50 protein-coding genes, 4 tRNA genes and 11 pseudogenes (2 of these 65 only partly in view) are annotated in these 55951 nt (G+C 60.6%); 27 read left to right on the top strand and 38 right to left on the bottom strand.

What is annotated here, in order from left to right; genetic code table 11:
• The 6 genes and pseudogenes from rplA to N7E02_RS23840 form a co-directional block, all read right to left on the bottom strand.
• Positions 1 to 645, bottom strand: partial view of a 50S ribosomal protein L1 gene (gene rplA, locus N7E02_RS23865; RefSeq protein ID WP_286580059.1) — the 5' portion only. Its footprint begins 51 nt before the window's first position; 645 of the gene's 696 nt are visible here — the first part of the coding sequence; its start codon is at positions 643 to 645; its stop codon lies off the left edge, out of view.
• Between the two features lie 2 nt (positions 646 to 647).
• Positions 648 to 1079 carry a 50S ribosomal protein L11 gene (gene rplK, locus N7E02_RS23860; RefSeq protein ID WP_112730803.1) on the bottom strand — a complete coding sequence of 144 codons (432 nt, stop codon included), beginning with the start codon at positions 1077 to 1079 and terminating at the stop codon, positions 648 to 650.
• A 171-nt stretch (positions 1080 to 1250) separates the two neighbouring features.
• A pseudogene (gene nusG / locus N7E02_RS23855) lies at positions 1251 to 1782 on the bottom strand (transcription termination/antitermination protein NusG).
• 15 nt (positions 1783 to 1797) lie between these two features.
• On the bottom strand, positions 1798 to 1998 hold the full coding sequence (secE, locus tag N7E02_RS23850; RefSeq protein WP_286580056.1) for a preprotein translocase subunit SecE: 201 nt from the start codon (positions 1996 to 1998) through the stop codon (positions 1798 to 1800).
• Positions 1999 to 2182: 184 nt separating this feature from the next.
• Positions 2183 to 2258 (bottom strand) — tRNA-Trp (locus N7E02_RS23845).
• A 110-nt stretch (positions 2259 to 2368) separates the two neighbouring features.
• Positions 2369 to 3751, bottom strand: coding sequence for a capsule polysaccharide biogenesis protein (locus N7E02_RS23840; protein WP_286580054.1), 1383 nt, complete (start codon positions 3749 to 3751; stop codon positions 2369 to 2371).
• A 373-nt stretch (positions 3752 to 4124) separates the two neighbouring features.
• On the opposite strand from N7E02_RS23840, the gene N7E02_RS23835 reads away from it, so the two are divergent.
• Positions 4125 to 5210, top strand: a complete 1086-nt coding sequence (locus N7E02_RS23835; protein WP_286580053.1) for a capsular biosynthesis protein — start codon at positions 4125 to 4127, stop codon at positions 5208 to 5210.
• A gap of 127 nt (positions 5211 to 5337) precedes the next feature.
• On the opposite strand, the pseudogene tuf reads toward N7E02_RS23835, so the two are convergent.
• The 5 genes and pseudogenes from tuf to N7E02_RS23810 form a co-directional block, all read right to left on the bottom strand.
• Positions 5338 to 6514 (bottom strand): annotated as a pseudogene (gene tuf / locus N7E02_RS23830) (elongation factor Tu).
• Positions 6515 to 6703: 189 nt separating this feature from the next.
• On the bottom strand, positions 6704 to 6883 hold the full coding sequence (locus N7E02_RS23825) for a hypothetical protein (RefSeq protein WP_286580052.1): 180 nt from the start codon (positions 6881 to 6883) through the stop codon (positions 6704 to 6706).
• A 94-nt stretch (positions 6884 to 6977) separates the two neighbouring features.
• Positions 6978 to 7051 (bottom strand) — tRNA-Gly (locus N7E02_RS23820).
• Between the two features lie 26 nt (positions 7052 to 7077).
• A tRNA-Tyr gene (locus tag N7E02_RS23815) sits at positions 7078 to 7162 on the bottom strand.
• A gap of 32 nt (positions 7163 to 7194) precedes the next feature.
• Positions 7195 to 7362 (bottom strand): hypothetical protein, encoded by a 168-nt coding sequence (locus N7E02_RS23810; protein WP_286580051.1) that lies wholly within the window; start codon positions 7360 to 7362, stop codon positions 7195 to 7197.
• Between N7E02_RS23810 and rlmB the strand changes: the two genes are divergently transcribed.
• The 4 genes from rlmB (at position 7361) to N7E02_RS23790 (ending at position 10083) form a co-directional block, all read left to right on the top strand.
• Positions 7361 to 8239, top strand: a complete 879-nt coding sequence (gene rlmB, locus N7E02_RS23805) for a 23S rRNA (guanosine(2251)-2'-O)-methyltransferase RlmB (RefSeq protein WP_286580050.1) — start codon at positions 7361 to 7363, stop codon at positions 8237 to 8239. The two genes, N7E02_RS23810 and rlmB, sit on opposite strands and share 2 nt — an antisense overlap.
• 101 nt (positions 8240 to 8340) lie before the next feature.
• Entirely contained in the window at positions 8341 to 8913 is a 573-nt protein-coding gene (locus tag N7E02_RS23800) for a DUF982 domain-containing protein (RefSeq protein WP_286580049.1), read from the top strand.
• Positions 8914 to 9016: 103 nt separating this feature from the next.
• Positions 9017 to 9817: a 3'(2'),5'-bisphosphate nucleotidase CysQ gene (gene cysQ, locus N7E02_RS23795; RefSeq protein WP_353622845.1), complete on the top strand. Its 801-nt coding sequence runs from the start codon at positions 9017 to 9019 to the stop codon at positions 9815 to 9817.
• Between the two features lie 140 nt (positions 9818 to 9957).
• A complete protein-coding gene (locus tag N7E02_RS23790) occupies positions 9958 to 10083 on the top strand; it encodes a hypothetical protein (protein WP_286580047.1) in 126 nt (41 codons plus the stop codon).
• Positions 10084 to 10181: 98 nt separating this feature from the next.
• Here the strand turns inward: N7E02_RS23790 and N7E02_RS23785 are convergent, their stop codons facing one another.
• Both N7E02_RS23785 and N7E02_RS23780 read right to left on the bottom strand, forming a co-directional pair.
• Positions 10182 to 10685 (bottom strand): hypothetical protein, encoded by a 504-nt coding sequence (locus N7E02_RS23785; protein ID WP_286580046.1) that lies wholly within the window; start codon positions 10683 to 10685, stop codon positions 10182 to 10184.
• Between the two features lie 119 nt (positions 10686 to 10804).
• Positions 10805 to 10877: transfer RNA gene (locus tag N7E02_RS23780), tRNA-Thr, on the bottom strand.
• Between the two features lie 252 nt (positions 10878 to 11129).
• Between N7E02_RS23780 and N7E02_RS23775 the strand changes: the two genes are divergently transcribed.
• On the top strand, positions 11130 to 11903 hold the full coding sequence (locus tag N7E02_RS23775; protein ID WP_286580045.1) for an NAD kinase: 774 nt from the start codon (positions 11130 to 11132) through the stop codon (positions 11901 to 11903).
• 76 nt (positions 11904 to 11979) lie between these two features.
• Here N7E02_RS23775 and prfB read toward each other — a convergent pair.
• From prfB to N7E02_RS23760, 3 genes and pseudogenes are all read right to left on the bottom strand, one after another.
• Positions 11980 to 13112: pseudogene (prfB, locus tag N7E02_RS23770) on the bottom strand (peptide chain release factor 2).
• 109 nt (positions 13113 to 13221) lie between these two features.
• Positions 13222 to 15681 carry a penicillin-binding protein 1A gene (locus N7E02_RS23765; RefSeq protein ID WP_286580044.1) on the bottom strand — a complete coding sequence of 820 codons (2460 nt, stop codon included), beginning with the start codon at positions 15679 to 15681 and terminating at the stop codon, positions 13222 to 13224.
• Between the two features lie 265 nt (positions 15682 to 15946).
• The gene (locus tag N7E02_RS23760; protein WP_286580043.1) at positions 15947 to 17059 is read right to left on the bottom strand and encodes an N-acetylmuramoyl-L-alanine amidase; all 1113 of its coding nucleotides are present in this window, start codon (positions 17057 to 17059) and stop codon (positions 15947 to 15949) included.
• Positions 17060 to 17811: 752 nt separating this feature from the next.
• On the opposite strand from N7E02_RS23760, the pseudogene N7E02_RS23755 reads away from it, so the two are divergent.
• From N7E02_RS23755 to aat, 6 genes and pseudogenes are all read left to right on the top strand, one after another.
• Positions 17812 to 20677: pseudogene (locus tag N7E02_RS23755) on the top strand (Rne/Rng family ribonuclease).
• A gap of 295 nt (positions 20678 to 20972) precedes the next feature.
• Entirely contained in the window at positions 20973 to 21734 is a 762-nt protein-coding gene (locus N7E02_RS23750; protein ID WP_286580042.1) for a DsbA family protein, read from the top strand.
• 140 nt (positions 21735 to 21874) lie between these two features.
• Entirely contained in the window at positions 21875 to 22312 is a 438-nt protein-coding gene (gene aroQ, locus N7E02_RS23745; RefSeq protein ID WP_286580041.1) for a type II 3-dehydroquinate dehydratase, read from the top strand.
• Between the two features lie 29 nt (positions 22313 to 22341).
• On the top strand, positions 22342 to 22812 hold the full coding sequence (gene accB / locus N7E02_RS23740; protein WP_286580039.1) for an acetyl-CoA carboxylase biotin carboxyl carrier protein: 471 nt from the start codon (positions 22342 to 22344) through the stop codon (positions 22810 to 22812).
• A gap of 9 nt (positions 22813 to 22821) precedes the next feature.
• Positions 22822 to 24167 (top strand): annotated as a pseudogene (gene accC / locus N7E02_RS23735) (acetyl-CoA carboxylase biotin carboxylase subunit).
• 158 nt (positions 24168 to 24325) lie between these two features.
• Positions 24326 to 24942 (top strand): annotated as a pseudogene (gene aat / locus N7E02_RS23730) (leucyl/phenylalanyl-tRNA--protein transferase).
• A 27-nt stretch (positions 24943 to 24969) separates the two neighbouring features.
• Here aat and N7E02_RS23725 read toward each other — a convergent pair.
• The 6 genes from N7E02_RS23725 to gatB form a co-directional block, all read right to left on the bottom strand.
• Positions 24970 to 25530, bottom strand: a complete 561-nt coding sequence (locus tag N7E02_RS23725; protein ID WP_286580037.1) for a GNAT family N-acetyltransferase — start codon at positions 25528 to 25530, stop codon at positions 24970 to 24972.
• 49 nt (positions 25531 to 25579) lie between these two features.
• Positions 25580 to 25954 (bottom strand): DUF2155 domain-containing protein, encoded by a 375-nt coding sequence (locus N7E02_RS23720; protein ID WP_374730744.1) that lies wholly within the window; start codon positions 25952 to 25954, stop codon positions 25580 to 25582.
• Positions 25955 to 26091: 137 nt separating this feature from the next.
• Complete coding sequence (locus tag N7E02_RS23715) at positions 26092 to 26490, bottom strand: NADH:ubiquinone oxidoreductase subunit NDUFA12 (RefSeq protein WP_286580035.1); 399 nt, start codon at positions 26488 to 26490, stop codon at positions 26092 to 26094.
• Between the two features lie 100 nt (positions 26491 to 26590).
• The gene (locus N7E02_RS23710) at positions 26591 to 27052 is read right to left on the bottom strand and encodes a GNAT family N-acetyltransferase (RefSeq protein ID WP_286580033.1); all 462 of its coding nucleotides are present in this window, start codon (positions 27050 to 27052) and stop codon (positions 26591 to 26593) included.
• 25 nt (positions 27053 to 27077) lie between these two features.
• Positions 27078 to 27584 (bottom strand): GNAT family N-acetyltransferase, encoded by a 507-nt coding sequence (locus tag N7E02_RS23705; protein WP_286580032.1) that lies wholly within the window; start codon positions 27582 to 27584, stop codon positions 27078 to 27080.
• Between the two features lie 5 nt (positions 27585 to 27589).
• The gene (gene gatB / locus N7E02_RS23700) at positions 27590 to 29092 is read right to left on the bottom strand and encodes an Asp-tRNA(Asn)/Glu-tRNA(Gln) amidotransferase subunit GatB (protein WP_286580030.1); all 1503 of its coding nucleotides are present in this window, start codon (positions 29090 to 29092) and stop codon (positions 27590 to 27592) included.
• Between the two features lie 226 nt (positions 29093 to 29318).
• On the opposite strand from gatB, the gene N7E02_RS23695 reads away from it, so the two are divergent.
• Together N7E02_RS23695 and N7E02_RS23690 are read left to right on the top strand one after the other, a co-directional pair.
• Complete coding sequence (locus N7E02_RS23695; protein ID WP_286580029.1) at positions 29319 to 29924, top strand: LysE family translocator; 606 nt, start codon at positions 29319 to 29321, stop codon at positions 29922 to 29924.
• Between the two features lie 7 nt (positions 29925 to 29931).
• Positions 29932 to 30315 (top strand): DUF1294 domain-containing protein, encoded by a 384-nt coding sequence (locus N7E02_RS23690; protein ID WP_374730657.1) that lies wholly within the window; start codon positions 29932 to 29934, stop codon positions 30313 to 30315.
• Here the strand turns inward: N7E02_RS23690 and N7E02_RS23685 are convergent.
• From N7E02_RS23685 to N7E02_RS23655, 7 genes and pseudogenes are all read right to left on the bottom strand, one after another.
• Entirely contained in the window at positions 30312 to 30821 is a 510-nt protein-coding gene (locus N7E02_RS23685) for a GNAT family N-acetyltransferase (RefSeq protein ID WP_286580027.1), read from the bottom strand. The genes N7E02_RS23690 and N7E02_RS23685 overlap by 4 nt on opposite strands.
• A 76-nt stretch (positions 30822 to 30897) precedes the next feature.
• Positions 30898 to 31167, bottom strand: a complete 270-nt coding sequence (locus tag N7E02_RS23680) for a hypothetical protein (protein ID WP_286584002.1) — start codon at positions 31165 to 31167, stop codon at positions 30898 to 30900.
• Positions 31168 to 31183: 16 nt separating this feature from the next.
• Positions 31184 to 31648, bottom strand: coding sequence for a GNAT family N-acetyltransferase (locus N7E02_RS23675; RefSeq protein WP_286580025.1), 465 nt, complete (start codon positions 31646 to 31648; stop codon positions 31184 to 31186).
• A 20-nt stretch (positions 31649 to 31668) separates the two neighbouring features.
• Positions 31669 to 33151, bottom strand: a pseudogene (gene gatA, locus N7E02_RS23670) (Asp-tRNA(Asn)/Glu-tRNA(Gln) amidotransferase subunit GatA).
• Between the two features lie 58 nt (positions 33152 to 33209).
• The gene (gene gatC / locus N7E02_RS23665) at positions 33210 to 33497 is read right to left on the bottom strand and encodes an Asp-tRNA(Asn)/Glu-tRNA(Gln) amidotransferase subunit GatC (RefSeq protein ID WP_286580024.1); all 288 of its coding nucleotides are present in this window, start codon (positions 33495 to 33497) and stop codon (positions 33210 to 33212) included.
• Between the two features lie 101 nt (positions 33498 to 33598).
• Entirely contained in the window at positions 33599 to 34105 is a 507-nt protein-coding gene (locus N7E02_RS23660; RefSeq protein WP_286580023.1) for a hypothetical protein, read from the bottom strand.
• Between the two features lie 19 nt (positions 34106 to 34124).
• Entirely contained in the window at positions 34125 to 34835 is a 711-nt protein-coding gene (locus N7E02_RS23655; protein ID WP_286580020.1) for a metal-dependent hydrolase, read from the bottom strand.
• A 245-nt stretch (positions 34836 to 35080) separates the two neighbouring features.
• Between N7E02_RS23655 and N7E02_RS23650 the strand changes: the two genes are divergently transcribed.
• Positions 35081 to 35386, top strand: coding sequence for an alkylphosphonate utilization protein (locus N7E02_RS23650; RefSeq protein ID WP_286580019.1), 306 nt, complete (start codon positions 35081 to 35083; stop codon positions 35384 to 35386).
• A gap of 23 nt (positions 35387 to 35409) precedes the next feature.
• Positions 35410 to 35905: pseudogene (gene ruvX / locus N7E02_RS23645) on the top strand (Holliday junction resolvase RuvX).
• On the opposite strand, the gene N7E02_RS23640 reads toward ruvX, so the two are convergent.
• From N7E02_RS23640 to N7E02_RS23630, 3 genes are all read right to left on the bottom strand, one after another.
• Complete coding sequence (locus N7E02_RS23640) at positions 35842 to 36174, bottom strand: DUF6105 family protein (protein ID WP_286580018.1); 333 nt, start codon at positions 36172 to 36174, stop codon at positions 35842 to 35844. The pseudogene ruvX and the gene N7E02_RS23640 sit on opposite strands and share 64 nt — an antisense overlap.
• On the bottom strand, positions 36171 to 36338 hold the full coding sequence (locus N7E02_RS23635; RefSeq protein WP_286580016.1) for a hypothetical protein: 168 nt from the start codon (positions 36336 to 36338) through the stop codon (positions 36171 to 36173). Before N7E02_RS23635 ends, N7E02_RS23640 begins: the two co-directional genes overlap by 4 nt.
• A 223-nt stretch (positions 36339 to 36561) precedes the next feature.
• Positions 36562 to 37206 carry a TetR/AcrR family transcriptional regulator gene (locus tag N7E02_RS23630; protein WP_286580015.1) on the bottom strand — a complete coding sequence of 215 codons (645 nt, stop codon included), beginning with the start codon at positions 37204 to 37206 and terminating at the stop codon, positions 36562 to 36564.
• Between the two features lie 170 nt (positions 37207 to 37376).
• Here N7E02_RS23630 and N7E02_RS23625 point away from each other — a divergent pair, with 170 nt between their 5' ends.
• Positions 37377 to 38312: an AEC family transporter gene (locus N7E02_RS23625; RefSeq protein WP_286580014.1), complete on the top strand. Its 936-nt coding sequence runs from the start codon at positions 37377 to 37379 to the stop codon at positions 38310 to 38312.
• Here the strand turns inward: N7E02_RS23625 and N7E02_RS23620 are convergent.
• The 3 genes and pseudogenes from N7E02_RS23620 to N7E02_RS23610 form a co-directional block, all read right to left on the bottom strand.
• Positions 38294 to 39945 (bottom strand): annotated as a pseudogene (locus N7E02_RS23620) (acyl-CoA dehydrogenase family protein). The gene N7E02_RS23625 and the pseudogene N7E02_RS23620 sit on opposite strands and share 19 nt — an antisense overlap.
• A 139-nt stretch (positions 39946 to 40084) precedes the next feature.
• The gene (locus N7E02_RS23615; RefSeq protein WP_286580013.1) at positions 40085 to 40678 is read right to left on the bottom strand and encodes a hypothetical protein; all 594 of its coding nucleotides are present in this window, start codon (positions 40676 to 40678) and stop codon (positions 40085 to 40087) included.
• Positions 40675 to 41007, bottom strand: a complete 333-nt coding sequence (locus N7E02_RS23610; RefSeq protein WP_286580012.1) for a DUF6364 family protein — start codon at positions 41005 to 41007, stop codon at positions 40675 to 40677. Before N7E02_RS23610 ends, N7E02_RS23615 begins: the two co-directional genes overlap by 4 nt.
• 182 nt (positions 41008 to 41189) lie before the next feature.
• Between N7E02_RS23610 and N7E02_RS23605 the strand changes: the two genes are divergently transcribed.
• The 4 genes from N7E02_RS23605 to dprA all read left to right on the top strand — a co-directional run bounded on the left by N7E02_RS23605 (position 41190) and on the right by dprA (position 45459).
• Positions 41190 to 42128, top strand: a complete 939-nt coding sequence (locus N7E02_RS23605; protein ID WP_286580011.1) for an aspartate carbamoyltransferase catalytic subunit — start codon at positions 41190 to 41192, stop codon at positions 42126 to 42128.
• The gene (locus N7E02_RS23600) at positions 42125 to 43414 is read left to right on the top strand and encodes a dihydroorotase (RefSeq protein WP_286580010.1); all 1290 of its coding nucleotides are present in this window, start codon (positions 42125 to 42127) and stop codon (positions 43412 to 43414) included. Before N7E02_RS23605 ends, N7E02_RS23600 begins: the two co-directional genes overlap by 4 nt.
• 248 nt (positions 43415 to 43662) lie before the next feature.
• Entirely contained in the window at positions 43663 to 44280 is a 618-nt protein-coding gene (gene plsY / locus N7E02_RS23595; protein WP_286580009.1) for a glycerol-3-phosphate 1-O-acyltransferase PlsY, read from the top strand.
• A gap of 33 nt (positions 44281 to 44313) precedes the next feature.
• Entirely contained in the window at positions 44314 to 45459 is a 1146-nt protein-coding gene (gene dprA / locus N7E02_RS23590; RefSeq protein WP_286580008.1) for a DNA-processing protein DprA, read from the top strand.
• Here the strand turns inward: dprA and N7E02_RS23585 are convergent.
• The gene (locus N7E02_RS23585; RefSeq protein WP_286580007.1) at positions 45412 to 45639 is read right to left on the bottom strand and encodes a hypothetical protein; all 228 of its coding nucleotides are present in this window, start codon (positions 45637 to 45639) and stop codon (positions 45412 to 45414) included. The genes dprA and N7E02_RS23585 overlap by 48 nt on opposite strands.
• Before the next feature lie 242 nt (positions 45640 to 45881).
• On the opposite strand from N7E02_RS23585, the pseudogene topA reads away from it, so the two are divergent.
• The 6 genes and pseudogenes from topA (at position 45882) to rpmG (ending at position 53504) form a co-directional block, all read left to right on the top strand.
• Positions 45882 to 48547, top strand: a pseudogene (gene topA, locus N7E02_RS23580) (type I DNA topoisomerase).
• A gap of 68 nt (positions 48548 to 48615) precedes the next feature.
• Complete coding sequence (gene rnr, locus N7E02_RS23575; protein WP_286584000.1) at positions 48616 to 50919, top strand: ribonuclease R; 2304 nt, start codon at positions 48616 to 48618, stop codon at positions 50917 to 50919.
• Between the two features lie 3 nt (positions 50920 to 50922).
• A complete protein-coding gene (locus tag N7E02_RS23570; protein WP_286580005.1) occupies positions 50923 to 51369 on the top strand; it encodes a DUF983 domain-containing protein in 447 nt (148 codons plus the stop codon).
• 154 nt (positions 51370 to 51523) lie between these two features.
• On the top strand, positions 51524 to 52051 hold the full coding sequence (locus N7E02_RS23565; protein ID WP_286580003.1) for an NUDIX domain-containing protein: 528 nt from the start codon (positions 51524 to 51526) through the stop codon (positions 52049 to 52051).
• A 10-nt stretch (positions 52052 to 52061) separates the two neighbouring features.
• Complete coding sequence (locus tag N7E02_RS23560; protein WP_286580002.1) at positions 52062 to 53246, top strand: MFS transporter; 1185 nt, start codon at positions 52062 to 52064, stop codon at positions 53244 to 53246.
• A 90-nt stretch (positions 53247 to 53336) separates the two neighbouring features.
• A complete protein-coding gene (gene rpmG, locus N7E02_RS23555) occupies positions 53337 to 53504 on the top strand; it encodes a 50S ribosomal protein L33 (protein WP_003547442.1) in 168 nt (55 codons plus the stop codon).
• Positions 53505 to 54241: 737 nt separating this feature from the next.
• On the opposite strand, the pseudogene N7E02_RS23550 reads toward rpmG, so the two are convergent.
• A pseudogene (locus tag N7E02_RS23550) lies at positions 54242 to 55611 on the bottom strand (PleD family two-component system response regulator).
• 16 nt (positions 55612 to 55627) lie between these two features.
• A protein-coding gene (locus tag N7E02_RS23545; RefSeq protein ID WP_093003064.1) for a response regulator crosses the window boundary here: on the bottom strand, positions 55628 to 55951 show its 3' portion. 48 nt of this gene lie beyond the right edge of the window; 324 of the gene's 372 nt are visible here — the last part of the coding sequence; its start codon lies beyond the right edge, outside the window; its stop codon occupies positions 55628 to 55630.

The raw sequence follows: 55951 nt of genomic DNA, 5'->3' as shown, positions 1-55951 counted from the left end.
GGAGATCGCTACGCGCTTGACGTAGTTACCCTTGGCGCCGGCCGGCTTTGCCTTGATGACGGCGTCAGCAAAGGCCTTGATGTTTTCTTCAAGCGCCTTGGCCTCGAAGGAAGCCTTGCCGATGCCGGCGTGAACGATACCGGCCTTCTCAACGCGGAACTCGACAGCGCCGCCCTTGGAAGCCTTCACCGCACCGGTGACGTCCATGGTGACCGTGCCGACCTTCGGGTTCGGCATCATACCACGCGGGCCGAGAACCTTACCGAGGCGACCGACGAGCGGCATCATATCCGGGGTCGCGATGCAGCGATCGAAGTCGATCTTGCCGCCCTGAACGATCTCGAGGAGATCTTCAGCGCCGACGATGTCTGCACCAGCAGCCTTGGCTTCATCAGCCTTGGCGCCACGTGCGAAGACAGCAACGCGAACGTCGCGGCCGGTGCCGTTCGGCAGGTTGACGACGCCGCGGACCATCTGGTCTGCGTGACGCGGATCAACGCCGAGGTTCATGGCGATTTCGACGGTTTCGTCGAACTTTGCCGTCGCACGTTCCTTGACCATCGAGATGGCGTCGGGGAGCGCTACGAGCTTGGTCGGATCAACGCCTTCGCGGATCTTCTGAATACGCTTTGCAAGCTTTGCCATGATCAAGCCACCACTTCCAGGCCCATGGAGCGGGCAGAGCCCTCAACCATCAGCATTGCGCCTTCGATGTCGGCTGCGTTCAGATCCTTCATCTTACCTTCGGCGATCGCACGGACCTGAGCCTTGGTGATGGTGCCGGCCTTGCCGCCCTTGCCAGGCGTCTTGGAACCGGAGGTGATCTTCGCTTCCTTCTTCAGCCAGTAGGTAACCGGCGGCTGCTTCATTGCGAAGGTGAAGGACTTGTCCTGGTAATAGGTGATGACGACCGGGATCGGCATACCCTTTTCCATTTCCTGCGTGGCGGCATTGAACGCCTTGCAGAATTCCATGATGTTGATGCCACGCTGACCAAGCGCCGGGCCGATCGGCGGGGAAGGGTTTGCCGATCCTGCCTTGACCTGAAGCTTGAGCTGGCCTGCTACTTTCTTAGCCATATCTCTCTGCCTTTCACTAACGGGGCGGTTTCCCGACCCAACATGCCGGAACGATCCGGCGGCTGCGGTTGCGTGGTTCGGATCGTTAGGGTCCGGCTAAGACCCCTCACCTTCCACGCGGTTCGCGGCTTGTCACCGCGAGAGGCCCGACATGCGGACCCCATTTCAAGCTCAGACCTTTTCGACCTGAGCGTATTCCAGTTCGACCGGCGTCGCGCGACCGAAGATCGAAACCTCGACCTTGAGGCGCGAGCGCTCTTCATCGACATCCTGAACCACGCCGTTGAACGACGCGAACGGACCGTCGGAGACGCAGAACCTGCTCGCCGATCTCGAAGGAGATCGAGGACTTCGGCCGCTCGACACCTTCCTGAACCTGGCCGAGGATGCGCTCGGCTTCGAAGTCGGGGATCGGAACCGGCTTATTGTCGGAACCGAGGAAACCCGTGACCTTCGGCGTATTCTTGATCAGGTGATAGGCTTCGTCCGTCAGATTGGCGCGAACCATCACATAACCCGGGAAGAACTTGCGCTCCGAATCGACCTTACGGCCGCGACGCACTTCAACCACCTTTTCGGTCGGAACGAGGATCTTTTCGAACAGATGCTCAAGCCCCTTCTGGCGAGCCTTGTTCTCGATATCTTCAGCGACCTTCTTCTCAAAATTCGAATATGCGTGGACGATATACCAGCGTGCCGCCATCTTCACTCTCCAGAATCAAGCGCTGACGTTCAGGATCAGGCGCAAAAGCCAGCCCATCAACTGGTCGGCAGCGAAGAAAAACAGGGCGGCCACAACGACCATCACCAGAACCATCGCCGTGGAGATCGTCGTCTCACGACGGGACGGCCACGTGATCTTGGACGCTTCGGAGCGAACCTGCTTGAAGAACGTAACCGGATTGGTCTTGGATGCCATTCGACTTTCCACGCCATTACGGCACGTAAAGCCGATATCGCTCAGCCCCACGCACCGCGTGTCTGTTTTGCCCTACATAAACATCGCCCTCCCTTACACAAGAGGAAAATCGATGCTCGATTAAAATTCGCCTTTTACGGCAACCACTCCTGTCAGCGCATTAGTCATGCCTCTGGTCTGGAAATGGCAGGGGCGGCCGGGCTTGAACCGACGACCTACGGTTTTGGAGACCGTCGCTCTACCAACTGAGCTACACCCCTTCGCAGTGAACGACGCTGAAATGACAAATCACTTCTGCCGTCCGCAAGCTAGGCGCTCCCTTTAAGGTGCCACGCCCGACTTGGCAAGTCTGTTTTTAATTATCCTGGCGCTATCTGTAATTACCGCCTCGGGGATCGGCAAGATCGCCGGCGCGCACGGCTGAAAGTGCAGGCTCGGGACCGGAACCGAGAATTTCCCCGGCACCCAGATCAAGGGCACCCGGCAGAACGGCGGAGGCCTGCTTTACGGGCGGCAGCCGTTTCCAGGCAAGCCTCGGAGGCGCCGCCACATAAGCATCCGGCTGGTTCACGAGGTCACCGACGATTCGGTCGATAATGGTCTGAATGCCCACCTTGCGACCTTCCGGATGATAGAAATTACCCTTCACCTGGATCGTACCGGCGATCGCGGTGATGAAGTCGGCAAGAAGCTTGTGGTCGATTCGTTCCGGATGGCGCCAGAAGCTGTCGATACCGCCCTGATGGGTGAGTCCCGGAATATCGAAGACCGCCGCACCAAGCACGATCGTCGGCACATCCGCCCTAAGACTATGAAGGCCCGTCGTCGAATTGACGACGATCGCGCCATGGCAATCGCGAAGGATCTCGGCGAGATTGCCCTTTTCGATAAAGATGACGCGATTCTGGATGCGGTAGCGCTGCGCCATCTCGGTCACGACCTTGCGCCAGTTCTCAAGATCGTTGTCGAGCGGGTGCTGCTTGATGACCAGACGCCCGTTTTCCGGTGCATGCCGGACGAAGGACTGGATGACCTGTTCCAGCATCTGGGAAATATGCCGGTACGGCGAGTTGGCGCGGATCTGGTAGTCGCTCTGCAATTGCAGAGCGATCAGATAATTGCGCTTGAGCTTGTCGTCAAAATAGCCCTCCGGCAGGTCGAAGCGCGGACGAAACATGCGCGGCAGCCAGGACAGGTAGTCATAGAGTGGATCGTAATACTTATCAGAACGATAGAACGGAAACATCAGCCGGCCGAAATAGGCCAGAAGATTATAGACGACTTCGTTCGTCGCTTCCTGCCCGAACGTATGCGGATAGCGGGTCTTCAGATCCGGTTGGCCGACCTTTGCGGCGATACGGCGGATATGTTCCGGATCGTTCGGAAAATGCGAGAACCGGCCCATGCCGTCACGCTCAAGCGTTACCCAATCGGGGCGAAGATAGCCGAACTCCACCGCATGGCACTTGATGCCCAGCTTGCGCGCGACGCGCGCCGCCAACCGATGATAGGGAAGCCGGTCGGCATAATAGAGAATGTCGGTAATACCTTCCCGCTTTACGAGCTCTGCGAGGTAGCGCGGCCACTTGCGCAGGGTACCGCGATAGTTGATGGCCGACCTCTTGCGCCAATAGGCCTGATCGCCGAAGGAGAAATTCACTCTCTTCGTTTCGATGCCGCGCGCCTCAAAGGCGTCGGACAGTTCCCGCCAGAAAACCGACGGAGGGCCTTGCAGAAAGAGAACTTTGGTCATACGCGATCCGGTACCCTTAGGACTGTCATGCACTCGCAAATCGGACAAAAAGCAGCAAGATTCAGATATTTGTCAGTAAGGCTCCGGCATTCTCATCAAATGGTATGCCCCGTCAATGCAATTACGGATACATTCAGTTAAATCGCGTAAGTAGTGTGACATGAAAACACGCACCTTCCTGTTTCTCCAAGGGCCCGCCTCCCCGTTCTTTCGCCTGCTCGCAAACCGCCTGAAAACAACCGGAGCGCGCATCGCGCGGATCAATTTCTGCCTCGGAGACTCGCTTTTCTGGTGGCCGCGAAAGGCAACATTCTATCGCGGTAGAAAGGCTGATTGGCCTGCGTACCTGGAAAAATTCCTAGGTCACCATGCGGTGACCGATGTCATCATGCTCGGAGATGGACGCGATTATCACGCCGCCGCGGCCGAGGTCGCGCAGGCCGCAGGCGTCCGCGTTCATGTCATAGAGCACGGTTATCTCAGGCCGGACTGGCTGACGGTCGAGCCCGACGGCATGTCTGCGCATTCGCGTTTTCCACAGGCACCAGAGGAGATCCGGGCGCTCGCGAAGGATGCTCCGGCTGTTGCCAGAGGCGGCCTGTTTCGTTCGAGCTTTCTGACCTACGCACTTTACGATCTCGCCTACCACATCCCAAACGTGGTGCTCGGCCCGATCGTCCATCCGCATTACCGAACTCACGGACCAGTCCATCCCGTCGTCGAATACAGCGGCTGGATCTTGAAGGGGCTGACGGCCGGCCGCAGGCGCCGAAAGGCGGAAGAGACCATTGCCGCCTGCACCAGAATGCCCGACGGCTCGGACAGCCGTTTCTTCCTGTTTCCACTGCAATTGCCCGGCGATTACCAGATCATCCGACACTCACCGGGTGGTGACTTATTCCGTATCGTGGACGCGACCATCGCGTCCTTCGCTGCTCACGCGCCGGCCGATACCCGGATCCTGTTCAAAACCCACCCGATCGACAACGGCCTTTCCGGCTGGCCGGAGCGCATCGGCAAGTCGGCAGAGAAATACGGCATCGCCGACCGCGTCTATCTTGCAGATGGAGGCGATACGGACGGTCTGATCGGAAAATCGACCGGGGTCGTGACCGTCAACTCGACGGTCGGGCTCACCGCGCTCGCCCTCGGCCGCCCGGTCATTGCTCTTGGCTCCGCAATCTATGACGTCGCCGGGCTGACGTCGCAGGCGTCACTCTCGGCATTCTGGGCCGTACCTCCCCTGCCCGACGCCGATCTGTTCGACGCGTTCACCCGCGCGCTCGCCGCGACAACCCAGGTGCGTGGCGGCTTCATCGGCAAGGCCGCACTCGATGCCGGCGCGGCAAATGTCGCTGAACGGCTGATAGAAGAGGAAGAGCGGCTGCCGGAGAGCTTGAGGAAGCCACGCAATGCTGCCGTCTTTCGCTATGCGGACGAGCTTCTGCGCCAGACATAAGTCCCAAGACCTCCCAGCAGGGTCTGACGTCCTCCGGCCGGTCCTCATCCTTTCCTGAACGAAACTCCAAAACGAAAAAGCCCCGCGGTTTCCCGCGGGGCTTTTCCTGTCTCTGAGAGACTATCGATTACTCGATGATCGAAGCAACGATGCCGGCGCCGACGGTGCGGCCGCCTTCGCGGATCGCGAAGCGCAGCTTTTCTTCCATCGCGATCGGAACGATCAGCTCAACCTGAACCGTGACGTTGTCGCCAGGCATAACCATTTCCGTGCCTTCCGGCAGCGAGACGATGCCGGTCACGTCCGTCGTGCGGAAGTAGAACTGCGGACGGTAGTTGGTGAAGAACGGCGTATGACGGCCGCCTTCTTCCTTCGTCAGGATGTAGGCTTCAGCCATGAACTTCTTGTGCGGCTTGACAGAGCCCGGCTTGCACAGGATCTGGCCACGCTCGACGCCGTTACGGTCAACGCCGCGGACGAGTGCACCGATGTTGTCGCCGGCCTGGCCCTGGTCGAGCAGCTTGCGGAACATTTCAACGCCGGTAACCGTCGTCTTCGAGGTTGCCTTGATGCCGACGATCTCGACTTCTTCGCCAACCTTGACGATGCCACGCTCGACGCGGCCGGTCACAACCGTACCACGGCCGGAGATCGAGAACACGTCTTCGATCGGCATCAGGAACGGCTGGTCGATCGGACGCTCAGGCGTCGGGATGTAAGAGTCGACAGCTTCCATCAGCTCGCGGATCGCGTCTTCGCCGATCTTCTTGTCCGAGATCTTCCAGAGCAGCAAGAGCCGAGCCCTTGATGACCGGAATGTCGTCGCCCGGGAAGTCGTAGGACGACAGAAGTTCGCGAACTTCCAGCTCGACGAGCTCGAGAAGCTCGGCGTCGTCGACCTGGTCGACCTTGTTGAGGAACACGACGATTGCCGGAACGCCAACCTGACGGGCAAGCAGGATGTGCTCGCGGGTCTGCGGCATCGGGCCGTCGGCAGCCGAGCAAACCAGGATCGCGCCGTCCATCTGGGCAGCGCCGGTGATCATGTTCTTGACGTAGTCGGCGTGGCCGGGGCAGTCAACGTGCGCATAGTGGCGGTTCGGCGTCTCGTATTCGACGTGCGCCGTCGAAATGGTGATGCCGCGTGCCTTTTCTTCCGGTGCAGCGTCGATCTGGTCATACGCCTTGAATTCACCGAAGTACTTCGTGATCGCTGCCGTCAACGACGTCTTGCCGTGGTCAACGTGACCAATCGTGCCGATGTTGACGTGAGGCTTGTTGCGCTCAAACTTGCTCTTTGCCATTGAATGCTTCCTGTGAACATAAGAGGTGGACCCGAAAACCGGGTTTGGTGCAGCCGTTTAAGGCTTTCGGCTAGAATGCGCAAGACATAAATGCTTCGCCGCATCGAGGGGCGCAATCGAGGCGGGATCCGGCTGAAATTTATCGAGTTCCTGCCGCCATCAGCATGCACTGCCGTCGCTTGGACGGCATTACTGGTTCGCGGCGAAGATCGCAAAATTGATCGCAAGCAGGCCGACAATCGTGCCTACAAAGCCGCCGACGAAATAAAGAAGGCGGCGGCCGAGCGACTTTGTCCGGTTCTTGCCGGTGAATGCGATATAGCCCGAGGTCCCGAGTGCGAGACCGACGATAGCTGGTAAAGACATCATGAAAAACAATCCTCTCCTCAGCCAGAACCAACAGACGGAATCCGGCACCCCGGCAGGCAGGACCGCATCTGATAAAATCGGGAGAAGGTGATTATGGAGCGGGTAGCGGGAATCGAACCCGCGTATTCAGCTTGGAAGGCTGCTGCTCTACCATTGAGCTATACCCGCGGAGTGGTTCCGATCCGGTGACAGAATGGTGGAGGGAGTTGGATTTGAACCAACGTAGGCTGAGCCAACGGATTTACAGTCCGTCCCCTTTAACCACTCGGGCATCCCTCCAGTATTCTATCTGGATCGTGAGACCAAGTTCGTCAGACCGTTTTGCGTTGCCGCCCCTCGATCTGCGCCGCGTATATGACCGCCTCGTTTCCTTCTGTCAACACGACCTCATTGGAAAAATGACGAAAAAATATCAATCCCCAGCTCAGCCCTGCCGGAAGGGCTTTGCCGGATAGGCGCTCATCGATATAAGGCGGCATGAGCACGAAAGATCCCAAAGACAAATCCGCCCGCGACACTCACTATGCGACGTTGAGGCGCAATGTACGCGACGCCAAGCGCGAGCGCGGCGAGATTCCGACGCCACAGCAGAAGCGGCCAAAATCCAACAAGGACTGGAAGCCGCCGCAGCTGCAGCAGGATCAGGTCTTTCTTTATGGATTGCATACGGTGCGTGCGGCGCTCGACAATCCGGAGCGCAAGCTGATCAAGCTGTCGGTAACGCAGAACGCATTCGTGCGGCTGGATATCGGCGAGTCCACCGCCCTGCCCTTTCCGATCGAATTCGTCTCCCCGCAGGATATCGACAAGGTGCTCGGCCCCGAGGCGATCCACCAGGGCGTGATGCTGGAAACACGGCCGCTTCCCGTCCGCCGACTGGAAGCGCTTAAGGAAAGCCCGCTGCTTCTCGTGCTCGACCAGGTGACCGATCCGCACAATGTCGGCGCGATCATGCGATCGGCCGTTGCCTTCGGCGCGGGCGCGGTCATCACCACCCAGAGACATAGCCCGACAGAATCCGGCGTGCTCGCGAAATCGGCTTCAGGCGCGCTCGAACTCATTCCCTATATACAGATCACAAATCTGGCCGATGCTCTGGGCGAGTTGCACAAGCTCGGCTTCCGCACGATCGGGCTTGATTCGGAAGGACCAGCTCCGTTGGAAGAAACGCTTTCAGGAGACCGCGTCGCTCTGGTGCTAGGCTCCGAGGGCAAAGGCATCCGTCAGAAGACCCGCGAAACCGTCAGCGCGCTCGCAAGGCTCGACATGCCGGGAGCGATCAAATCGCTCAACGTGTCCAATGCGGCGGCAATCGCGCTCTATGCGACGCGGCAGCACCTCACCCGCAAGGCCTGAAACTGGCTTCTCCAGCAACCCAATAATTAGAAATCACTAATAATCCATCCCGGCGCAAGCTTAGCGTGTCTATCTCCTACTGTGGATTGCAGGAGATGCACATGGAACGAGGTGTCTGGAAGAAACCCGTGGTGCTCGAAATGTATGGACGGCCGGGATCGGTCATCATCACGGGTACGGTGGATGCAGCACTGATGCTGATCGGGGCCTGGCCGACAAAACGGACGCAGGCGCATATCGCAGCGGTGACCACGTGCCGCGACGTCCTGTCAGGCCAATCGGATATAGGTCTTGCCCGCGCCAATTTCATAGAAGCGGCATTCGAGGCGGGCTACAGGATACAGCCTGAGACCTTTCTCAACGAGCGATGGGATCTGACGCCGAAGCCTGAGGATGCCGATGAGCCTCCCGTCGGACTGGCCGACATGATCCGGCGGCGCGCCACGTCCATCGAAAGCGAGCAGGATGGTCCCGACCGGGAGAGCCAAGGTTCGAACTTGCCGGCCTTTTCCCGCAGGAGCTTGGCGTTGCGCGGCGAACCGCCGGAAAGCCTGCGCGTGCTGTTCAGGCGGCTGATCAACCTGCTCGGCCAGATCGGCCGGGCATTCGGCAGAAGCATCGGCAGCCTGTTCGGCTTCGGCATCGCCCGCGGCACCGGCCCTCAGGCCCATTAGAAAATGCCGCCATCTTACTCCGTTTGGCAGGTCAGTGCTCGACGGACTGGCCTGTCGCGGCAAAACATGGCATTGGGGACAGACCGTAACGATTTTCATCGCCATGTCCCCGATACTTGAAACATTCGAGCGTGCCGCGCTTCTGGCAGGACCACCGATCCTCGAAATCTACAAGGCCGGCCCCGAAGCCCGCTACAAAGCCGATGCTTCGCCTGTGACGGAAGCCGACGAGCGCGCAGAGGCCGTAATCCTGGCCGAACTGCGGCGCGGCTGTGCCGATTTTCCGATCGTGGCGGAAGAAGCGGCAGCGGCCGGTCATGTGCCGGCACTTACCGGACATGCCTTCCTGCTCGTCGACCCCTTGGACGGAACCAAGGAATTTATCGCCGGCAAGGACGATTTCACCGTCAATATCGCGCTCATCCGCAACGGCGAACCGGTGGCGGGATTCGTCTATGCGCCGGCGCTCCATATCGCCTATGCCGGCGATGCGCAGGGTGCGAGCAAACTCTGGGTCGACGAAAATTTCAACATTGTCCGCCGCGAACCGATGGTGGCCCGAAGCGTGGATAGCCCGGCGATTGCGCTTGCCAGCCGCTCTCATCGCTCACCCGAGACGGACGAGTTCCTGAGCCGCTGCGGCGCATCCGAAATCCGCAGCATAGGGTCTTCGCTGAAATTCTGCCTGATCGCCGAAGGCGTCGCCGACATCTATCCACGCTTCGGACGCACCATGGAATGGGATACGGCGGCTGGCGACGCTGTGCTGCGGGCTGCGGGCGGAATGACCGTCGATCTCAAGGGTCAACCGCTGCGTTACGGCAAGACCGGGCGTGTTGAAGAGGCCGATTTTGCCAACCCGGATTTTGTCGCGCGCTGCCCGGGCGGCCGGGCCGTCGGCTGATCAATAGGCCGAATCATTAGCATCGACAAAAATATCCACAGCTAACGGCGTGTTAACTGTTCGAAATCGGCACAAGTTTACGAGATCATTAAACCTGGCCGCACATGGTCCTCGCAGTGACTATATGTGTGGAGTTGGTCATGCGTATCAATGGCGGCGTCGTGCTGTTTGCTATTCCCATCATTGCCATCCTGATGTTCGGCGTCTCAGTCGCCTGGGATGAGCTGAAATCGATCGATCCGGTAATGACGGGATCGATCCCCTAAGACGAGACAGGGGAAAGCTCCCCGAAACGTGACGCAGCGCCGGAAACCGGCGCTGCCAATGGCCGCTTCGGCGGCTTTCTTTTTCTGATGCTGAAAGATCAGCTCCGTCGCATCTGCAAATCCGTCGTGACGACCGACTTGCCTGACGACGGGTCACGGTCGATTGTGCGGATGCGCAAACCATCCTCACCCACTTTCTGGATCGTCATGGTCGCCTTGCGGTCACCATATTCCTCGTTCGCCCAAGTGACGTCGAAACTCAGTGTATCGCCGTCGCGGCTGCCGCTGAGCGTCGACGGCTTGCCGGATGCGCCGGTATAGGTGCCCGAATAGGAGTTGCCCGAAGCTTTCACGCTCGCATTGAAGCCTCGCTTCACGACGACCAGTGCCCTACAGGACCCGTCCATCGAGTAGCTGGCATCGCTTGCATCGGACTGCATGCTGCATTTCACATTGACGTTCTCGCCGCCGATGCTGCGCAGCACGGTGCCGCCACCATTCCACTGGCCTTCGATGGACTTCAGGAAATCGGCCTCGGAGGCCTGCGCGCTCGGCGCAGCAAAAGCAGCTGCAATCAGGGCAGATGCGGCTAGGACACGCATTGGAATTCTCCTCATGGTTTGGATCTCAATGCCGGCATATGGGGATTGGTTCCGCGTGCGGAAGGAGCCGGCGCGCGGACAAGGTCAAATATGTCGTGATAAAAACCAGAGAAGAACGGTGCCCCCGGCAGGGTTCGAACCCGCGACCCCCTGATTACAAATCAGGTGCTCTACCAACTGAGCTACAAGGGCATCCGTGAGTGGGGGAGTTACCATATTTTATCTTGCTGTAAAGCAAAAAGTCGGGTGCCCGGCGAATTGAACCGGCGTCGCCTGCCTGATGCGGCATTTCGACGTGCCGGGCGACTTGTCGACGCGGCGTATTTTCCTGTACCACGTTGTCCGCCCTCACCTTTCGGGCTTCCAGGAACCACATCATTCCCGCCGGCCCTTTCCAGGCCATTCGCGGGGCGCGTCACAGGCAGCACCGTCAAAGGCCAGTCCATGCCCATCAAATGCGAGACGCTCTCGTTCATAGCTTCCACCTCTCCCGACGCGCAGGCGGCGCTTGCGGAACTGGTCGAGCGGTACGGCAATGTTCCGGTCGATGAAGCCGACGTGATCGTCGCGCTCGGCGGAGACGGCTTCATGCTGCAAACCCTGCATGAGACGATCGATTCGGGGCCGCGCGTCTATGGAATGAACCGCGGTTCGGTCGGCTTCCTGATGAACGACTACCGCATGAACGACTTGCCAGAGCGGATCGCGGCGGCGGTCGAAAACGAATTCCATCCGCTGAAGATGACGACGACCACAACGGATGGTGTCACGGCCCATGCGCTGGCGATCAACGAAGTCTATCTGTTCCGCCAGTCATACCAGGCGGCGAAGCTTAAGGTCGAGATCGACGGTCACGTGCGGCTGCCGGAGCTGATCTGCGACGGGTTGATGGTGGCGACCCCGGCGGGATCGACCGCCTACAATCTTTCCGCTCACGGTCCGATCCTGCCGCTCGAAGCCCCGCTTCTGGCGATGACGCCTGTGTCCGCCTTCCGGCCGCGGCGCTGGCGCGGTGCGCTTCTGCCCAACAAGGTCTGCGTCGACATCGAAATCCTTGAGCCGGAAAAACGCCCGGTCAATGCGGTCGCGGACAATGTCGAGGTGAAATCAGTCCTGCATGTACGGATCGCCCAGTCGACCGAAAGCACGGCGCGCATCCTCTCCGATCCGGACCATTCCTGGTCCGACCGCATCCTTGCCGAACAGTTCAACAACTGATCCGCCGGATCACCTAAAAAATCCAAAGAAAAAGCCGGGCTTGCGACCCGGCTTTTTTGTCATCTGTATTCGGCGCTTATTCGACGTCGCCGACGTCCACATCCGGCTTACCGCTGATGCGGTGGGCCAGAGCGGCTTCCATGAACTCGTTCAGTTCACCGTTCAGAACATCGTCGGGCGCCGTGCTCGATACACCGGTCCTGAGGTCCTTGACCAACTGGTAGGGCTGCAGGACGTAGGAGCGGATCTGGTGACCCCATCCGATATCCGTCTTCGAGGCCGCCTCGGCATTCGCCGCTTCTTCCCGCTTCTTCAACTCGGCTTCATACAGGCGAGCACGCAGCATGTCCCATGCCTTGGCACGGTTCTTGTGCTGCGAACGTTCCTGCTGGCAGGCGACCACGATACCCGACGGAATGTGGGTGATGCGGACAGCCGAGTCGGTCGTGTTGACGTGCTGGCCACCGGCGCCCGACGAACGATAGGTATCGATGCGGCAGTCGCTCTCGTTGATGTCGATGTTGATCAGAATCGTCGACGACCGGATAGACCCAGATCGACGAGAAGGACGTGTGGCGGCGGGCGTTGCTGTCATAGGGCGAGATGCGAACAAGGCGGTGGACGCCCGATTCGGTCTTCAGCCAGCCATAGGCATTGTGGCCCTTGACCAGAATGGTCGCGGACTTGATGCCAGCTTCTTCGCCGTCATGCACTTCCAGAAGTTCGACCTTGAAGCGCTGCTGTTCCGCCCAGCGGGTATACATGCGCAGAAGCATGTTGGCCCAGTCCTGGCTTTCGGTACCGCCGGCACCGGAATGCACTTCGACATAGGTGTCGTTGCCGTCAGCTTCGCCGGACAGCATGGCCTCGACCTGACGGCGATTGGCATCGGCCTTCAGCGCCTTCAGCGCTTCTTCGGCATCCTTGACGATCGCCTCGTCGCCCTCTTCCTCGCCGAGCTCGATCAGCTCGATATTGTCGGAAAGCTGGGCTTCCATCGCCTTGACGCCGTTGATGCCCTCTTCCAACTGCTGGCGCTCGCGCATCAGCTTCTGGGCTTCCTGGGCATCGTTCCAGAGGGTCGGATCCTCTGCCTTGTTATTCAACCAGTCCAGTCTTCTTACAGCCTGATCCCAGTCAAAGATGCCTCCTCAGCAGGCTTATGGCCTGCTTGATTTCGTCGACAACATTCAGCATTTCCGCGCGCATGGCGTATTCTTCTCTCTGTAATCTTGAAGGGATTGGAGATGCGGTGGGACATAGTTGCGCCAGGCGAGGATGTAAAGCCCGCACCTGGCGCAAGATGGTTCCGGACAGATCAGTAGAGGCCGGAGGAGCCGTTGGTGATGGCCTGCTGCGTCTGCGGTGAGGACTCCAGGATCTGGTCCTGGGTCATGTATTCGCCGTCGCCGATGATCTGGAAGACGTCAGCCGGGCCAGTGCCTGGCTTGAAGGCCTCGGTGATCGTATCAGGCTCGCCGTCGAAGGCCATCATGCCTGTCTTGCGATTGACCGCGATGAACTGCATCCCTTCGGGCACCTGGAATTTTTCCGCCGGCATACGCTTTGCGGCCTCTTCCAGAAACGCCCCGAAGATCGGGGCCGCGAGACCGCCGCCTGTCGCGCGGTTGCCCAGCGGAGCAGGCGTATCGAAGCCGAGATAGAGACCCGCCACGATATTCGGCGTGAAACCGACGAACCAGGTGTCCTTCGCATCGTTTGTGGTGCCGGTCTTGCCGGCGACCGAGCGATCCTTGACCGGAATCTTGCCGGCGGCACTGCCCCGCTGGACAACGCCTTCCATCATCGAGGTGATCTGGTAGGCGGTCATCGGGTCGAGAACCTGCTCACGGTTGTCGATCAATGTCGGCTCTTCCTGGTTGGCCCATTCGCTGGCATTGCAGCCCTCGCAGCCACGTTCCTCGTGACGGAAGATCGTCTTGCCATACCGGTCCTGAATGCGGTCGATGATGGTCGGCTTGATCTGCTTACCGCCATTGGCGATGACGGCATAGGCCGAAACCATGCGCATGACCGTCGTCTCACCCGACCCGAGCGCCATCGGCAGATAGGGAGCCAGCTTGTCATAAATCCCGAAGCGTTCGGCATATTCGGCGACCAGTTCCATGCCCATGTCCTGGGCAAGGCGCACGGTCATCTGGTTACGGGAAAGCTCGATACCGGTACGCAGCGTCGCCGGACCATTGCCATCCTTTTCACCGTAGTTCGAAGGGCGCCAGACCTGATTGCCGGAGACGATCTCGATCGGCGCATCCAGAACGACCGATGCCGGCGTGTAGCCGTTGTCGAGTGCGGCCGCATAGACGAATGGCTTGAACGACGAACCGGGCTGACGCTTGGCCTGGGTGGCGCGGTTGAATTCGGACTGGGAATAGGAGAAGCCGCCGACCATGGCGAGAACGCGGCCGGTATTGGGATCCATTGCGACGAACCCGCCCTGAACCTTCGGAGGCTGGCGCAGACGATAGGAATCGCCGCCCGGCTGAAGCGGTTCGACATAGATCACATCGCCCGTCTTCAGGACGCCGTCAGGTCCCTTTGCGGTCCTGCGCTGACCTTCCGCGTCCTGGTATGCCCATTTCATATCATCGGCTGCGATCTTGCCGGTCTTGCGGTCAGGATCGGTCTTGCTGCCATTTTCCGGCTCAAGACCGATCTCGACTTCACTGGCAGAAACGCCGAGCACGACAGCGATCTTCCACTCGGGAACGTCGCGCAGGACCGGCATCTTGTTGTCGGCGATCAGCGTCGCGAGCGAGACGGCCCAGTCGGGCGAGGTCTCGATGGTGGCGGCAGGGCCATGATAGCCGCGGCGCTCATCGTAATCGAGAAGGCCGTTCTGCATTACCTTGCGAGCAATGACCTGCAGATCGGGATCGAGCGAGGTGCGAACGGAAAGACCGCCTTCGTAAAGCGCCTTGTCGCCATAGCGCTCGATGATCTGGCGACGAACCTCTTCGGAGAAATACTCGGACGCCAGAACCGTGCCGGTGCCGCGGCGCTGTTGGGCGCCGAGCGGCTGCGTCTTAGCATCGTCAGCGTCGGTCTGGGTAATGTAGCCATTTTCGGCCATACGATCGATGACCCAGTTGCGGCGCTCCAGAGCGGCCTGCTGATGGCGGAACGGATGATAGTTGTTGGGGCCCTTCGGCAGAGCGGCAAGATAGGCTGCCTCCGCCGTCGTCAGCTCGGTCACCGACTTATCGAAATAGGTGAGCGCTGCGCCGGCTATGCCGTAGGAGTTCAGGCCGAAATAAATCTCGTTGAGATAGAGCTCGAGGATCTTATCCTTGGAATAGGCCTGCTCGATGCGGAAGGAGAGGATCGCTTCCTTGATCTTGCGCTCGAAGGAACGCTCATTGGTCAGCAGAAAGTTCTTCGCCACCTGCTGGGTGATCGTCGAGCCGCCCTGCATCGGCCCACCGCTTGCAAGCAGCATCACGGCTCGGCCGAGACCATAGATATCGACGCCCGGGTGATTGTAGAAATTCTTGTCTTCGGCGGAAAGGAAGGCAGCCTTGACCCGATCCGGAACAGCCTGGATCGGCAGGAACAGGCGCCGTTCGCGCGCATATTCGGTCATCAGCGCGCCGTTGCCGGCGTGAACGCGGGTGGCGACCGGCGGCTCGTAGCTGCTCAGCACTTCATAGTCTGGCAAATCCTTGGTCATGCCACTCAAGTAGATGGCAACGGCTGCGGCGACGCCCAGAAAGAGCACGCACGCCATACCAAAGAAATATCCAATCAGTCTGATCATGTCGGAGCTACCGTTTAAGCTTTCTCTTAGCGCAAGATGCGCCATCGCATGCATGGAGGCCTTTTGCACGACACTTACATCAGTGCAAGGGCGACGGGATCAACTCTGCGAAAACGCCGGTCATGCGAAATACATTGCCGCGACCTGCTCTTCGAATGTGAGGAAACTAGGGCTTTTCCCAGGTATTTCCGCTGCTTCCCTATAGCATTTCGGCAATCGACACGCGAGTGTGGTATCGAGGCCACGCAGCCGAATGAGAGGCAGATCAGCCGCCATTGGCAAGCGCACGCCTGCGATAGCGATCAACCGCGTCGGAAATGCGTGTGGCGACCTTCGTCCGCCATGCCTCGTCGAGAAGAAGCTTCTCGTCTTCGGGATTGGATAGGAAGCCCAACTCAAGTAGAACCGATGGTATGTCAGGCGCCCGAAGAACCTGGAAATTGGCCTGGCGATGGGGATTGTTGATCAAACCGACCTGCCCCTCGAAGGACTTCACGACATTCTCGGCAAGCGAAACTGAAAAGGCCTGCGTCTCTCGGCGCGTCAGGTCGAGCAGGATATCGGCAACCTCGGGACGACCGTGATCGATCGTAAAGCCCGCCAGCTGGTCCGAGAGATTTTCGCGGGCGGCGAGATTTTCCGCCATCCGGTCCGACGCACGATCGGACAGCGTGTACACCGTCGCGCCACGAATATCCTTCTGCGCCAGCGTGTCGGCATGAAGCGAAATGAAAAGATCGGCATGCTGCTGTCGCGCCAAGACCACGCGCTCGGATAGCGACAGGAAAGTGTCATCCTCACGCGTCAGGAATGCCTTCACGCCATCGATCTTGTTAAGGCGCTCGGCCAGCAACCTGGCAAAATCGAGCGTCACGGTCTTCTCGGCGGTTTTCGTCGTCGCGCCGGTGGCGCCGGCATCGATGCCGCCATGGCCTGCATCGACGGCAACAGTGAAGACGCCGTCTTCGACCACCGGCCCGACCTCATCGGTCGGCGGGACCGCCGCGGACGAGTTCCAGTCCTGCGTCCTCAGCATCTCGGCAAACTTGTCCTTGGTGGTGATCTCGGCATCGAGTACGAGGCGATGGCCGCCGTTCTCGTTATCCTGCACTTCTGCCAGAACCAGCTTCACCGGCCGTTCGGTTGTAAACACCATGCGAGCGCTGTCGGCCTCCATCGTGCCGTAGCGGATATCCTTGAACAGGCCGCGCGGAGCAAGATCGGCCGCAGGAAAACCGAACGCCGTCGCCGAGAGATCGACGATGATGCGCTCCGGCCCGCCGACATAGTGAATGGAGAACTCAGGCTTGCCCTCGAAATCTATGACGACGCGGGTTCTGGCGGCATCGCCGGCGACCCTTGCCGCGAATGCAAGCATCGGTTGCTGCGACGCCAGTGAAACGGAGGTGAAGATGGTGGAGACGATTGCCGCAAGCAGGGTGATTCGACACGCGATTCGGAAAAACCGCACCGTTGCGGACCCGCCGACCGCGTTGCCGATCGTTAGCACTCTATCCAACCTCAAGCCGTATTCCGCCTCTTGATCATTCGTGCCCAGCCCGTCTCCGGCACGAAGAGCCTGCATTTCAGGCATTTCTGTTTCAACCGGCGCGAATCGCCCGGAGAAGCCCAGTTTCGATAAGGCCGTCAATTCCATCGACAATATGGCGCAGACGGCTTTTCCCTTGCTATTGTGACAGATAAACCATACAACGCCAGTGAGGTTAAAGGGTTGACGGGATAGTCCGCCGATGGGCTGCCAACGCAAGATTTGGCGCCAAGTACCGGCAAACATCCGCCGTCGCAACACTTGATCTCGGGTTAATCGATCACTCCGACTGTCGTCGGAAAAATACCGGGTGGCGTGCCACCCAACGCTCCGAGGAGCATCCCATCGGATCCGCAAGGATCCAGTTATCGTCATTCTCGTCTGGTTCTAATGTTGCGGCAAAATTTTCAGATCACGGAAAACAGAAGGAAGCCCCTGGCTTTGCTGTCTTTCCGATTGCCGTCTCGCCCCGACCCGACGGGATCACCTTTGTCCGGCGCCCTCACCGTTTTGCATAACGAGCCTGTCCTCGCGGCAGGCTTTCGTGCATTTGCACGGTCGCGCCGAGGAGCAGAATTTCAATGGCAGACAAAATGCTTATCGACGCGTCTCACGAAGAGGAGACGCGCGTAGTCGTCGTACGCGGCAATCGCATCGAAGAATTCGATTTCGAATCGCAGCATAAGAAGCAGATCCGCGGCAACATCTACCTTGCCAAGGTAACGCGCGTTGAACCGTCGCTGCAGGCGGCCTTCGTCGATTACGGCGGCAACCGCCACGGCTTCCTTGCCTTCGCGGAAATCCATCCGGATTATTACCAGATCCCGCTCGCGGACCGTCAGGCCCTGATGCAGCAGGAAGCCGAGGATCAGCGCAAGATCGCGGAAGCCGAATCGGCCGACCCGATCGTCGATCTCGCAAACCAGGACCAGCCGGACGTTGGCATCGTTGCCGCGGCCGAGCCCGCTGTAGCGGAAGCCGCCGCTGAGCCGGAAAAGAAGGCCGCCAAGCCGAAGCGCACCCGCTCGCGCAAGAAGGCCGCCGAGCCGGCAGCAGAAGAAGCTGTTGCTACCGAGGCCGGTGCCGAAGGTGAAGCATCGGCAGCCGACAGCAACGACGAGATCGACGCCGGATTCCATGGCGGCGATGGTCGAGACCGACAGCATTTCCGAGGATGTCGATGCGCGCCGCCGCAATGACGACGGCGATGACGACGAGGACGATCACCACGAGAAGGAAGAGATCGAATCCGTCGGCGCCGAAGACGCGATGGAAGAGGTTCCGGATCGCGTGCAGCGCAAGCCGCGCAAGCAGTACCGCATCCAGGAGGTCATCAAGCGCCGCCAGATCCTGCTGGTGCAGGTCGCCAAGGAAGAGCGCGGCAACAAGGGTGCAGCGCTCACGACCTACCTGTCGCTTGCCGGCCGTTATTCCGTCCTGATGCCGAACACTGCCCGTGGCGGCGGCATTTCCCGCAAGATCACCCAGCCGACCGACCGCAAGCGCCTGAAGGAAATCGCCCGCGAGCTGGACGTGCCGCAGGGCATGGGCGTCATCCTGCGCACCGCAGGTGCAAACCGCACCCGCGTCGAGATCAAGCGCGACTTCGAATATCTGATGCGCCTTTGGGAAAACGTCCGCACGCTGACGCTGCAGTCGACCGCCCCTACCCTCGTCTACGAGGAAGGCTCGCTGATCAAGCGCTCGATCCGCGACCTCTACAACAAGGATATCGGCGAGATCATCGTGTCGGGCGAAGAAGGCTATCGTGAAGCGAAAGACTTCATGAAGATGCTGATGCCGAGCCACGCCAAGGTGGTTCAGCCCTATCGCGACCTGCACCCGATCTTCTCGCGCTCCGGCATCGAGGCGCAGCTCGACCGCATGCTGCAGCCGCAGGTGACGCTGAAGTCCGGTGGCTACCTGATCATCAACCAGACCGAAGCGCTGGTTTCGATCGACGTCAACTCGGGCCGTTCGACCCGCGAGCACTCGATCGAGGAAACCGCACTCGCGACCAACCTCGAAGCGGCTGAAGAAGTCGCCCGCCAGTTGCGTCTTCGCGACCTTGCCGGTCTGGTCGTCATCGACTTCATCGATATGGAGGAAAAGCGCAACAACCGCGCCGTCGAGAAGAAGCTGAAGGATTGCCTGAAGAACGACCGCGCCCGCATCCAGGTCGGCCGCATCTCGCATTTCGGCCTTCTGGAAATGTCGCGCCAGCGCATCCGCGCCTCGGTCTTGGAATCGACGACGCAGATCTGCTCGCATTGCGGTGGCACCGGCCACGTTCGCTCGCAGTCGTCCGTCGCACTCCACGTCCTGCGCGGCATGGAGGAGTACCTCCTCAAGAACACCACGCATGACATCACCGTGCGCACGACGCCGGACATCGCGCTCTATCTCCTCAACCACAAGCGCCAGACCGTGATGGATTACGAGAACCGCTTCGGCGTCTCGATCTTCATCGAATCGGATGTCAGCATCGGTTCCAGCCACTTCGCGATCGATCGCGGCGAAGCCGTCGAGAACCCGGTCAAGATCGAAAGCCTGATGCAGTTCGCGGCCATTCCCGTCGAGGAAGATGACGACGTCGTCATCGATTTCGAAGAGGAAGAAGACGAAGAAATCGTGTCGACGCAGACTGCTCCGAAGCCGGAGCGCGCCGAGGGCGACGAAGGAGGCCGTAAGCGCAAGCGTCGCCGTCGTCGTCGCAACCGCAATGGCGAGCGTAATGGCGATGCCCAGTCGGCTCAGGCCGATGACGCATCCGAAGACGATGCCGATGACGGCGAGGACGATGCCGATACGGATGCCGTTGCTGCAGAAGCAGGCGCCGAGTCGATCGCCGAGGGTGACGATGAAAATGGTCGCCGCAAGCGTCGCCGCCGCGGCAAGCGTGGTGGCCGTCGTAACCGCAATGGCGAAGAGGGTATCGAAGCCGGCGCCGAGGGCGAAGACGATGCTTCGGGTGACGATGGCGAAGTAGTCGCGGAAGACACTGCCGCTCCGGTAGAGGTTGCCGCGGAAGTACCGGCCGAAACTGTTGCGGAAGAAGCCCCGGCGGCAGCCGTCGAGGCCGCTCCGGACGCCGAACCGGCAGCCAAGCCGAAGCGCGCCCGCCGCAGCAAGAAGGCCATCGAGGCCGAAGCTGCAGCCGCTGCTGCTGCCGAACCGGCTCCGGCCGTCGAAGCGATCGTGGAACAGGTCGACGCCGCGCTTGGTGAAGAGCCGAAGGCTGAAGAGGCTGTGGCGGAACCGGTTGCTGTGGAAGCAGCCGCCGATGGCGACGAAACCAAACCGGTCCGCGCCAACCGCGCCTCGAACATCTCGTCCTCCAGCGAGGCCGTGGTGAAGAGCTCCGACCCGACAAAGGCACCTGAAGGTGATGGCGAACCGACCAAGCCGAAGAAGGCCGGCTGGTGGCAGCGCCGCGGCTTCTTCTGAGCCTTAAGACGAATTCAACGAAAATGGCCGCGAAAGCGGCCATTTTCATTTCGGCTATTCGATTGAAGCATTGTTGGAACTCCGTCGGAAAATGATTCCGGAGATGCCGCTAACCCGCTGATATAGAAAATCTATTGGTCGTTTATCGGAGAAGCCCGCCACGCAGATGTGAAGCCTTGCTCATGCCGCAATGCACATTTTCTGTTCCTTGAGCGCGCCGGCTGGCTTAGCCTTGGCGCAATTTTGAAATACCGGTGGCCGAGATCTGCGGCCGCCATGTCCGGAGAGGAAATCCATGTCCCGCCTGTTCAAGACCTTCGCCGCCGGCACGTTCCTGTCGCTTGCGCTTTCCGTTGCCGGCCCGGCGCTTGCGCTGGACGACAGCCAAAAGAAGGAAATGGGTGCGTTCATCCGCGAATATCTCCTCCAGAACCCGGAAGTGATGATCGAGGTACAGAGTGCGCTCGAGGCCAAGCAGCAGGCCCAGCGCGCGGACCAGTCGACCAAGGCCGTCGCGACCTACAAGGACGAGATATTCTCGTCGCCGACCGATGTCGTGCTCGGCAATCCGAAGGGCGATGTCACCGTCGTCGAGTTCTTCGATTACAATTGCGGTTACTGCAAACGCGCCATGAACGACATGGACGAGATCCTGAAGAAGGATACCAAGGTCCGCTTCGTGCTGAAGGAATTCCCGATCCTCGGCCCGGATTCCATGGCCGCCCACAAGGTTGCCAATGCCGTCCGCCTGGTCGCGCCTGATAAATACGCCGAATTCCATCGCGAGCTTCTGGTCGGCCAGGAACATGCGTCTGAAGCGACCGCCATCTCGGTCGCGAGCGATCTCGGCGTCGACGAGGCCGCGATCCGCAAGTCGATGCAGGAGCAGCCGAACGACGATATCGTGCGGCAGGCCTATCAACTGGCGAATGCGATCGGCATCACCGGCACGCCGACCTATGTCGTCGGCGACGAGGCCGTGTTCGGCGCCGTCGGACTGGATGAAATCGAACAGAAGGTCACAAACGTACGCTCCTGTGGCAAGGCAACCTGCTGATCAGCGCGCGCGAAGACGATTTCCCGCAGTTATATCGCTCCATCGGTGGACCACCGGCCTTTCGGCGCGGCGGGGGCTTTCCCTTGCGTGCATGGCGGTCTATAGGTGGCCGCTAAATTCGGATGGAACAAAGATCGGTGATGAACAAGACGGTTTTCGTCCTCAACGGGCCTAACCTCAACATGCTCGGCAAGAGAGAGCCGGGTATTTACGGCGGACAGACACTCGACGATGTGAAGCAGAAATGCATCTCGACGGGGCTGGAGCTTGGTTTCGACGTCGATTTCCGACAGAGCAACCATGAAGGCACGCTCGTCGACTGGATCCACGAGGCCGAGGAAAAGGCCATAGGCATCGCCATCAATGCCGCCGCCTATACCCACACCTCGGTCGCGCTGCATGATGCGATCAAGGCCGTCTCCGTGCCGGTGATCGAACTGCACATCTCGAATGTCCATGCGCGGGAAGAGTTTCGCCATCACTCGATGATCGCGCCCGCTGCAAAGGGCGTTATCTGCGGCTTTGGCGCAGCGAGCTACATTCTCGCCCTGCACGCCTTGAAATACACAACCACCTGACAAGATAGAACAGAACAATAGGGTTTGCCATGTCTGAGAAGAAGAACGGGATCGACAAGGGATTGATCCGCGACCTCGCGAACATCCTCAACGATACCGACCTGACCGAGATCGAAGTCGAACAGGATGACCTGCGTATCCGCGTGTCGCGCCAGTCGGCAACGCAGTACGTGCAGGCTCCGATGGCTGCTGCTCCGGTCGCCGCCGCCGCACCCGTTGCCGCCGCTCCCGCCGCAGCCGCTGTCGCTCCGGCCGCAGCCGACAACAAGAACGCCGTGACCGCACCGATGGTCGGCACCGCCTACCTCGCTCCGGCTCCGGGCGCCAAGGCGTTCATCGAAGTCGGCGCAATGGTCAAGGAAGGCCAGACGCTGCTCATCATCGAAGCGATGAAGACCATGAACCAGATCCCGGCGCCGCGCTCCGGCAAGGTCACCGAGATCCTGGTCTCCGACTCCTCGCCGGTGGAATACGGTCAGCCGCTCGTCATCGTCGAATAAGGCCAGTCCATGATTTCCAAGATCCTCATAGCCAATCGCGGTGAGATCGCCTTGCGCGTGCTGCGCGCCTGCAAGGAACTCGGCATCGCGACCGTCGCCGTTCATTCGACGGCCGATGCGGACGCGATGCATGTGCGCCTCGCCGACGAGAGCGTGTGCATCGGCCCGCCGCCGTCGCGCGACAGCTATCTCAACATCCACCAGATCGTTGCGGCCTGCGAGATCACCGGCGCAGACGCCGTGCATCCGGGCTACGGCTTCCTCTCGGAGAACGCCAAGTTCGCCGACATCCTGGAAGCGCACGGCATCACCTTCATCGGACCGACCGCCGAACATATCCGCCTGATGGGTGACAAGATCACCGCCAAGCAGACGGCCGTGGATCTAGGCATTCCGGTCGTTCCGGGCTCCGAGGGTGAAGTCACGCCCGAGAATGCCATGGAGATCGCCAGGAGATCGGCTTCCCGGTCCTGATCAAGGCCACGGCCGGCGGTGGTGGACGCGGCATGAAGGTCGCCAAGACCGAAGCCGATCTGGAAGAAGCCTTCAACACGGCCCGCACCGAGGCGCTTGCCGCCTTCGGCAACGGCGCCGTGTACATGGAAAAGTACCTCGGCAAGCCACGCCACATCGAGATCCAGGTGGTCGGTGACGGTGAAGGCAATGCGATCCATCTTGGTGAACGCGACTGCTCGCTGCAGCGCCGCCACCAGAAGGTCTGGGAAGAAGCGAACTCCCCTGCCCTCAACGTCGATCAGCGCATGAAGATCGGCCAGATCTGCGCTGACGCGATGAAGAAGATGAAGTATCGCGGCGCCGGTACGATCGAGTTCCTCTACGAGAACGGCGAGTTCTATTTCATCGAAATGAACACGCGTCTTCAGGTGGAGCACCCGATCACCGAAGCGATCACCGGCATCGACCTGGTGCATGAGCAGATCCGCGTCGCGTCCGGCGCCGGCCTGTCGGTCAGCCAGGAAGAAATCCAGTTCCAGGGCCATGCGATCGAGTGCCGCATCAATGCCGAGGATCCGCGTACCTTCGTTCCCTCGCCCGGCACGATCACGCATTTCCACGCTCCGGGCGGTCTTGGCGTTCGCGTCGATTCGGGCGCCTATGCCGGCTACAAGATCCCGCCCTACTACGACAGCCTGATCGGCAAGCTGATCGTGCATGGACGCACCCGCGTCGAATGCATGATGCGCCTGCGCCGCGTGCTGGACGAGTTCGTCGTCGACGGCATCAAGACCACGCTGCCGCTGTTCCAGGATCTGGTCGACAATCCAGACATCGCCAATGGCGACTACGATATCCACTGGCTGGAAAATTATCTGGCCGGCGGCAAGGAACACTGAGATAATGAGGCGCCCGGGGCACATGCTTCCGGGCGTTTCCCTGTCTCGCCCTTTGTGCGTCTTCGGTGACGCCTAAAGGGCGAGACAGATTTTTGATTATTCGCATCGTGCCTTCCGAAACCGATCCCGGTCTTCGGGTCGATGCATCAGGGAGCGAAATGGCAGGGCGGCGCGGCAGGTATTACCCGGCAATCACCCCGGACATTCTGTTGCGAGCCTATTCCATAGGCCTGTTCCCGATGGCGGAATCCGCCGACGATCCGGAAATCTTCTGGGTCGAACCGGAAATGCGCGGTGTCATTCCGCTCGACGATTTCCACGTCTCAAAGAGCCTCGCAAAGACTATCCGAAGAGCTCCGTTCGAGATCCGCTTCGACAGCGCGTTCGAAGCGGTGATGAAACTATGCGCCGAGCCCGCACCGGATCGCCCCAGCACGTGGATCAACAGAACGATCCTTCAGCTCTACAGGGAGTTGCACGAGATGGGTCACGCCCATAGTGTCGAGGCCTGGGAGGGGGACACGCTTGTCGGCGGGCTCTATGGGGTCTCGCTGGGTGCAGCTTTCTTCGGCGAGAGCATGTTTTCGCGCCGCACCGACGCTTCCAAGATCTGCCTCGTGCATCTCGTCGAGCGCCTGCGCGCAAAGATTTTCAGCTGCTCGACACGCAGTTCACCACCGATCACCTGAAGAGTTTTGGCGCGATCGACATCCCCAAGGACGACTATCTGATCCTGTTGCGAGCCGCGGTGGACTCGCCGCATCTGCCGTTCTAGACAGCTATCCCGATCTCGGATCGACGCTCAAGCTCCGCAGTCTTCCCACTCGTCGCGCAGCAGCACGGTGACGTGTTCGATGGTCTGCCTTCCATCGGCCATGCAGCGGCTGGCGACTTCTCCGATCTGTTGGTAACCCAACTTGCGCTGCATCGCCCACGAACCTTCATTGCCGTCGAAATATCCGTTGACCAGCCTCGTCAGGCCTAGTTCTAGGAAAGCAAACCTGATCTTGGCAGCAAATGCTTCGCGCCCATAGCCATGTCCCTGGCAGGGCTTGGCGATCCAGATGCCGCCACCACCCGTTCCGACTTCTCGGTTGATCTTGTTGAGGCTGACGCCACCGATCAGCAACGCATCGGTTTTGCGTTCAACCGCGAACTCATACGCGCTCGGGCGCGTACCGACGCCTGCTAGCTCGCGGCAGTGCTTGATCCAGTTTCCAGCATCCGAAATCGTATAGGGATGGGGTACGAAGGCCAGCCACTTCGCCAATTCGAGATCGTTCAGGCCGGCAACGAGCTGCTCGACATCGTCCTCATGCCAGGGACGAAGAACAAGACGCGGCGTTTCGATTCGCATGTTCATGCCCCAACACCCTCATGGCCACAACTTGAAGGTCAGGAAGAAACAGAGCTCAGTTCGTCGCGTCTGTCGGCGGCGGTACGTCGGACTGCTGCTTGCAGCCGGTCAGCCAGACGTCGTAGATCGGGTGCTCGACGGCGTTGAGGCCGGGGCTGTCGGCGAACATCCAGCCGGAAAAGATGCGGCGGATCTTGCGGTCGAGGGTGATCTCGTCGACCTCGATGAAGCCGTCGATCTTCTGGGCCTCGGTCTCGTCGCGAGAATAGCAGACCTTCGGCGTCACCTGCAGCGCGCCATACTGGACGGTCTCGTTGACATAGACGTCGAAGGTGGTGATGCGGCCGGTGATCTTGTCGATGCCAGCAAAGACGGCGACCGGATTGGAAATACGCGCGGCTTTTGCCGTTTCAGCGGCAAGGACCGGCATGGCTGCGATCAAGGCGCCGAGAACCAGCTTGCGTGAAAAAGGCGTCTTCGATCTCATATCCATCCCGTCGCGACTTCCGTGTCCGCGTCGATGACTAGCCAGCGATTGTGGCCAAAACAGCGTTATTTCCGGATAGCTCAGTTACCGGGCGTCCAGGCGTCGTAGTCGCCGGTCACGCGTGCACGCTCGCCGCCTGCGGCCAGCGAACCCTGCGGGCGATAAGCGAGCGGGCTACCGGTCAGGTTCGGCTTGTGCGGCTTCTGCCATTCGCGCTGGGTATAGGTCTCCTGCGACGGTGCGACGTCGGTGCGGTAATGCATCCAGCCGTGCCAGCCCGGAGGAATGGCGGAGGCTTCGGCATAACCCTTGTAGACAACCCAGCGCTTCGGCTTGCCCCAGGAGGTCATCGGGCCTTCGTAATAAACGTTGCCCATCTCGTCTTCACCGACCTTCTTGCCGTGACGCCACGTGAAGAAGCGCGTCCCCATGGTTTGGCCGTTCCACCAGGTGAAGATCTGCAGAAGAAGATTTTTCATGGGGCATTCCGTCGATTTGACACATGAGACAGCCGCTAAGGGCACCTTGCTTATGACGCCAACACAGGTTGATGTCCAGCGATTCTAAAACTGCTCGCTGCTATTTGAGCTTCATCTTGAAGCCCGCATGGCTCTTGGAGAAACCCAGCCTTTCATAAAAGCGATGGGCATCGGTGCGGGCCAGATTAGAGGTCAGCTGGATAAGACGGCAATCGCGACGCTTGGCCTCTTCGATCGCATAGGCGATCATCTGGGCGCCGATGCCGCGGCCGCGCATGTCCGGCTTCGTCTGCACCGCCTCGATGATCATCGACAGCGACCCGCGGCCCGTGAGCGTTCGATTGAACAGGATCTGGAACGTACCGGCGATCTCGCCATCCAGTTCGGCGACGAAGAGCTGCTCGTTGCCCGAGGCATCGATCATGTGGAAGGCGCGGAGATAATCCTCATAGGCGGCTTCATCCGTCGTATCGCCGTGGCCGCCCTTGTCGTCGGCCGCGAAGATGGCGATGAGGTCTGCAAGATCAGCCTCCCTTGCCCGTCGGATGGTCAGCTCGCTCATCGGTCTCTTCCTCCACTATGAGATTTCAGTGCTGCAGCAGTCGCTTTTCCATGATGACTGCGGGCAGGCCGGAATTGGGGGCGCCCCACTCCTCCATGCGATCGACCTCGGAAAAGCCGAGGCGCTCGTAGAAGGACATGGCGCGGACGTTGGGCAGGGCCACCTCAACGCGCATGATTTCCGCATCCGGGAAGCAGGTTTCGATCTCGGCGAAAAGATCGCGACCGATACCTTCGTTCTGGCAGGACGGGCGGACGTAAAGCTGATGAAGCATCACGGTCTTGGCCATCTTTGGATACATGGCAGCATAGGCAATGCCGCCGATCTTGCGGCCGTCATCGGCCACCAGGAACTCGCCGTCACGTTTGCCGATGCGCTGACGGATCGCGTTGGCGGAATGCCAGCCACTCACCATGCGCGCCACCTGATCGGTGCCGTAGAACGGGTCGTAGGTGGTGTGGAAGGTTTCGCCGAGGAGGACGCGGATCTTGTCCACGTCCTCCTCGCCGGCAGTGCGGACGAAGTAGACCATAAGGCCTACTCCTCGATTCCGAGCTTGGCCTTGACCAGCGCCTGAACGGCCTGCGGGTTGGCTTTGCCGCCGGTGGACTTCATCACCTGACCGACAAACCAGCCGGCAAGCGTCGGCTTGGCCTTGACCTTTTCGACCTGATCCGGGTTGGCGGCGATGATCTCGTCGACGGCCTTTTCGATGGCGCCGGTGTCGGTGACCTGCTTCATGCCGCGCTCTTCGACGATCTTGGCAGGGTCACCGCCTTCGTTGAGCACGATTTCGAACAGATCCTTGGCGATCTTGCCGGAAATGGTTTCGGCCTTGATGAGATCGATGATGCCGCCGAGCTGAGCGGGCGAAACCGGAGTCTCTTCAATGTCTTTGCCGAGTTTGTTCAAGGCACCCAGCAGGTCGTTGATGACCCAGTTTGCAGCCATCTTGCCGTCGCGGCCTTCGGCGACAGCCTCGAAATAATCGGCAATCGCCTTTTCCGACACGAGGACCGAGGCGTCATAGATCGACAGGCCGAGTTCGGCCACGAAGCGGGCCTTCTTGTCGTCCGGCAATTCGGTCAGGTCGGCGCGAAGCGCATCGATGAACGCATCGTCGAATTCGAGCGGCAGAAGGTCCGGATCTGGGAAATAGCGATAATCATGCGCGTCTTCCTTGGAGCGCATCGAGCGGGTCTCGCCCTTGCCCGGATCGAAGAGACGGGTTTCCTGGTCGATCGAGCCGCCGTCTTCCAGAATGGCGATCTGGCGGCGGGCTTCGTATTCGATCGCCTGGCCGATGAAGCGGATCGAGTTGACGTTCTTGATCTCGCAGCGCGTGCCGAAACCTTCGCCCGGGCGACGGACCGACACGTTGACGTCGGCGCGCATCGAGCCCTCGTCCATGTTGCCGTCACAGGTACCGAGATAGCGCACGATCGAGCGCAGCTTGGTCATATAGGCCTTGGCCTCGTCGGAAGAGCGCATGTCGGGCTTCGACACGATTTCCATCAGCGCCACGCCCGAACGGTTCAGGTCGACATAGGACATGGTCGGGTGCTGGTCGTGCATCGACTTGCCGGCATCCTGTTCAAGATGCAGGCGCTCGATGCCGATCTCGATATCCTCGAACTGGCCCTGGCGATCCGGACCAAGCGAGATGACGATCTGGCCTTCGCCGACGATCGGATCCTTGAACTGCGAGATCTGGTAGCCCTGCGGCAGGTCCGGATAGAAATAGTTCTTGCGGTCGAAGATCGAGCGCTTGTTGATCCGCGCCTTCAGGCCGAGACCGGTGCGCACGGCCTGACGGACGCATTCCTCGTTGATCACCGGCAGCATGCCCGGCATGGCCGCATCGACGAGCGACACGTTGCCGTTGGCAGGCTTTCCGAATTCCGTCGAGGCGCCGGAGAAGAGTTTCGAATTGGAGAGGACCTGCGCGTGAACCTCCATGCCGATGATCACTTCCCAGTCGCCGGTGGCGCCGGGAATGAAGCGTTTCGGATCGGGGGTACGGACGTCGACTAGGGTCATCTTATGCTCTTGGAAATGGTGTCGATTGCTAGTCCGTGAGGTAGAGCAAATGCGGCTGTGACGCAAGGCTTGCGGCAGCTTAGCTCAGGATCGCAGCACCGGCCGCCATCAGGTGCAGGCCCTGCTGCCGTTACAGCCGTAAGACCATTGGATCTCCTTAAAACAAAGCGGTGATCAGGGCGATATCTAGTCAGCCCCAGGACTTTCACCTGCCTGGGACATGACGATGCTGACCAAAGCGATACCCGTACTGCTTTCTGTTTCACTTCTGCCGGGCCTTTGCATGCTCCTTTCCCTAAATCTTGGACTTCGGCTTGGCGTTGGCCGCACGCTCTGGATGATGGCCGGAGAACTGTGCGGGGTGGCGCTGATCGCGCTCCTCGTCCTGCTGGGGATTTCGGCTGTCTTGCTGGACAATCCGCTCGCCTATCGCGCGATGACGGTGTTCGGCAGCGGCTATCTCGTCTATGTCGGCGCCTGTGTTATGCTATCCGGCGACGTCCAGGCGGATCAGGAGCTGGCCAGTGCTGCGAACTCGCCTGCGGCTCTCGCGAGACTGGGCTTCATCGTTGCCGCAAGCAACCCGAAGGCCTGGATCCTCTATGCCGCAATGCTGCCTGCATTTCTCCTGCCAGGGCGTCCGCTCATGCCGCAGGCCATCCAACTGACAGCCCTACTCGTGGTCATCGAGCTGGTTTCTCTGCTGCTCTATGCGAGCGGCGGACACGGCTTGCGGTTCCTGCTGGCAAGGAGAGAAATCGGCAGGGTCATCAATATCACTCTCGGTTTGCTGATCATCATCTCGGGTGTAGCGCTTCTGGCGTCTGTCTGATGCGCAGGTGCGCGAAGGCTCTCACATCGATCAGTACCAGAAGCGAGATTTGTTAACCGCCGGGTTTCTACAATCGGGAATGCAGCCCGAATATCTCGTGAATCTTCTGCTCCTTTACCTGCTGGTAAACCTTGTCACGTTCTGCATCTACGGGTGGGACAAGCGTGCAGCACGGCTCGGCAAGCGACGCATCCGTGAAAAGACTCTGCTGCTGATCGCCTTTTTCGGCGGCGGTGCAGGAGCATTTGCCGCGCAAAGACTGCTGCGGCACAAGACGCGCAAGCCGCCGTTCCGACTTGCGCTGCCCTTCTTCTTCATTCTGCAAGCAATCCTGCTCGCCGTAATCGCGGCGGCACCGGTCATTCTGCGACAGACCTTTTTGGGTGCCTAGAATTCCTGGCCGTAGGCGGCGCCTGCGGCTTCGACAAGCGATTTCGACAGCCCCACCGACTGCACGTCCCGGTCGATCTTCGGCGAGTAGGCGACGGTCAGCCAGTTGATGGAATAGCCGTTCTTTCCGAAGAAGCCGATTGCCTCCATGTTCTGCGCGTGAGTTTCGACACGGGCCGTCTCGAAACCCTGCTTCGAAATCTCCGCCTCCACTTCGGCGAGGAGAGCCCGGCCAAGCCCCTGCCCGCGATGCTGCGGATCGATCCAGAAATCGGAAATCAGTTCGTCCAGATGCTCGCGCGCCGCCCATCCGGCCTGATGGCCATGATGCTCGACGACGGTGATGGTGAGCCAGGAGGAGCGGGTGAAGTTGCGGAAGGCGGAGAGCGCGCTGTCGCGCATATCAGTCATCTCGCCGATCGATTCCATCGCCTTTTCCCAGGCGCGGAAACCGATTTCCGCCAGGACATCCACTTCGTCTTCACGCGCGTTGCGGGTTGTGGCCATGTTTGCCCCTGTTGTCAGAACAATAGAGCATTGAGTCTGCGTTTTTGACCAGAGGGCGGCGTGCGCTTGTTTCCGTTTAGGTTGAAATTTCCGCTCTCATCGCGGCCCACTCGTCCGCAACGGCTTCATTTGCAACCGTTTTCCCTGCCCGGCGATACCAGTAGCCGGCATTCCAGTCGTCACCTTCGATGCGGTGGCACAGCGCGTGGCCCCAGTCGAAAGGCTGCACGCCCTCATGGGCCTGGCAGATATCGTGCACCACCTGCCATTCAGCCCCCATCGCAAAATCGGCGGCGGCCAATCTATCGAAAGCATCGATTAGAGCTGCGAGATCGGACTTCATCAGCGCCTCCTCGGGCAAATTATCTCAGCGGCTTTTCGAGATGAACCTTTTCAAGGTCCACGCCCATGCTCTTCGATGGCTCGATACCGCGCCAGACGATGGAAAAACCGCAGCGCTGGTAAAGGCGAAGTGCACCGGCATTTCTGGCATGCGTATGGATGGTGGCCGTCGCATGGCCTTCCGAGGCAATCCGCTCGCTGGCGTGCTCGATGAGCGCCCTGCCGATGCCCCTGCCCTGATGATCGGGCCTGATCCAGACGTCGGAAATATAGTTCGGTGCGCCTTCTCGCGCGGACCAGCCGACGACTTCGCCGTCGATCTCCGCGATCCAGACCTCGGCCTGCGTCTGCGGGGCAAAGCTCTCATAGGCCTTGCGTGTCCGCTCGATGACCTCAGGCGCGAGATCCATGCCCCTGAAGGCATCGCTGGATTTCCAGGCCGCAAAACCGACTTCGCCGACCACAATGTGATCGGCGGCAGTCATTTCTCGAATTTCCAGCCCGCTTACCACCACTTGGCCGGCGTGAACTTGCCGGCTGCCTGTTCGATGACGTGGGCGGTGCGGAAGAGCGTCTCCTCCTCGAACGGCTTGCCGATGAGCTGTAGGCCGAGCGGCAGGCCCTTCTTGTCGAGGCCGGCGGGAACCGCGATGCCCGGCAGGCCGGCCATGTTGACGGTGACCGTGAAGATGTCGTTCAGGTACATGGCCACCGGATCGGCAGCGAGCGCCTCGTCGGCGATGCCGAAGGCCGAAGACGGCGTGGCCGGCGTCAGGATCGCATCGACACCGGCATAGAAGGCCAGCTCGAAATCGCGCTTGATCAGCGTGCGGACCTTCTGCGCCTGCAGGTAATAGGCGTCGTAGTAACCCGCCGACAGGACATAGGTACCGATCATGATACGGCGCTTGACCTCGGTGCCGAAACCGGCGGCGCGGGTCTTTTCGTACATGTCGGCAATGTCCTTGCCATCGACGCGCAGGCCGTAGCGAACGCCGTCATAGCGGGCGAGGTTGGACGAGGCTTCGGCGGGCGCCACGATATAATAGGCTGGCAGCGCGTATTTCGTGTGCGGCAGGGTAATGTCGATGATCTCGGCACCGGCATCCCTCAGATAGGCAATGCCCTTCTGCCAGAGCGCCTCGATATCTTCCGGCATGCCGTCGACGCGATATTCCTTCGGAATGCCGATCTTCATGCCCTTGACCGACTGGCCGAGCGCCGCTTCGTAATCCGGGATCGGCAGGTCGACCGAGGTTGTGTCCTTCTTGTCGACGGAGGCCATGGACTTCAGCATGATCGCGGCATCGCGCACGTCACGGGCGATCGGGCCGGCCTGGTCGAGCGAGGATGCAAATGCGACCGTGCCCCAGCGCGAGCAGCGGCCGTAGGTGGGCTTGATGCCGACGGTGCCGGTGAAGGCGGCCGGCTGGCGGATCGAGCCGCCGGTGTCAGTTGCCGTGGCGCCGGCGCAGAGATGCGCGGCAACGGCTGCAGCAGAACCACCGGACGAGCCGCCCGGAACGAGCTGCTGGTTTGAACCTTCAGCCTTCCACGGGTTGATGACCGGGCCGTAAAACGAGGTCTCGTTCGACGAGCCCATGGCGAATTCGTCCATGTTGAGCTTGCCGAGCATGACGGCGCCATCGTCCCAGAGGTTCTGGGTGACGGTCGATCTCGTATTTCGGCTTGAAGCCGTCGAGAATGTGGCTGCAGGCCTGGGTATGCACGCCTTCGGTGGCAAAGAGGTCCTTGATACCGAGCGGAATGCCTTCGAGCGCACCGACCTTACCGGATGCGCGGCGCTCGTCGGAAGCCTTCGCCATCTCCATCGCCTTTTCCGGCGTGGTCGTGACATAGGCATTGAACGTGCCGTTGAAGGCGTCGATCGCGTCGACATAGGCCTTGGTCAGCTCGACAGAGGTGATTTCCTTCGATGCCAGCTTTTCGCGGGCTTCGGCAATGGTGAGGCTGGTGAGTTCGGTCATGGTCTCTTCAATATGTTCGAATGCGTGGAGAGGGTCGGAAGCACGGCAATGAAGCGGCTTATTCGACGACCTTCGGCACCAGGAAGAAATTGCGGTCGGTGGACGGCGCGTTGGCGACGATATCCTCGGCCTTGTCGCCATCGGTGACATCGTCCTGACGCTTGCGCATGTCCATCGGCGTCACCGAGGTCATCGGCTCGACGCCGGTTACATCGACTTCGGAGAGCTGCTCGACGAAGCCCAGGATGCCATTCAATTCGCCGACCATGCGATTGGCATCTTCTTCCGAGACCGCAATGCGGGCAAGGCGCGCGACGCGCTTGACGGTGGCGAGATCGACGGACATGGCTCAACTCCGGGGCAATAAAAATCCCCTTCGCTATAATGGCCGCGTCGGCCCTTCGCAACAGGGGAATGTTATGAGCGACGCGCCGTGTATCGTCGCCGCTATAGGAGCTCGCCCAGCAATCTGCCAAGTAATACGTCAATGCCGTCGATCGGTTCGAACGTCTTCTCTCCAATGCTACGATGCCCGTCGCGCACAGCTTTCATCCCCAGCGCGTTCGCCTTGGTATGCCTGAGCTGCTTCATCTCAGTTACGTCGGGCAATGGCTCGCCGGGTAAGCCGCCGAACCATCGATATGTCAGCAGATTCAAATCATCGTCTACGACAATCCAGACAATGCAGCCGCTGGGCTTTTCCGCAAGGCGCAGATTGACGCCGACGCTTGCCCGGGCGCCACCTTTTCGGCTCACCTTCAGCTGGATATGGCGGGTTATCCGCCCTCTGCTCAACACGAGATCGTAACCACCGGCATCGAACTCGCTTTTTAGCAGCTCCGCATCGACGACGCCTTTTTGCCAAAGGCGTCGCAGAAGTTCACCGGCAAAAAGATGCTCAACGATATTCTCGCGAAGCGTAGAGTGCCTCGAGTGTTTCTGTCGTTCATCCATCGCCGTTTCGCCCATGCAATCAGAAGCTGAGCGTCACGCCCGGCTTCGGTGCCTCGACATTGGTCTTCATGCCTTCCATGCCCTTGACGAATTTTTCCGGTGTCTGGTCGATGATCGGGAAGGTGCCGTAGTGGCAGGGGATGGCGTGCTTGAAATCGAAGAAGCGCTGGCAGGCGAGTGCCGCAACCGCCCCGCCCATGGTGAACCGGTCGCCGACCGGCACGATGCCGATATCCGGCTGGTGCAATTCGTTGATCAGTCCCATATCGGTGAAGATGTCGGTATCGCCCATATGCAGGACGGACATTTCGTCGTCGATATGCAGCATCAGGCCGTTGGCCGAGCCGAGCGAATGGGCGACGCCCATTTCGTCAACTTGGCCGGAGGAATGCAGCGCCTGGGTAAAGGTCGCGGTAAAGCCTTCAAAGCCGACCGTGCCCCCGGTATTGCCCATCTCGATCTTTTCGACGCCCTTGGTACCGAGCCAGGAGGCGAGATCGGCATTGGCGAGAACGACGGCGCCCTTTTCTTTTGCGATCGCAACCGTATCGCCGACATGGTCCGCATGACCGTGGGTCAGGAGGATATGGGTGATGCCTTCGCTCACGTCCTTGATGTCGAGACCGGCATCGGCAAAAGGCTGGTTATAGGAGAGGAAGGGATCGATCAGGATCTTCGCCTTGGCGGTCTCGATACGGAACGCGGCATGGCCGAGCCAGGTGATCTTCATGGGGAACTCCTTGGGATACAAAGGGGAGGAATATCGGGGCAAAATATAAGGCGGTTCGAGATCGGTGGCAACGCCTGCAGGCAAGCACTACGCAAAGCAACGGACAAGACGACAGACCGGAAGTAGAGAAACAGGCCACTTTGGTTGCAAGCCCTACACGCGTGCGATAAGCGACCACCGACGTTGCCGTTTCCTCAAACATCATAACCGCAGCGTCGCTATTTTTCATGACGCAAGGAATTGGCATGTCCACCAGTGACGACGATTATGTTTACGACGAAGCAACGGGCGAATGGCTGCCCGCTTCGGAAGCTGCGGCGAAGGCCGCCGAAAAATCCGCAGTACGCGACGCGGCCGGCAATGTGCTGGCGGACGGCGACGCTGTCACGCTGATCAAGGACCTGAAGGTCAAGGGTGCCGGCCAGACGCTGAAGCAGGGCACGGTCATCCGCTCTATCCGGCTCACCGCCAATCCGGAGGAAATCGACTGCCGGCATGATACGATCAAGGGCCTGGTGCTGCGCACCGAATTCGTCCGCAAGAAAACCTAAGCTCAAAGGGCAAGACAAGAGACATGGCAACGCTGACCATCGAGGAACTGGCCGAGCAACTGCAGCCGAACCAGGCGATCGCAGGGCTCGACCTCGGCACCAAGACGATCGGGCTTGCCATGTCGGACCTCGGCCGCCGCTTCTCGTCGCCGCGGCCGGTGATCAAACGGGTGAAATTCACCCAGGATGCCGTCGTGCTGCTGGATTTCGCCGAGAAGGAAAAGGTCGCGGCCTTCGTCATCGGCCTGCCGATGAACATGGACGGCTCGGCCGGTCCCCGCGTTCAGGCAACGCGCGCCTTCGTGCGCTCGATGTCGGAAAAGACTGCCCTGCCCTTCGTCTTCTGGGACGAGCGCCTGTCAACGGTCGCAGCCGAACGGGCACTCCTGGAAATGGACGTATCGCGCGCCAAGCGGGCCGAGCGGATCGATCTCGGCGGCCGCGAGCTTCATTCTTCAGGGAGCGCTGGACAGGCTCTCTTCGCTGCGAGCCGCTGCGAGCTCCTCCTTGGAAGACTGACGTCGGCGCCACCATGCGGCAATCGCCTTGCGCTTGCGGAACGCGATGATGGCGAGAACGATGAGGCTGTCCACGGCGATGGCGCGTGCGACCAGCGGCGGAATGGTTTCCGGCGGAATGCCGAGGATATTGCCGTAGACCTGGAACACGAGGTCGTGCGTCTGGCGTGTCAGCATGAAGAAGCCGAAGCTCATGTCGTAGTAGGACAAGCCGTACCAGCTACCCAGAAGCGCCACGGGACCGGCCCAGAGAATGATGAACCACTTCATGCAGCCAGTTCCCTCGTCGGTGCCGGGTAAAGCTCCGGCACAACCCAGCGCATCGCCGCCATGATGCTCAGAACCATCGCCGGATAGGCAATGTCGAGTGCCAGCACAGCAAAGGCGGCCGTCGAGACGACCAGCATCGCGTGCTGCCTGAACAGGATTGTCATCCGGGGTAAGGCCCTAAGGAAGCTGGTTAACAACATATTAACAGAATTAGGCAGGCGCTGATTTCGCGCAATGCAAACCCGTCGATATGGTTAATTTCAGCGATCGTGCCTGTGGACGAGCGCTCTTTACCCTGAGGCATCAAGGCGGATTTGCGGCAGCGACGCGCGCGACCGCGTCAACTTCGCGTGCGCGGAGCCTGTCAGAGATGTGAGAAGCGGTAGATCAGCCGTAGATGGCGCGAACCAGGCGGCGTACGGCGGCGGCCACCTTCTCCCAGTCCTTTTCCGTCTTCAGCGGAACGCCGGCGAACTGTTCGCTGACGGCAGCGGAGATCACCATGTGCTGGATCGAGGCGAAAAGCAGCGCGTTGGTTGTCGCCGTATCGACGCCCTTCGGCGGCTTGAGGTTGCCCTGCATCTTTTCCAGCCACTTGCCGAGCGCCTTCATGCGCGACTCGGACAGACGGCGGACCTGAGGCGTGTCCTGAGACACTTCCCAGGCGACGATCTTGCAGACCAGAGGATCGTCCCTCAACGCCTCCATGAAGTACATGGAGAGCTTTTCCATCAGGTCGCCATAGGTGAGGATGAACATGCCGCCGGTATCCTGCGGGATCTTGTCCTTCACCCAGCTGCCTAGTTCTTCGCCGATCGCGTCGATCAACCCGTCGAGGCCGCCGTAATAGCGATAGATCAACTGCTTGTCGCAGCCGGCGCGGCGCGCCACGGCGTTGATGCCAAAACCCTGGAAACCCTGTTCGGCGAGAAGTGCACGGGCGGCGAGAAAGATGGCGCGCTCGGTGCTGGCGCGATTGCGCGGCCTCATCGCCTGGTTCTGTTGCGCCGTCATATCGAGGACCTGCAGCATCGTCCGCCCGTTTCCTAACAAACCTTAAAGGAGGCGATAAAGCGCGGATCGCGACCCGGCAAGTCGGTTGGAAAGCCATGCACAGGATAAGCCAGTTTCCAAAACAGCGTTGCTTTTGAAATCTGGCCACTGCAAAAGGAAGGCGGGAGGGCTGATGTGAAACTGTCCTTATGCTCCTCGTCTTCCAAAGCATCCTTCCGATCTTCCTGCTGGTCTTGCTCGGCATAGCGCTGAAACGCGCTCCGGCGATCAACCCGTCCTTCTGGGACGGGCTCGAACAATGCAGCTATTTCGTGCTGTTTCCGGCGCTGCTGTTCATGACGATGGCGGAAGCCGATTTTTCCAACATGCAGAACATCACCGTCAGCTTCGCGGCCATCCTTGCGGTGATCGTCATGTCCGGCGGCATGCTGCTCGCCTGGCCTTTGATGCGGCGCATGGGTGTGAAGCCGCCGCAGTATACGTCCCTTTTTCAGACCACGACCCGCTGGAACGGTTTCGTGGCGCTGGCAATCGCGGCAAAGACATCTGGCGCCACCGGCCTGACGATGGTCGGTCTTGTCATGGCCGCGATCATCATTCCGCTCAACCTGATCAATGTCACCGTTCTCTTGTGGTTTTCAGGCCGCGAACGCAGCTATCGCGCACTCCTCTACAAGATCGTCACCAATCCGCTGATCCTGTCGACCGCTCTCGGCATCCTGGTCAATCTCGCAGGCATTTCGATCTATGCGCCTGTCATGCAAACGATCGACCTTCTCTCACAGGCTTCGCTCAGCCTCGGCCTGCTGACCGTCGGCGCAGGCTTGCGGGTTATGGATGCGCTGAAGCCTAAGCCGCTCGTGCTTCTCGCGGTGGTCCTGAAGCTCTTCGCCTTTCCGGTCGTCGGCGTACTGATCGGTTTTGCCCTCGGCATCGAGGGACAGGGCATCGTCATGCTGGCGCTCTGCGCCGCCGTACCGACCGCCATGAACGGCTATCTGCTTGCCAAGCAGATGAATGGCGACGCTGATTTCTACGCCGCCGCGGCGACGCTTCAGGTCGCGGTGTCGTTCTTCAGCATTCCGGTGGTGATGACGCTCGCCGCTTACGTCGCCGGCGGGTAGAGAAGGTCGACGATATAGCTGGCGTCGAAGCGGGAATCGAGCATGCCATAGGTCGAGCGCCAGCCGCCGGCGAGACGCGTTTCCAGATAGGCGTCGGCGATCTTGCCAGCACCGAGCCGCGCCAGTTCGGCGGCACCGGCGGCGAGCGCCAGTTGCTCCACGAGCAGGCGCGCTGCTCCTCATCCCGTTCGCAAAGCGCCATTGCCGCCCGCAGGACTTCCACGGTCTTGCGGCCGGAGGAACCGAGATCCCGCTCGAAACCTGAGAGCACGGTCTCGAACAGATCACGACCGCGCGACAGGACGCGCAGGACATCCAGCGCCATGACATTGCCGGAGCCTTCCCAGATCGCATTGACCGGAGCCTCGCGATAATGACGGGCGATCGGCCGCTCCTCAATGTAACCGTTACCGCCGAGGCATTCCATCGCCTCGTAGATCAGCGACGGGGCAATCTTGCAGTTCCAGTATTTGATGACCGGCGTCATGACGCGGGCGAAAGCCGCATCGCCCGGATTGCTCGCCGCGCGATCGAAGGCATCAGCCAAACGGAAGCTCAGCGCAGTCGCGGCAGCCACATCGAGCGCCATGTCGGCGAGAACACGGGTCATCAGCGGCTGGTCGACGAGCTTCTTGCCGAAGACGCTGCGGCCACGTGTATGGTGGACGGCTTCCGCCAGCGAGGCGCGCATGATGCCGGCGGAGGCGAGCGCGCAGTCGAGCCGCGTCAGCGTCACCATGTCGAGGATAGTGCGGATACCGGCGCCTGATTCACCGAGCAGATAGCCGAAGGCGTCGGTGAATTCGACCTCGGACGAGGCATTCGAGCGGTTGCCGACCTTGTCCTTCAGACGCTGGAACTGCAGGCCGTTGGCCGAACCATCTTCCAGAAGACGCGGCACGAGGAAGCAGCCAATGCCCTCGTTGGTCTTGGCCAGCATGACGAAGCCGTCGCTCATCGGCGCGGACATGAACCACTTGTGACCGGAGAGGCGATAGATCCCCTCGCCCACCCGTTCCGCGGTCGAGCGGTTGGCGCGCACATCCGTGCCGCCCTGCTTCTCCGTCATGCCCATGCCGAGCGTGACCGCCGATTTCTGCATCGCCGGGCGATTGGTCGAATCGTATTTGCGCGACAGGATTTTCGGCGCCCATTCCTTCTGTACCCGCGGCGAGGCCATCAGGGCGGCAACGGAAGCGCTGGTCATGGTGAGCGGGCAGAGATGCCCGCTTTCGAGCTGCGCCGTGAGGTAAAACCGCGTCGCACGAACCTTGTGCTCACTGCCCTTGGCGTCGGCCACGCTTTCCCAGATCGACGAATGCAGACCGCTCTGCATCGAGCGGCGCATCAGGGCGTGCCAGGCAGGGTGGAATTCGGTAATGTCGAGACGCTCGCCGCGCGGACCGTGGGTCTTGAGCTTCGGCGGATTTTCATTCGCCATGCGCGCCAGTTCCTGCGCCTCCGGCGAGGTCACGTAGCGGCCGAGCTGGTCATATTCCTCGCGGATCGTCCGATTGAGGCCAGCGGTCAGGTCGACCAGCAGCGGATCGGAGCGATAGGCATTGATGCCGGACCAGGGCGCAGGCTGGTTCAGTTCGGCAAATTTTTCTTCGGCGCGGGACATGTCGTTCATGCCCCGGTTCTAGCGGAACTTATCCGCAGTGGAAACGGCTCTACGACCGCAAATTGCTCTTCTTAACAAAAGGCCGCAGCGGCGGGGAAAACCGGCTGATTGCCCTGTCACCGTGCCGATGAAGAGCCAAGCGTAAAACTCACGGCTTCCACGAGCTGCCAATCGGGGCCGCTTCATCTATGCCGTGAGGCAAGTCCGTAAATCGTCTTGCATCACCGGGCCGTCTGCCCGGTTTGCTGGGGTGCAGCATTTCGTGGATTACTTCGTCTGCAGAAGCAATCACACCGACATCCTCCAAGCCGCGCAGAAGACCGACTGTCGAGATGAGATGCAGGTTCGGCGGCCTGTTGAAAACCCTCAGACCAGCATCCTCGAAAAGGATCGCTACCGGCTCGTTCGCGTCAAGGTAACGGCCTATCCCGTCCTCGGAAGAAATGAAGTCGACCATGGCAAGCTCTCCAGCGTTTCTCTTGAGCTTGTGTCCCTGAAGCCGCTTTGCTCTTTCGATCGCACCAATGTCGGTCGGCTCGATGATGAATGGCGGCGAATTGCCGTCAATGAACTCCTTGACGTCGCGGTCCTTCAGGTAGGACAGATCGCTGGTCAGCTCATCGTAGACCGCATCGACGATGACGATTTTCATGTCCAGCTTGAGCAGAATGTCCAGCCGATCGGCCACCCAGAGGCTGTTGATCGGCCCCGCGTCCGGCAGGACGATCGTGCACCTCCTCATCCCATCCTCCAGAGCCTGGCGAAGGTCGCGGCCTGGTTCTCGATCTCATGTGCAGGGGCAAGCGGCATGGGAAGATCGGCATCGCCCAAGGCGACGAGAAGGTCCGCATAGTCTCTCAAGCCAAGGCGACGGACGGCCTCCTGTCGTGAAAGCAGGCCCTTCGAATATGCCAGCAGCGGATCCTCGTCGGAGATTTCTTTCGTCGGTTCGGTTATCGCCTCGAAATGCTCCCGTACGATGGCCGTCATGGTCGTCCGATTTTCGGCCGCATAGGCTTTCACCTTGGCAACAAGCTCATCCGGCAAATTCATGGTGGTATTTTTCAACATGACACGCGCCTCCGCTGCCATCACATATATATGTGAAAATCACACACCCGACAAGAATTTGCCCGCTGAGGACGGGATGTCGCAGTCTGCCCGAACATAAGTGGTTGGGATAAGGCCCGGTAGCGCTTGCAGCATTCCCCCCAAACCTTATAGACCGCCGAACGCAAGCGGAGACATGCCTTATGGTCTTCTTTCCCCACCGCCACCTCCTCGGCATCAAGGGTCTCAACCACCAGGACATCACCTATCTTCTCGACAAGGCCGACGAGGCCGTGAAGATATCCCGGCAACGGGAGAAAAAGACGTCCACCCTGCGCGGCCTGACGCAGATCAACCTCTTCTTTGAGGCATCGACCAGAACCCAATCCTCCTTCGAACTGGCCGGAAAACGGCTTGGCGCCGACGTGATGAACATGTCGGTCGGCAATTCTTCGGTGAAGAAGGGCGAGACCCTGATCGACACGGCGATGACGCTGAACGCGATGCGCCCGGACGTGCTGGTGCTGCGCCATTCGTCTGCCGGTGCAGCCGCACTTCTCGCGCAGAAGGTCGCCTGCTCGGTGGTCAATGCCGGCGACGGCCAGCACGAGCACCCGACCCAGGCGCTGCTCGACGCGCTCACCATCCGCCGCGCCAAGGGCACGCTGACGGGCATCACGGTTGCGATCTGCGGCGACGTGCTGCATTCGCGCGTCGCCCGCTCGAACATCATTCTTCTCAATGCGATGGGCGCGCGTGTTCGCGTCGTCGCTCCGTCGACGCTTCTGCCTTCGGGCATCCGCGACATGAGCGTCGAAGTCTTCCACTCCATGGAGGAAGGCCTGAAGGACGCTGACGTCGTCATGATGCTGCGCCTGCAACGCGAGCGCATGGCCGGATCCTTCGTGCCGTCGGTGCGTGAATATTTCCGCTTTTACGGCCTTGATGCCGAAAAGCTGAAGGCGGCCAAGGAAGATGCGCTCGTCATGCATCCCGGCCCGATGAACCGCGGCGTCGAGATTTCTTCTGAAGTGGCCGATGGTCCGCAGAGCGTCATCGAGCAACAGGTGGAAATGGGGGTCGCCGTGCGCATGGCCGTGATGGAGACGCTGCTCACCTCCAACCAGGGAGAGCGCGCATGACCGCAACAGTCCTCAAGAACCTGCGCATCCTCGATCCGTCCCGCAATCTCGACGAAACCGGCACGATCATCATCGGGGATGACGGCCGCATCCTCGCCGCCGGCAAGGATGCGCAGAACCAGGGCGCGCCGGAAGGTGCTGCCGTGCGCGACTGCCGCGGCCTTGTTGCCACGCCCGGCCTCGTCGACGCCCGCGTCCATGTCGGCGAGCCCGGCGCAGAGCATACCGAGACGATCGAGTCGGCCAGCCGTGCGGCAGCCGCCGGCGGCGTCACCTCCTTCATCATGATGCCGGATACCGATCCGGTCATCGACGACATCGCGCTCGTCGAATTCGTCCACAAGACCGCCCGCGACAAAGCGATCGTCAACGTCCATGCGGCCGCGGCCCTCACCAAGGGGCTTGAGGGCAAGGAGATGACCGAGTTCGGCCTGTTGCAGGAAGCCGGTGCGGTCGCCTTCACCAACGGTCGCCACGGCCTCAGCGACACGCTGCTGCTGCGCCGGGCGATGACCTATGCGCGGGAATTCGACGCGGTCATCTCGCTCGAACTGCGTGAAAAATATCTCGGCAACGGCGTGATGAACGAAGGCCTGTTCGCCTCCTGGCTCGGCCTTTCGGGCGTACCGAAGGAAGCCGAGCTGATCCCGCTCGAACGGGACCTGCGCATCGCGGCGCTGACCAAGGGCAAGTATCACGCGGCCAAGATCTCGGTGCCGGAATCGGTCGAGGCGATGAAGGTCGCCCGCTCTCGCGGTGCCAATGTGACCAGCGGCATCTCGATCAATCACCTGTCGCTCAACGAGAACGACATCGGCGAATACCGAACCTTCTTCAAGCTGTCGCCGCCGCTCCGTACCGAAGACGATCGCATTTCGATGGCCGATGCGCTCGCCAAGGGTGACATCGACATCATCGTCTCCTCTCATGATCCGCAGGATGTCGACACCAAGCGCCTGCCCTTTGCCGATGCGGCAGATGGCGCGATCGGGCTCGAAACCATGCTGTCGGCTGCACTTCGTCTGCACCACGACGGCCGCGTTCCGCTGATGCGCCTGATCGACGCGATGTCGACGCGACCCGCGCAGATCTTCGGCCTCGATGCCGGCACGCTGAAGCCGGGCGCGAAAGCCGACATCACGCTGATCGATCTCGACGATCCGTGGATCGTGTCGAAGGACGCCATCGTCTCGCGCTCGAAGAACACGCCGTTCGATGAGGCCCGCTTCTCCGGTCGCGCCGTCGCTACTTATGTAGCCGGTAAATGCGTGCATAATCTGGGGTGAGACGCTAGGGGATGGCATGGGGGACCGAGGCGAGCATCCCCTCACCAACAAAATCTAAGACTTAGCTTCGCTAAGATCTTGATTTTGTAACCTCTCCCACAAGGGGAGAGGTAGCCGCCGAGAGTGCGGCAGCGGTATCTCTCCCTTGCGGGAGAGAAAGCGATTTCAACATCTTAGCCGCAGGCTAAGTGTTAGAAATCGCAAGTGAGGGATTGAAACGGGAGCGAGAAAGGCACCGGGGGAACCACATGACCGAACTTCTCAACTGGCAGATCACGCTGCCGATCGCGGCCGGGGCGCTGATCCTGGGCTATCTGCTTGGCTCGATCCCGTTCGGCCTGCTGCTGACCCGCTCGGCCGGGCTCGGCGATATCCGCTCGATCGGTTCGGGCAATATCGGTGCCACCAATGTCCTGCGCACCGGAAACAAGAAGCTCGCGGCCGCGACCCTCTTGCTCGATGCGCTGAAGGCGACCGTCGCAGCACTCATCGGCTGGTATGCCTTCGGTCCGGAAGCCGGTCTGCTTGCGGGCTTTGCCGCCTTCATCGGCCACCTCTTTCCGGTCTGGCTCGGCTTCAAGGGCGGCAAGGGGGTTGCGACCTATATCGGCACCCTGCTCGGTGTGGCGCCGTGGATGGTTCTGGTTTTCGCCGCCGTCTGGCTGTCGGTTGCCAAGATCAGCAAATATTCCTCGCTGTCGGCGCTGGTTGCAACGCTTGTCATCCCGGTTGTGCTGTGGTTCATACAGGAGCCCAAGATTGCAATCGTCATGGCCGTGATGACCGTGATCTCCTGGGTCAAGCATAAAACCAATATCGAGCGGTTGATTGCCGGCACCGAGAGCAGGATCGGCAAGAAGGGATAGTTCCCCGCGGAACCCGTCCCAAGGGGGCGGGTTATGCCGGACGGCAGTGCGAGGCGACAGGGAATTGCGCTGACCGAAAGGCAAAGGATCGCCTGGCTGAGGCTGATCCGCTCCGACAATGTCGGGCCGGCGACGTTCCGGCAACTCATCAATCATTGCGGCTCGGCGGAAAACGCGCTTGCCATGCTGCCGGAACTCTCCCGCCGCGGCGGCGCCACGCGCTTGCCGCGCATCGCAAGCATCGCGGATGCTGAACGGGAGCTGGAAGCGGCACGCCGGCATGGCGCCTGTTTCGCCGGAATCGGCGAGCCGGATTACCCGCCTGCCCTTCGCCAGATCGAAGGCGCACCGCCTCTTGTCGCGATCAAGGGCAATCTCGCCAGCGCCACCCGTCCCTCCGTCGGCATCGTCGGGTCGCGCAACGCCTCGGTGGTCGGCGCCAAGTTTGCGGCCATGGTGGCGCGCCGTTGCGGTCAGGCCGGTTACGTCATCACTTCCGGTCTTGCGCGCGGCATCGATACCGCCGCTCATCGGGCAAGCGTCGAGACCGGCACGATCGCCGTCCTGGCCGGTGGGCTCGACCAGCCCTACCCGCCCGAAAACCTCGGCCTACTCGAAGAGATCACCAGCGGCACCGGCCTTGCGATCAGCGAGATGCCGTTCGGCTGGGAACCGCGGGCTCGCGACTTTCCCCGCCGCAACCGGCTGATCGCCGGCATCTCCCTCGGCGTCGTGGTCGTAGAGGCGGCGGAAAAGTCCGGCTCGCTGATTACCGCAAGAATGGCCGGGGATTTCGGGCGGATCGTCTTTGCCGTTCCGGGTTCGCCGCTCGACCCGCGCTGCCACGGGACCAACGGCCTGCTGAAGCAGGGCGCGGTCGTCACCACCGGTCCTGAGGACGTGCTGGAAGCACTGGCACCACTGTCGCAGCTCGACCTGTTCCAGCAGCCGATGATCGAAGAGCCCGACAAAGCGGATGGCACCATGCTGCCGCCCGATGACGACGACCGCCACGCGATCGTTTCCACCCTTGGCCCCACACCGGCGGAAATAGACGACATCATCCGCCATACCGGCCTTCCGGCATCGTCGGTCTATCTCGTGCTGCTGGAGCTCGATCTGGCGGGACGGCTATATCGCCACGCCGGCGGGCTTGTTTCCATCGCGCTGGACGAATGAGCGCGGGCGCACGCCCGCCTGGATATCGCCGGCCTCCACATAGGCCATCTCGATCAGATAGCAGAGCATGTCCGCCCCCTCGCCGGATGCAACCTGGCGAAGCTCGCCCAGCATCTGGCGGATATAGGCAACCTTTTCGACCGTTTGGCCCTCGCGGAGCCCACTCAACTGAATTGACATGCCCCACCCCGATTATGCACGCTCACAGCGTGAATTTATTTGCATCACACTCAATAAATTGGACTTTAGCGCAATTATTCATGATTGCAAGTCAGCTATACACAGCCTCGGATTGTGTTTCAGAATGCCGCTTATTTCACTTAGGCCCTTGACCGCGGCACAAACGCCCTCCATGTCGGGAAGTCAAACTTCCGCCCGAAACAGCATCAGTTCCGGGCCTTGCTCTATGCAGAGAAACAAAAATGAATGTTGTCGTTGTAGAATCTCCAGCCAAAGCCAAGACGATCAATAAGTATCTCGGCTCGGGTTATAAGGTTCTCGCCTCCTTTGGCCACGTCCGCGATCTTCCCGCGAAAGACGGCTCCGTGCTTCCCGACCAGGATTTCGAAATGTCCTGGGAGGTCGACAGCGCGTCGCAGAAGCGCATGAAGGACATTGCCGATGCCGTGAAGGGCTCCGACGGCCTGTTTCTCGCGACCGACCCGGATCGCGAGGAGAAGCCATTTCCTGGCACGTGCTGGATCTCCTGAAGAAGAAGAAGGTGCTGGGCGACAAGCCGGTCAAGCGCGTCGTCTTCAACGCCATCACCAAGAAGGCCGTGCTCGACGCGATGGCTGCCCCGCGCGATATCGACGTGCCGCTGGTCGACGCCTATCTCGCCCGCCGCGCGCTCGACTATCTCGTCGGCTTCAATCTGTCTCCGGTCCTGTGGCGCAAGCTGCCTGGCGCCCGTTCGGCTGGCCGCGTGCAGTCTGTGGCGCTGCGCCTCGTCTGCGACCGCGAAAACGAAATCGAGCGCTTCGTCTCGGAAGAATACTGGAACCTATCGGCTCTCCTGAAGACGCCGCGCGGCGATGAATTCGAGGCAAAGCTCGTGCAGGCCGACGGCAAGCGGTTGCAGCCGCGCGGCATCAAGACCGGCGACGACGCCAACCGCCTGAAGACCCTGCTCGAAGGTGCGGCCTATGCCGTAGAGAGCGTCGAAGCGAAGCCCGTCAAGCGCAATCCCGGCCCGCCCTTCACCACCTCGACGCTGCAGCAGGCTGCCTCGTCCAATATCGGCTTCAACGCCTCGCGCACCATGCAGGTGGCGCAGAAGCTCTATGAAGGTGTCGATATCGGCGGCGAAACGGTCGGTCTGATTACCTACATGCGTACCGACGGCGTGCAGATGGCGCCCGAAGCGATCGATGCCGCGCGCGCCGCCATCGTCAGCCAGTTCGGCAACCGTTACCTGCCGGAAAAGCCGCGCTTCTATTCCACCAAAGCGAAGAACGCCCAGGAAGCCCACGAAGCGATCCGTCCGACCGATTTCAACCGCACGCCGGACCAGGTGCGCAAGTTCCTCGATGCCGATCAGGCACGTCTCTACGAATTGATCTGGAAGCGCGGTATCGCGAGCCAGATGGCGTCTGCCGAGATGGAACGCACCACCGTCGAAATCCTGGCCTCCAACGGCTCGGAAAAGGCCGGCCTTCGCGCCGTCGGTTCCGTCGTCCGTTTCGACGGCTTCCTCGGCGCCTATATGGATCGCCGCGACGAGGACGAGAAGTCCGAGGATGACGACGAAGATGGCCGCCTGCCGGAGATCAATGCCCGCGAAAAGCTCGACAAGAGCAAGGTGAATGCGAGCCAGCACTTCACCGAGCCGCCGCCGCGCTATTCGGAAGCCTCGCTGATCAAGAAGATGGAAGAGCTCGGCATCGGCCGGCCCTCCACCTATGCCGCGACGCTGAAGACACTGTCCGACCGCGAATATGTGGTCACCGAGAAGCGCAAGCTGATCCCCCATTCCAAGGGCCGGCTCGTCACGGCCTTCCTGGAAAGCTTCTTCACCAAGTATGTGGAATACGATTTCACGGCCGACCTGGAAGAGAAGCTCGACAAGATTTCCGCCGGCGAGCTCGACTGGAAGCAGGTTCTGCGCGAATTCTGGCAGGACTTCTTCAGCCAGATCGAGGACACCAAGGAACTGCGCGTCACCAACGTGCTCGATGCCTTGAACGAGGCGCTGGCGCCGCTCGTCTTCCCGAAGCGTGAGGACGGTTCCGATCCGCGCATCTGCCAGGTCTGCGGCACCGGCAACCTGTCGCTGAAGCTCGGCAAATACGGCGCCTTCGTCGGCTGCTCGAACTATCCGGAATGCAATTTCACCCGCCAGCTTTCGTCCGATGGCGCGGAGGCGGAAGCATCCGGCCTCAACGAGCCGAAGGATCTTGGCGTCGATCCGGCAACCGGCGAGCAGCTGACGCTGCGTTCGGGTCGTTTCGGACCCTATATCCAGCGTGGCGACGGCAAGGAAGCCAAGCGCTCCTCGCTGCCGAAGGGCTGGAAGCCGGAGGATATCGACCACGAAAAGGCGCTGTCGCTGATCAACCTGCCGCGCGATGTGGGCATCAACCCGGAAACCGGAAAGATGATCACCGCCGGTCTTGGCCGCTATGGGCCTTTCCTGCTGCATGACGGCAGTTATGCGAACCTCGAAAGCATCGAGGACGTGTTCTCTGTCGGCCTCAACCGCGCCGTCACCGTGCTGGCCGAAAAGGCTGCCAAGGGGCCGGGTGGACGCGGACGTGGCACGCCGGCAGCACTCAAGGAACTCGGCGATCATCCGGATGGCGGCGCCGTTACCGTGCGTGATGGTCGTTATGGCCCTTACGTCAACTGGGGCAAGGTCAATGCGACCCTGCCGAAGGGCATGGACCCGCAGTCGGTGACGATGGAACAGGCCATGGCCCTGATCATCGAAAAGGGCGGTAAGCAGCCTGCGGCAAAATCCAAGGCGAAGCCGAAGAAAGCTGCCGCCAAGGCCGATGGCGACACGAAGAAGTCTGCTCCGAAGAAGACAGCCGCGAAGAAGGCACCGGCGAAAAAGGCCGCTGCAAAGACGAAGAAGACGGATACGTGAGCGAAGAGCAGGACGACGACAACAGATCGCACCGCCAGCGGAAGCGCGCCGAAAGGGCTGAACGGGGCATGGCCTCGGGCTCGAAAGGCAAGCCCTCCATCATCCAGGGCGTGATCCCGCCGCGCGAAGTCCTGCTCGAGTTCATCTCCGACAACCCGGACAAAGCATCGAAGCGTGAGATCTCCAAGGCTTTCGGCCTGAAGGGTGAGACGCGCGTCGAGCTGAAGGATCTGCTGCGCCAGCTCGAAGACGAAGGGATGCTGAAGAAGAGCCGCAAGTCTCTGACGCGCCCCGGCGCCCTGCCCCCGGTCACCGTTCTCGACATCACCACCCGCGACAAGGACGGCGAGCTGATCGGCCGTCCGGCGGAATGGCCAGAGGATCAGGGTGCGGCGCCGGCCGTGCTGATCCGCCAGTCCAACGAGCAGCGCGGCAAGGGCAAGACGGCCGCAGCCGGTCTCAACGACCGGATCCTGGCCAAGATCTTCCCGAACAAGGACCGCACCGGCCCCGCCTATACGGCGCGCGTCATCAAGGTGATCGACAAGCGCCGCGGCGCGACGCTCGGCGTGATCCACAAGTTGGCCGACGGCGAGATCCGCCTGCTGCCGACCGACCGGCGCGGCGAGGAAATGGTGATCGAGCCCGATGGTCTCGGTGACGCCAAAGATGGCGATCTGGTCGAGAGCGAAACCGTGCGTTCCGGCCGCTTCGGCCTGCCGCGCGCCCGGGTTCTGTCGGTCGTCGGTTCCGTCGCCTCCGAAAAGGCGATCTCGATGATCGCCATCTATTCGCATGGCATTCCCCATATCTTCCCGAAGCAGGTGATGGACGAGGCGGAGGCTGCGAAGCCCGCCTCCATGTCGAAGCGCGAGGACTGGCGTAACGTGCCGCTCGTCACGATCGACCCGGCCGACGCCAAGGACCATGACGACGCCGTCTATGCCGAACCGGATATGTCTGACGACAATCCGGGCGGCGTGATCGTCACCGTCGCGATCGCCGATGTCTCCTGGTATGTACGCACCAAGTCTCCGCTCGACAGCGAAGCGTTGAAGCGCGGCAACTCCGTCTATTTCCCCGACCGCGTCGTGCCGATGCTGCCGGAGCGGATTTCCAACGATCTCTGCTCGCTGCGCGAAGGCGAGGACCGGCCGGCAATGGCCGTGCGCATGGTCTTCTCCAAGGAAGGCCGCAAGGCTAGCCACACCTTCCATCGCATCATGATGAAGAGTGCCGCCAAGCTGTCCTACCAGCAGGCGCAGGCCGCAATCGACGGCAAGCCGGACGACAAGACCGGGCCGCTGCTCGAACCGATCCTGAAGCCGCTCTGGGACGCCTACCGGATCATGAAGATCGGCCGCGACCGCCGCCAGCCGCTCGAACTCGACATGCCGGAGCGCAAGATCCTGCTGAAGCCCGACGGCACCGTCGACCGGGTCTTCGTGCCGGAGCGACTCGACGCCCACAAGCTCATCGAAGAGATGATGATCCAGGCGAATGTCTGCGCCGCCGAGACGCTGGAGAAGAAGCGCCAGGCGCTGATCTACCGCATCCACGATGGCCCGTCGCTTGCCAAGCAGGAGACGCTGCGCGAGTTTCTCGCCACGCTCGGCATCTCCATGGTTCGCGGCGGCAATATGCGCTCCAACTCGTTCAACGGCATCCTGTCGCAGGCGGAAGGCACGCCGCACCAGATCATGGTCAACGAGATGGTGCTGCGCTCGCAGAGCCAGGCGATCTACAGCCCGGAAAACATCGGCCATTTCGGCCTCAACCTGATGAAATATGCGCATTTCACCTCGCCGATCCGCCGCTACGCCGACCTCATCGTGCATCGCGCGCTGGTCGGCTCTCTGGGCCTCGGCGAAGGCGGGATCACGCCGGAGGAAGAGGCGCAGCTCGACGATATCGCCGCCGAGATCTCGACCTTCGAGCGCCGGGCCATGGCTGCCGAGCGCGACACGGTGAACCGTCTCGTCGCCCATCACCTGTCGACACGCATTGGCGAAGAATTCGAGGGCCGCATTTCCGGCGTCACCAAGGCCGGCCTCTTCGTCTCGCTGCCGACCTATGGCGCCGACGGCTTCGTGCCCGTCTCGACGATCGGACAGGACTATTACATCTATGACGAGGCGCATCAGGCGCTGTCGGGCGAGCGTACCGGGCTTGGTTACCAGCTCGGCGATACCGTCGATGTGCGGCTGAAGGCTGCCGTGCCGCTCGCCGGCGCGCTGCAGTTCGAGATGCTGAGCGAAGGCAAGAAACTGCCGACCGCGACTCGTTCGTTCCACAAGGCAGGCCGTCGCAACAGGCCGGGCGGCGGACCGAAGAAGCCGGGCACCCGCCCGCCCCGTGGCCGCAGGAGATAAAAGATGACCGAGCGCGCCGGATCGACCATGAAATATGGCGGCCGCGCGCCCGATCGCCATCTCGGACAATCAATCAAGCGCGGCCTGCTCTGCCGCTGCCCGCATTGTGGTGAGGGCCGGCTGTTCCGCGCCTTCCTGAAACCCGTCGACCACTGCGCCGTCTGCGGCGAGGATTATACTCATCAGCGGGCAGACGACCTGCCGGCCTATCTCGTCATCGTCGTCGTCGGCCATGTGCTGATGACCGGCTATATGCTAACCGACATGGTCTGGCGCGTCTCGCCCTGGGTGCATGTGGCGATCTGGGTGCCGCTCGCGGTTCTCGCCGCGCTTGTCACCATCCAGCCGATCAAGGGCGGCGTCATCGGCCTGCAATGGGCCAACCGCATGCACGGCTTCGGCGGCCCCGATGACGAGAAAGATCCGGGACGCGGCGGCCCACTGCCATGAAGCCGGCGGATACGTCGCCGCTCGAATACCCTGTCGATGGCCGGGAGCTTCATGTCGGCGTGCGTCCGCGTGATGCAGCTTCCTTATCCTCGTCGACAATTCCGGATCGACGCCGCGCGTCCTGATGGGACGGCGCGCCAGCGCCCATGTCTTCATGCCGGACGTCTATGTGTTTCCCGGCGGCCGACGCGACCGCGGCGATCACGCCCTGCCCTTCGGCAGCGACCTGCACCCGCTCGTGCAGACAAAGCTGATGCGAGGCGTTCGGCGCGGCATGGTGCCGGCGCGAGCTCGCGCCCTGGCGCTTGCGGCACTGCGTGAACTTCGCGAGGAAACCGGGATAATTCCGACCGGCGAATCCGGACCTGATCTTGGCCACTTGCGCTATGTCAGCCGTGCCATCACACCGCCGGGTCACATAAGACGTTACGATACCCGCTTCTTTCTTGCGTTTTGCCAGGAGGGCGTCTTCGACCTGACGCATTTCGGCGATACGGACGAGTTGCAGGACTTGCAATGGGTTGACATCGCAACAATTTCTGGTCTGAAACTCGCGCGGATCACGCAGACGGTATTGGAGGATGTCAGAGACCTGATGAAGACCGATCCCTCTGTCCCGTTCGGGAACCCCGTCACCTTTTACTCCATGCGTCACGGGCGTTTCGTCCAAAGCCGACTGTAAGGAACAGTGAATGCCGCAGCCGACGACCGATGAGAACGGCCATATCGAGGAAATCCACTGGCCGTCGCTGATCGCAGCCACGGCCGCAATCAGTGCTGTGGGCATCGCGATCGGCCTCGGCCTTCCCCTTCTCAGCATCATTCTGGAAAAGCGCGGCATTCCCTCGACCCTGATCGGTCTCAACGCCGCCATGGCCGGTATCGCCTCGATGCTGGCAGCACCATTGACGACCAAGCTCGCCCATAGCTGCGGCGTGGCGAAGACGATGATGTTTGCCGTCGTCGTCGCCGCCGTCAGCGCCATCGGCTTCTATTATGCCCAGTCGTTCTGGATGTGGTTCCCGCTGCGCTTCACCTTTCACGGGGCGACGACGACGCTGTTCATCCTGTCGGAGTTCTGGATCAACGAGGCCGCGCCGCCGCGCCGCCGGGGCCTTGTGCTCGGCATATACGCGACTGTGCTCGCGGTCGGCTTCGCGCTCGGACCGCTGCTCTTCTCGCTTCTGGGCAGTGACGGCATCCTGCCCTTCCTCGTCGGTGCGATCATCATCCTGATGGCGCTGATCCCGATCTTCGTTGCGCGGCATGAAAGCCCGGTGCTCGACACCAAGCCGGACCGCCATTTCTTCCACTACATCTTCTTGGTGCCGACCGCGACCGCCGCAGTCTTCGCCTTCGGCGCAGTTTCCGCCGGTGGACTGTCGCTCTTCCCGATCTATGCGTTGCGCGAATCGCTGCAGGAATCGCAGGCAGCCGTGCTGCTCACCGTGATGGGAATCGGCAACATGGCCTTCCAGATCCCGCTCGGGCTGATTTCGGACAAAATGCGCGACCGCCGCCCCCTGCTCGCCGGTATGGCGGTTCTCGGCGTACTCGGATCGCTGGCACTTCCCATGCTCGTGCATAATTGGCTGCTGATGGCCGTCATTCTGTTCTTCTGGGGCGGATGCGTCTCCGGCCTTTATACCGTGGGCCTTGCGCATCTCGGATCGCGCCTCAGCGGCGCCGATCTGGCGGCCGCCAACGCTGCCTTCATCTTCTGCTATGCGGTCGGAACAGTGGCCGGTCCGCAGGGCATAGGTGCAGCCATGGACGTCGCCGGTAATAGCGGTTTTGCCTGGGCGCTTGCGGCTTTCTTCGGCTTTTACGTGGCTATCGCGCTCAGCCGCCCGTTTTTCCGACCAAAACAGAGTTGACTTTTGGCGCGCGATTTGTAATTTCGCGCCAGATTTAGCCGTGGAGCACACAGCGTCCGCGGCTTCCCTATTCTTAGAGGCAGAACCACCATGGCGAAAGCTACGACCATCAAGATCAAGCTGCTGTCGACGGCTGACACCGGTTTCTTCTACGTTACGACGAAGAACAGCCGCACCATGACCGACAAGATGACCAAGACCAAGTACGACCCGGTCGCGAAGAAGCATGTCGAGTTCAAGGAAACCAAGATCAAGTAATTCTTGATCGCTCGGTTTTAAGAGGCGCCGACCGCAAGGTCAGGCGCCTTTTCTTTGCATTTCCGGTTGTCTTTGACCGCCTTGCTCCACCGGATCGCCAAACGAAAAAGCGCCGCATCCCATCCGGGAGCGGCGCTTATGAATTGGGGGTCGACCAGCATGCAATCACGGCACGAGGAACCGCATTGGTATGCCTGCCGGTCGACCGACCCCACGACCCAGGAGATGCGGCGGACCTGAGCATCATGGGGTATGAGAGTGCCTAGTAGGCACAATCTTCCGTTAGGGTCAAAATTGCGCAAAGCAAAAAGAAAATCAATAGATTCTTAACGTGGCGGTCAATTTGGGTTCGCTGTTGGTTAAAATTTGGATGCCTAAGCCCTTTGCGCCAGAGATAGTCATCGGAATTCTTAAGTAATTATCGCCTGACAGCAAATCTAGGCCATTCCACCTACACCCCAATTACATGATGATTGCAGGTACAAAATCCAAGTACCTGACAGAAATAAATGGCGCGGGCCACAGCACGTTTGCTATCTCCCTGTCGCGAAACCGAAAGACTTGCGTTGCCGTAACTCTGCCATCGCCGAAGGGGTAACTGCCTACGGTCGTCGGATCGGTTCACAGAAGAACCCGGCCCAATTCATACCCGCAATTATTTGTTATAAGCGGTGGAAATCTCCACCCAGGACGATCCGCGCCGGTTTTAAACGGCGGCGTCGTATTCCGGGTCGTCATCAGGCGGCGTTTGCCACCACCCGATTGCGACCCTCAGCCTTGGCTCTGTAAAGCGCCTGATCTGCCTGTTTGATCAACTGCTCCGGTGTCTCGGCACCGCTGACGCTGCATGACAGTCCGAAGGACGCCGTCATTTCCAATCTCGCACCGGAACTCTTGACCGAGAACGGCGTCTTCTCGACCATTGCGCGCAGTCGTTCCGCAATGAGAGAGGCGGTGGCTGCATCGGTATCCGGCATGACGACGACGAATTCCTCGCCGCCATAACGGCAGGCAAGATCGGCGCCGCGCACGGTGGAGCGGATGCGCGTGGCAAGCTCCTCAGGACGTCGTCCCCAGCGTCGTGCCCATAGGTATCGTTCACGTCCTTGAAGCGATCGATATCGATCAGACAAGCCGAAAGCGGGCGCCCTCGAGCGGCCGAGCGGTTGAACAGCATCTTCAGATGATTGTCGAGGTAGCGGCGGTTATGGAGCCCGGTCAGGGGATCGGTGACCGCGAGCTCGATCGTCTGGCGGACACTCATCCGCAGGCGGTCGTTGTAACGCTTGCGCTTGATCTGCGTCAGCGTTCGGGCAAGGAGCTCGTTCTGATCTACAGGACGGACAATGTAGTCATTGACGCCTAGATCCAGCGCACGAACGACCATTTCTTCGGCCCCGACTTCCGTCGCAAGCAGGATCGGCAGGAAACGCGTGCGTTCCAGCGAGCGAAGCTGGGAGCAGAGCCGAAGCGGGTCATAATCGTCGAAATTGGCGTTGACAATCACCAAGTCCCAAGCGTTTTCGGCGGCCTCGAACAGCGCGGCCTGCGGATCGGAGATTGCAGTCACCTCACCAATCGGCTTTAGCGCCTTGATGATGCGCTCCTGGGAGCTTGCACGGCCATCGACGAGCAGGATCTGCCCCATCTCCTCGCGACCGTCCAATCCTTTCGATGCATCTTCCATTCCGAGATTCTGGGCGGTGTCCGCACGGATGCGGAGTTCGTCGCTCAGGCTCTTCAAACGAACAAGGCTGCGTACGCGAGCGATCAATTGGACGTCGTTCACCGGCTTGGTGAGAAAATCATCTGCCCCCGCCTTGAGGCCACGCACGCGATCGGAGGGCTGGTCGAGTGCAGTCACGATAACGACGGGTATATGCGCCGTGCGAGCATTGGCTTTCAGTCGTTCGCAGACTTCGAAACCGTCTATGCCCGGCATCATGACATCGAGCAGGATCAGATCCACATGGGTGGCTTCGCAGATCGCGAGCGCCTTGTAGCCATCCTCGGCCGTCAGCACTTCAAAGTATTCGGCCAGAAGACGCGCTTCCAACAGCTTCACATTGGCCGGAACATCGTCGACAACCAGTATCCGTGCCGTCATCTTTCTGTTCCCGTCCTCACGCGTCGCCGAGATAGGTTTTGATCGTTTCTATGAATTTCGGCACCGAGATGGGCTTGGAGACGTAGGCCTCACAGCCACCCTGGCGGATGCGCTCCTCATCGCCCTTCATCGCGAATGCGGTGACGGCGATGACCGGGATGACATGAAGCTCGTCATCTTCCTTCAGCCACTTGGTGACTTCGAGGCCGGAGACTTCCGGCAACTGAATATCCATGAGGATGAGGTCCGGCCGGTGCTTGCGCGCCAGGTCCAGTGCCTCCATGCCATTGCGCGTCTGAATAGTTTCGTAGCCCGATGCTTCGATCAGATCGCGGAAGAG

Origin of the sequence: Terrirhizobium terrae (genome assembly GCF_030323265.1) — a bacterium.
In the GTDB taxonomy this organism is placed as follows: Bacteria; Pseudomonadota; Alphaproteobacteria; order Rhizobiales; family Rhizobiaceae; genus Neorhizobium.
This window is presented reverse-complemented; position numbering and strand designations above follow the sequence as displayed.

What these genes read in the sequence shown, in the direction of transcription:
- N7E02_RS23785 (WP_286580046.1), bottom strand. Translation starts at nt 10,685, where the DNA reads ATGCGTGTCCTAGCCGCATCTGCCCTGATTGCAGCTGCTTTTGCTGCG.
- N7E02_RS23560 (WP_286580002.1), top strand. Translation starts at nt 52,062, where the DNA reads ATGCCGCAGCCGACGACCGATGAGAACGGCCATATCGAGGAAATCCAC.
- N7E02_RS23605 (WP_286580011.1), top strand. Translation starts at nt 41,190, where the DNA reads ATGGTCTTCTTTCCCCACCGCCACCTCCTCGGCATCAAGGGTCTCAAC.
- N7E02_RS23810 (WP_286580051.1), bottom strand. Translation starts at nt 7,362, where the DNA reads ATGCCGCCTTATATCGATGAGCGCCTATCCGGCAAAGCCCTTCCGGCA.
- N7E02_RS23790 (WP_286580047.1), top strand. Translation starts at nt 9,958, where the DNA reads ATGCGTATCAATGGCGGCGTCGTGCTGTTTGCTATTCCCATCATTGCC.
- N7E02_RS23695 (WP_286580029.1), top strand. Translation starts at nt 29,319, where the DNA reads ATGCTGACCAAAGCGATACCCGTACTGCTTTCTGTTTCACTTCTGCCG.
- rpmG (WP_003547442.1), top strand. Translation starts at nt 53,337, where the DNA reads ATGGCGAAAGCTACGACCATCAAGATCAAGCTGCTGTCGACGGCTGAC.
- N7E02_RS23705 (WP_286580032.1), bottom strand. Translation starts at nt 27,584, where the DNA reads ATGGTCTACTTCGTCCGCACTGCCGGCGAGGAGGACGTGGACAAGATC.
- N7E02_RS23615 (WP_286580013.1), bottom strand. Translation starts at nt 40,678, where the DNA reads ATGAGGAGGTGCACGATCGTCCTGCCGGACGCGGGGCCGATCAACAGC.
- N7E02_RS23765 (WP_286580044.1), bottom strand. Translation starts at nt 15,681, where the DNA reads ATGATCAGACTGATTGGATATTTCTTTGGTATGGCGTGCGTGCTCTTT.
- cysQ (WP_353622845.1), top strand. Translation starts at nt 9,017, where the DNA reads ATGTCCCCGATACTTGAAACATTCGAGCGTGCCGCGCTTCTGGCAGGA.
- plsY (WP_286580009.1), top strand. Translation starts at nt 43,663, where the DNA reads ATGACCGAACTTCTCAACTGGCAGATCACGCTGCCGATCGCGGCCGGG.
- N7E02_RS23640 (WP_286580018.1), bottom strand. Translation starts at nt 36,174, where the DNA reads ATGAAGTGGTTCATCATTCTCTGGGCCGGTCCCGTGGCGCTTCTGGGT.
- aroQ (WP_286580041.1), top strand. Translation starts at nt 21,875, where the DNA reads ATGAACAAGACGGTTTTCGTCCTCAACGGGCCTAACCTCAACATGCTC.
- secE (WP_286580056.1), bottom strand. Translation starts at nt 1,998, where the DNA reads ATGGCATCCAAGACCAATCCGGTTACGTTCTTCAAGCAGGTTCGCTCC.
- N7E02_RS23630 (WP_286580015.1), bottom strand. Translation starts at nt 37,206, where the DNA reads ATGCTGCAGGTCCTCGATATGACGGCGCAACAGAACCAGGCGATGAGG.
- gatB (WP_286580030.1), bottom strand. Translation starts at nt 29,092, where the DNA reads ATGACCCTAGTCGACGTCCGTACCCCCGATCCGAAACGCTTCATTCCC.
- N7E02_RS23625 (WP_286580014.1), top strand. Translation starts at nt 37,377, where the DNA reads ATGCTCCTCGTCTTCCAAAGCATCCTTCCGATCTTCCTGCTGGTCTTG.
- N7E02_RS23715 (WP_286580035.1), bottom strand. Translation starts at nt 26,490, where the DNA reads ATGAAAAATCTTCTTCTGCAGATCTTCACCTGGTGGAACGGCCAAACC.
- N7E02_RS23725 (WP_286580037.1), bottom strand. Translation starts at nt 25,530, where the DNA reads ATGAACATGCGAATCGAAACGCCGCGTCTTGTTCTTCGTCCCTGGCAT.
- N7E02_RS23585 (WP_286580007.1), bottom strand. Translation starts at nt 45,639, where the DNA reads ATGTCAATTCAGTTGAGTGGGCTCCGCGAGGGCCAAACGGTCGAAAAG.
- N7E02_RS23840 (WP_286580054.1), bottom strand. Translation starts at nt 3,751, where the DNA reads ATGACCAAAGTTCTCTTTCTGCAAGGCCCTCCGTCGGTTTTCTGGCGG.
- accB (WP_286580039.1), top strand. Translation starts at nt 22,342, where the DNA reads ATGTCTGAGAAGAAGAACGGGATCGACAAGGGATTGATCCGCGACCTC.
- N7E02_RS23565 (WP_286580003.1), top strand. Translation starts at nt 51,524, where the DNA reads ATGCCGGACGTCTATGTGTTTCCCGGCGGCCGACGCGACCGCGGCGAT.
- N7E02_RS23600 (WP_286580010.1), top strand. Translation starts at nt 42,125, where the DNA reads ATGACCGCAACAGTCCTCAAGAACCTGCGCATCCTCGATCCGTCCCGC.
- N7E02_RS23720 (WP_374730744.1), bottom strand. Translation starts at nt 25,954, where the DNA reads ATGCCGGTCCTTGCCGCTGAAACGGCAAAAGCCGCGCGTATTTCCAAT.
- N7E02_RS23635 (WP_286580016.1), bottom strand. Translation starts at nt 36,338, where the DNA reads ATGACAATCCTGTTCAGGCAGCACGCGATGCTGGTCGTCTCGACGGCC.
- N7E02_RS23655 (WP_286580020.1), bottom strand. Translation starts at nt 34,835, where the DNA reads ATGAAGATCACCTGGCTCGGCCATGCCGCGTTCCGTATCGAGACCGCC.
- N7E02_RS23710 (WP_286580033.1), bottom strand. Translation starts at nt 27,052, where the DNA reads ATGAGCGAGCTGACCATCCGACGGGCAAGGGAGGCTGATCTTGCAGAC.
- gatC (WP_286580024.1), bottom strand. Translation starts at nt 33,497, where the DNA reads ATGTCCGTCGATCTCGCCACCGTCAAGCGCGTCGCGCGCCTTGCCCGC.
- N7E02_RS23800 (WP_286580049.1), top strand. Translation starts at nt 8,341, where the DNA reads ATGGAACGAGGTGTCTGGAAGAAACCCGTGGTGCTCGAAATGTATGGA.
- N7E02_RS23610 (WP_286580012.1), bottom strand. Translation starts at nt 41,007, where the DNA reads ATGTTGAAAAATACCACCATGAATTTGCCGGATGAGCTTGTTGCCAAG.
- N7E02_RS23685 (WP_286580027.1), bottom strand. Translation starts at nt 30,821, where the DNA reads ATGGCCACAACCCGCAACGCGCGTGAAGACGAAGTGGATGTCCTGGCG.
- N7E02_RS23760 (WP_286580043.1), bottom strand. Translation starts at nt 17,059, where the DNA reads ATGCTTGCATTCGCGGCAAGGGTCGCCGGCGATGCCGCCAGAACCCGC.
- N7E02_RS23675 (WP_286580025.1), bottom strand. Translation starts at nt 31,648, where the DNA reads ATGACTGCCGCCGATCACATTGTGGTCGGCGAAGTCGGTTTTGCGGCC.
- N7E02_RS23660 (WP_286580023.1), bottom strand. Translation starts at nt 34,105, where the DNA reads ATGGATGAACGACAGAAACACTCGAGGCACTCTACGCTTCGCGAGAAT.
- N7E02_RS23775 (WP_286580045.1), top strand. Translation starts at nt 11,130, where the DNA reads ATGCCCATCAAATGCGAGACGCTCTCGTTCATAGCTTCCACCTCTCCC.
- rplK (WP_112730803.1), bottom strand. Translation starts at nt 1,079, where the DNA reads ATGGCTAAGAAAGTAGCAGGCCAGCTCAAGCTTCAGGTCAAGGCAGGA.
- rnr (WP_286584000.1), top strand. Translation starts at nt 48,616, where the DNA reads ATGGCCTCGGGCTCGAAAGGCAAGCCCTCCATCATCCAGGGCGTGATC.
- N7E02_RS23570 (WP_286580005.1), top strand. Translation starts at nt 50,923, where the DNA reads ATGACCGAGCGCGCCGGATCGACCATGAAATATGGCGGCCGCGCGCCC.
- N7E02_RS23750 (WP_286580042.1), top strand. Translation starts at nt 20,973, where the DNA reads ATGTCCCGCCTGTTCAAGACCTTCGCCGCCGGCACGTTCCTGTCGCTT.
- dprA (WP_286580008.1), top strand. Translation starts at nt 44,314, where the DNA reads ATGCCGGACGGCAGTGCGAGGCGACAGGGAATTGCGCTGACCGAAAGG.
- N7E02_RS23650 (WP_286580019.1), top strand. Translation starts at nt 35,081, where the DNA reads ATGTCCACCAGTGACGACGATTATGTTTACGACGAAGCAACGGGCGAA.
- rlmB (WP_286580050.1), top strand. Translation starts at nt 7,361, where the DNA reads ATGAGCACGAAAGATCCCAAAGACAAATCCGCCCGCGACACTCACTAT.
- N7E02_RS23825 (WP_286580052.1), bottom strand. Translation starts at nt 6,883, where the DNA reads ATGATGTCTTTACCAGCTATCGTCGGTCTCGCACTCGGGACCTCGGGC.